Raw genomic sequence first — 57,671 nt, forward strand, 5'->3', positions numbered from 1 at the left:
GCCACCGGCGGCGCCGTCTGGATCGAGAAGGTCCGGGACAGCTGCGCCGATCTCGGCGGGCAGGTTCTGGTCAGCGAGCTCGCGGTCGAGCCGCTCTACGTCGACGGCGCGGTCGACCCGCGCTACGTGCAGGTCACCCTGGCCCGGCTCCAGGCGGCCGCACTGACCACCCGGATCCGGGAACTCAAGTCCAAGGTGCAGCGGCTCAACCCGGTGGCGCACAAGGATCAGTACCTCGCGCTCGCCGGGGAGCTCTTCTCGCTGGAACAGCAGGCGCGGGCCCTGCGTGATCAGGCGGCAGGTGGATTGTGAAGCTCTTCCGACGGCGTCCCTCGTTACCGGCCGCGTCCCGGCCGCCGCTCGCCCCCTCGGAACGGGTCGTGGCCTGGTGCCTCGACTCCGCGGAGGGCGTGGTCGTGGCGACCAACCACGGACTGTGGCTGCCGGGCGCGGCGTCGCGGCTGGGCTGGCACGAGATCCACAAGGTCGCCTGGTCCGGCCGGGAGTTGCGGATCATCCCGGCCGAGCCGGCCGAGGAACGGACCGGCTACACGGTGCTCACCGACGGCCCGGCCCTGACCTATCTGCTGCTGGAGCCGGGGGAGGTGCCCGACCAGGTGCGGACCCGGGTGACCCGGTCGGTCGCGTACACGACGCATCACCCGCTGCCGACGGGCGCGGTCCGGGTGGTCGGGCGCCGCGTCAGCGGGCGCGACGGGCTCTCCTGGGCGGTCCGCTACGACGCGGGCACGCCGGCGGACGCCGACGAGGTGGTCGCGGCGACCGACGAGCTGGTGGGCGCCGCGCAGGACGCCACCACTCCCAGCGACTGAGAAATCCTGTCGTACCCCCTCCTTAGGGTCGGGGTGTGACTTCTTCCACCCAGTCCGGCACCCCCCTCATCCACGCGCGGGGTCTGGTCAAACGGTTCGAGTCGTTCACCGCCGTCGACGGCATCGACGTCGACGTGCGGGCCGGCGAGGCGTTCGGTTTCCTCGGTCCCAACGGCGCCGGCAAGAGCTCGACCATGCGCATGATCGGCTGTGTCTCACCACCCACCGAGGGCGTGCTGCGGATCCTCGGGCTGGACCCGCGGCGCGACGGCCCGGCCATCCGGGCCCGGCTCGGCGTCTGCCCGCAGCTCGACAACCTCGACGTCGAGCTCACCGTCCGGGAGAACCTGACGACCTATGCCCGGTTCTTCGGCATCCCGCGCAAGGTGGCCCGCGCCCGCGCCGACGAGCTGCTCGACTTCGTCCAGCTGACCGAGCGCGCCGGCAGCCGGGTCGAGCCGCTCTCCGGCGGCATGAAACGACGGCTCACCATCGCCCGGGCCCTGGTCAACGAACCCGACATCGTGCTGCTCGACGAGCCGACCACCGGCCTCGACCCGCAGGCCCGGCACCTCGTCTGGGAGCGGCTGTTCCGGCTCAAGCAGCAGGGCGTCACGCTGGTGCTGACCACCCACTACATGGACGAGGCGGAGCAGCTCTGCGACCGGCTCGTGGTGATGGACGGCGGCCGCATCGTGGCCGAGGGCTCGCCGCGCTCGCTGATCGAGCAGTACTCCACCCGTGAGGTGGTCGAGCTGCGCTTCCCGACCGAGGACCAGGGCGCCTACGCGGCGAAACTGTCCGAGCTCGCCGACCGGGTCGAGGTGCTGCCCGACCGGATCCTGCTCTACGTGGCCGACGGCGACGCCGTGCTCGCCGAGGTGCACCGGCGCCTGCTCAACCCGGCCAGCGCGCTGGTCCGCCGCAGCAGCCTGGAGGACGTGTTCCTGCACCTCACCGGCCGGACGTTGGTGGACTGATGACCGCTTCGGCCTATGTGCTCGAATACCACCTGGTCAACTACCGCCGGACCTGGCGGTCGAGTGCTCTCTCCACGCTGGTGCTGCCGCTGCTCACCATGGTCGGTTTCGGTCTCGGCGTCGGCGGCTACGTGACCGGCGGTGTCGACGGCGTCAGCTATCTGGACTGGATGGTCCCCGGCCTGATCGCGTCGACCGCGGTGCAGGCCGCGATCGGCGAGTCGACCTGGCCGGTGCTCAGCTACTTCGAGTGGCTCAAGGTCTACTTCGCGCAGGCCGCGGCGCCGCTGCGGGTCGCCGACATCCTGGGCGGTCACCTCGCCTTCATGATGTTCCGGGTGCTGCTGAGTGTGGCGGCGTTCCTGCTGGTGGCAGCCCTGTTCGGCACGTTGCGGTCACCGTGGGCGGTCGCCGTGCTGCCGATCGCGGTGCTGACCGGGCTGGCGGTGGCGGCGCCTGTCACGGCCTACAGCGCGTCCGTCTCCAGCGACAGCTACCTGGCGATCCTGATCCGGTTCGCGGTGCTGCCGATGTCGCTCTTCTCCGGGGTGTTCTTCCCGGTCGAGTCGCTGCCCGGGCCGTTGCGCGCGGTGGCCTACTTCCTGCCGCTCTGGCACGGCGTCGACCTGAGCCGGGCCGCGACGCTCGGGGTCGCCCCCGGCCTGGACGGCCTGTGGCAGCTGCTCTATCTGTTCGCCTGGTGCGCGGCGGGCTGGTTCCTCGCGCTGCGCCGGTTCCGCCGACGGCTGGTGGTGTGATGCTGACCCTGGTTCTGCCCCGACTTCTCTCGTTCGAGGGCATGGGGCGGCGGTCCGCCTCGGTGGCCGAGCGCAACGTGGCAGCCCTCGGCTCGGCGTACTGGCTGGTCATGCTCGGCGGCTTCCTCGAGCCGGTGCTCTACCTCTTCTCGATCGGCGTCGGGGTGGGCAAGCTGATCGGCGACATCACGCTGCCCGGCGGCGAGGTGGTCGACTACGCGACGTTCGTGGCGCCGGCCATGCTCGCGGCCTCGGCGATGAGCGGGGCGCTCTCCGAGACGACCTTCAACTTCTTCGGGAAGATGAAGTTCATGCGGCTGTACGACGGGATGCTCGCCACGCCCGTCCGGCCGATCGAGATCGCCCTCGGTGAGCTCGGCTGGGCGATGATCCGCGGCAACATCTACTCCGCGGCGTTCCTGGTCATCATGGTCGCGATGGACCTGACGACGCCGGCACGCGCCCTGGCCGCCTTCCCCGCCACGGTCCTGGTCGGCTTCGCCTTCGGTGCGGCCGGCATGGCCACGGCCACCCTGATCCGCAGCTGGCAGGACTTCGACCTGATCGGGTCGGCGCAGTTCGCGCTCTTCCTGTTCTCCGGCACGTTCGTCCCCGCCACGGCCTACCCCGAGGTGGTGCGCTGGCTGGTCGAGGTGACCCCGCTATACCGGTCCGTCGACCTGGTCCGCGGCATCACGACCGGCACGGTCGGCTGGATCCAGGTGGTCGACGTGCTCTATCTGCTCGTTCTGACTGCTCTGGGCCTGACGGTGGCCGGCCGCCGGATGGGCCGGCTGCTCTGCAAATGACACCGCCGCCGTCCCGCTCGGCGGGTCCCTGCGGCACGACGACTGAAAAAGCCGAGGGCCGGCCGACCGCGTGTGCGATCGACCGGCCCTCGGCTTTCACTCAGCCCTGGCTCAGGCCCTGCTCGCTGCCCTTCTTGAGCTTGCGGTCGTCACGCAGCTGCAGGAACGGCTCGTCGTCGGGGGAGTGGCCGGCGGCGATGGCCCGGCCGCGTTCCAGCTCCGCGTCCAGTTCGGCGCCGAGGAGGATGGCGATGTTCGAGATCCAGAGCCAGACCAGGAAGGCGATGACGCCACCCAGGGTGCCGTACGTCGCGTTGTAGTCGGCGAAGTTGGCGAGGTAGATCGCGAACGCCGCGGAGGCGATCACCCACAGCAGCACCGCGAAGATGCCGCCCGGGCTCACCCAGCGGAAGCCGCCGGTCTTGGCGTTCGGCGACGCCCAGTAGAGCACCGCGAACATCAGGCTGACCAGCGCGATCAGGACCGGCCACTTGGCGATGTTCCAGGTGGTCACGGCGGCCGAGCCGAGCCCGATCCAGTCGCCGACGACCTGGGCGAGGTCACCGGTGAAGATGACGATCGCGGCCGAGGCGATCAGCATGACGCCGACCAGGGCGGTCACGCCGACCCGGATCGGCAGGGTCTTCCAGATCGGCCGGCCCTCCGGCACGTCGTAGATGGCGTTCGAGGCCCGCATGAACGCCGCGATGTAGCCGGACGCCGACCAGAAGGCGACGAGCACACCGATGATCGCGGCGAGCCCGGCCTTGCCGGTGCCCTTGACCTGGCTGAGCACGGTGTCGACGAGGTCCCGCAGCTGCTGGTTCGGGGCCAGCTCGTTGACCGCGTCGGTCACCGCCTTCTGCCCGTCGTTGCCGAGCAGACCCAGCAGCGAGACGATCACCAGCAGGCCGGGGAAGATGGACAGCACGCCGTAGTAGGTGAGTGCGGCCGCCCAGTCCGAGATGTTGTCCTCGGAGAACTGCTTGAAGGTCCGCTTCACCGCGGCGAAAAGGCCCTTCGACCGCAGCTCGCCAGGCCCGTCCGGGCCCGCGTCCGGGCTGGGGGCGGCAAGGTCGGGGGTACGGTCCTCGCCCGTCCTGGTGCTCGCGGCGGCGGACACGTCGTAGTCGGCGGCACCCCGGTCGCGGGCCTCGGAGGCGTCGCGGCCGCCCGCTGCCGCGGACTGCTTGTCATGGTCGGGGCGAAGTTTCATCGAGGGCCTCCTGGGGCGGACCGGAGCACTGCGCCGTTCGGCTTGCCGCGCCGTCCGCTGCGGCGGCGACATGCGACTACGGCATGTGCAGGGAGTTCCCCGTGTGGGTCCGCGCTAACCCGGCGCGGCCACTCCCGTGTGGTTCGGCCTCGACCCCGCTGGCTGGTCCCGTGTGGTTCGTCGTCAACTCAGCCTGGCCGGTCCCGTGCGGGTCGGCGTCCGGTGGCGGCGGATGACGAAGTGCCCGGCGGGACTTTGTCGATCACTACGGCCAACTTTCGCCAATATTTGCAAAAGTTTGTGTTGATCAAGAAAAAGGTATGGCTCGATGAGGCGGAACCACCCTAGTGTGACCGGCGTAACAAGCTGTTAACGCCGGAGGTGTTCGTGTACCTGCCCGCGGCTCCCCACCTGCGACTCTTGCGCCTGCTGCGCGACGAGGGTCCGGTGTCCCGCGCCGAGCTCGGTGATCGTCTTGAGCTGAGCCGGCCCCGCCTGCTCGCCGAGGTCGCCCGACTCGTCGCCGCCGAGCTGATCGTCGAAGCGGGGATGGCGGCGTCCCGTGGCGGGCGCCGGTCGACCCTTGTCGAGTTGCACCCACGGCTGCGGTTCGCCGCGGTCGACATGGGTGCCACCTCGATCGACGTCGAGATCACGAACGGGCGGCTGGAACCGCTCGCGGCGTACCGGGAACCGGTCGACATCCGTTCCGGACCGAAGGCGATACTGCAACGGGTCCACGATCTGCTCGCCAAGGCGAAGGTCGAGGGCGTCTACGAGAAGCTCGACGGGGTGGGTGTCGGTGTGCCCGGCCCGGTCAGTTTCCGTGACGGCGTCCCGGTCTCCCCGCCGATCATGCCGGGCTGGGACCGTTACCCGGTCCGGGAGCTGCTGACCCGGGAGTACGGCTGCCCGGCCGTGGTCGACAACGACGTCAACATCATGGCGATCGGGGAGCGGCACGGTGGGGTCGCCCACTCGGTCGACGACTTCCTGTTCGTCAAGATCGGCACGGGCGTCGGCTGCGGCATCCACCTGGCCGGTGGCGTGTTCCGCGGGGTGGACGGTTGTGCCGGCGACATCGGGCACATCCAGGTCGAGACGAACGGCCCGGTCTGCACCTGCGGCAACACCGGGTGTCTGGAGGCCCTCTTCGGCGGTGCGGCACTGGCCCGGGACGCCCTGGCCGCGGCCCGGTCGGGGGAGTCGCCGGCGCTGGCCGCGCGGCTCGGTGACGGCCGCAAGGCCACGGTCACCGCGCGGGACGTCGCGGACGGCGCGGCCGAGGGTGACATCACCTGCATCCGGCTGATCCGCGACGGCGGCCGCCGGGTGGGCAGCGTGCTTGCCACCCTCGTCTCGTTCGCCAACCCGTCGATGATCGTCATCGGGGGCGGGCTGGCGCAGCTCGGTCATGTGCTGCTCGCCGAGATCCGCAGCGTGGTCTACCGCCGGTCCCTCCCGCTCGCCACCGGCAACCTGCCGGTGGTCCTCTCCGAACTGGGCAACCGGGCCGGGGTGACCGGCGCCGCGGTGCTGGCCAGCGACGCCGTCTTCGAGCAGGCGTCATGACCGGCCCGGAGGAAACCCGCCCGGAGGGAACCTGCTCGCCGGAGACCGACCCGGAGGAAACCCGCCCGGAGGGAACCCGCTCGCCGGAGACCGGCCCGGCGGAGGCCCGCTCGGCGGAGACCGGCTTGGCGGAGACCGGCTTGGCGGAGACCGGCTCGGCGGAGGTCCGCCCGGCGGAGGTCCGCCCGGCGGACGGCGCCCGGCCGGTGGAGATGGGAGACGACGGGCAGGGGGACGGCGACGTGGTGCTCCGGCTCCGCGACGTGGTCAAGGTCTTCCCCGGCGTACGCGCCCTCGACGGCGTCCAACTCGACGTCCGCGCCGGTGAGGTCCACTGTCTGCTCGGCCAGAACGGCGCCGGCAAATCCACCCTGATCAAGGTGCTGGCCGGTGTGCACCACGCCGACGCCGGTGAGGTGACCTGGCTGGGGGAGCAGTTCGCCCCGGCCACGCCGCAGGCCGCGATGCGGGCCGGGATCGCCACCATCTATCAGGAACTGGACCTGGTCGACGACCTGTCGGTGGCGGAGAACGCGTTCCTCGGGCACGAGCCGAGCCTTCTCGGCTTCACCCGCCGACGGGTCACCGCGTCCCGTACCAAAGAGATTCTGGCCCGGCTCGGCCACGCCGAGATCTCGCCGCGCCGGATGGTCCGCACCCTGCCGGCCGCCGCCAAGCAGGTGGTGAGCATGGCCCGCGCGCTCTCCCACGACGCCCGCCTGATCGTGATGGACGAGCCGAGCGCGGTGCTGGCCCACGACGAGGTGGACAACCTGTTCCGGATCATCCGGGAGCTGACGGCGAACGGGATCGCGGTCATCTACATCTCGCACCGGCTCGACGAGATCCGGGAGATCGGTGACCGGGTGACGGTGCTGAAGGACGGCCGGACCACCGCGGCGAACCTGCCGGCGCGGACCACCCCGACCCGCGATCTGGTGGGCCGGATGACGGGCCGCTCCATCGAGTACGTCTTCCCGCCCCGCAGTGGTGAGCCGGGCAAGGATCCGCTGCTGGTGGTGGAGAACCTGACCCGGCACGGTGAGTTCGCCGAGGTGAGCCTGAGCGTGCGGCCCGGCGAGATCGTCGGGGTGGCCGGGCTGGTCGGTTCGGGGCGCTCGGAACTGCTGGAGACGATCTTCGGCGCCCGCCGGGCGGAGTCCGGCACGGTCACGGTCGAGGGCAAGGCGGTGCGTGGCGTCGGCGCCGCGGTCCGGGCCGGCATGGGGATGGCCCCGGAGGAGCGCAAGAGCCAGGCGCTGCTGCTCGACGAGCCGATCTACAAGAACATGACGCTCGCCTCGTTCTCCCGGTTCGCGAAGGTGGGCTTCACCGACGTGAGCGGGGAACGGGCGGCGGCCGAGCGGACCGCGGAGTCGCTGGAGCTGCGCCCGAAGGGGGACGTGAACCGTCCGATCCGGACGCTGTCCGGCGGCAACCAGCAGAAGGTCGTGGTCGGCCGCTGGCTGCTCGGCGGCACCCGGCTGCTGTTGCTCGACGAACCGACCCGGGGTGTCGACGTGGGCGCCCGGGCCGAGCTCTACCAGGTCATCCGCGGCTTGGCCGCGAACGGCGTGGGGGTGCTGCTGGTCTCCAGCGAGGTGCCCGAGGTGCTCGGTCTCGCCGACCGGGTGCTGGTGATGCGGGAGGGCCGGCTCATCCATGAGGCGCCGGCCGGCGAGATCGATGAGGACACCGTTCTGAACCTCGTGATGGCGGGGTCGCTTCTTGAAGGGGAACCGGCGTGAGTTTGCTTGCGAGGGGAGCGCGGCATGGCCACTGAGACGGCGCGCGCAGCCGAGACGCGTACCGGCCATGAGCGCCGGCGTCTGGACGAAGGCATCGTGCGCAACCTGGGCCTGGTCGCCGTGCTGGTGATCCTCGTGATCATCGGGATCATCACCAGGCCGGAGCTGTACGGCGATGCGACGTGGGTGCGGAACAACGTCCTGACGATCCTTCAGCAGGCGTCCGCGATCGGTGTGGTCACGGTCGGGATGACCTTCGTGATCATCGGTGGTGGCATCGACCTGTCGGTGGGGGCGATCATCGCGCTCGCCGCGGTCTGGTCGACCACTGTCGCGACGCAGGCCTTCGGTGCCGCCGGCATGATCTTCACGGCGCTGGTCGTCGGTGTCGGGGTGGGACTGGTCAACGGGGTCCTCATCGCGTACGGAAAACTCGTCCCGTTCATCGCGACGCTTGCCATGCTGGTCGCCGCCCGCGGTCTCGCCGCGCAGATCTCCGGCAAGCAGACCCAGATCTCCGAGAGCTCGGTGATCAACGGGATCGCCACCACCAAGATCCTCGGCATCCCGCTGCTTGTGATCATGTTGGGTCTCGTGGTGGCGGCGGGTTGGGTGCTGCTGAACCGCACGACGTTCGGCCGCCGCACGGTCGCGGTCGGCGGCAACCCGGAGGCCGCCCGGCTCGCCGGCATCAACGTGAAGCGGCAGACGCTGCTGCTCTACATGCTCTCCGGTCTCTGCTGCGGTATTGCCGCGATCATGCTGACCTCGCAGGCGACGAGCGCCCAGGCCGCGATGGCGAACCTGTACGAGCTCGACGCGATCGCCGCGGCCATCATCGGCGGCACGCTGCTCAGCGGCGGCCGGGGCACCATCATCGGCGCCCTCTTCGGGGTGCTGGTGTTCTCCACCATCACCAACCTGTTCGCCATCAACAACCTCTCCACCGAGGTCCAGAACATGGTCAAGGGCGGCATCATCGTCGCCGCCGTCTTGGTCCAGCAGTTCCGTTATCAATCGCTCACGCAACTGTTCAAACGATGAATTACCGAGACGGGAGCAATAATGTCCGCATTGTCCCGTAGGCGCATTCTGTTCGGCGGCGCTGCCGTCGGCACCGGCGTCCTGCTCACCGCCTGCACCAGCAATGACACCGGAAATCAGGCCCAGGTCAACACGAACAGCGGCAACGAGAACGCCGCACCCGGCGACAAGGTGGTGATCGGCTTCACCGCTCCGGCAGCCGACCACGGCTGGATCGCCGCCATCACCAACAACGCCAAGGCCCAGGCCGGGCAGTACTCCGACGTCGAACTCAAGGTCACCGAGGCCGGCTCGGACGCTGCCGCCCAGCGCGCGGCGATCTCCACGATGATCGCCGAGAAGCCCACGATCATCGTGATGCTGCCGCACGACGGCAAGGAGCTGAACGCGGCCGCCGAGGAGGCGATGCGCGCCGGCATCCCGGTCGTCAACCTGGACCGGGCGTTCCCGTCGCAGGACGCCTACCGGCTCCAGATCAAGGGTGACAACTACGGCATGGGGCTGGCCGCCGGTTCGTACATCGGTGAACAGCTCAAGGCCAAGGGCGTCAGCAACCCGATCATCGGGGAGATCCCCGGCATCGACTCGCTGGAGCTCACCCAGGAGCGCACGAAGGGCTTCAACGACGCGCTCGCCGTCTACGGCTTCAAGGTCACCAACCGCCGGCCCGCCGACTTCACCATCGACGGCGGCCAGAAGGCGGCGACCGACCTGCTCCAGGCGCTGCCGCGGATGGACGCGCTCTGGAACCACGACGACGACCAGGGCGTCGGTGTGCTCGCCGCGATCAAGCAGGCGAACCGCGACGAGTTCTTCATGGTCGGCGGCGCCGGCGCCAAGTCCGCGATCGACGCGATCACCGCGGACGACAGCGTGCTCAAGGCGACGGTCACCTACAGCCCGTCGATGGCCTCCTCGGCCATCTCACTGGCCCGGTTGATCGCTCAGGGCAAGGGCATGAGTGACCTGGTGGAACTGCAGGTTCCCAAGGAGATCACGCTCGCTTCCGAGACGATCACCAAGGAGAACGCCGCACAGTACGCCAAGCTCGGGTTCTAAGAGGGGGCAACATGTCGCAGGACCTGCGAGTCGGCATGGTCGGCTACGCGTTCATGGGGGCCGCGCACTCGCAGGCCTGGCGTACCGTCAACCACGCGTTCGACCTGCCGTTGCGCGCGCGGATGTCGATGGTGTGCGGCCGCTCCGCCGACCAGGTGGCCCAGGCCGCCGAGCGGCTGGGCTGGGCCGGTCACACCACCGACTGGCGGGCGCTGGTGGAGAGCGACGAGATCGATCTGATCGACATCTGCACGCCGGGGGACACGCACGCCGAGATCGCGCTTGCCGCGCTTGCCGCCGGCAAGCACGTCCTCTGCGAGAAACCCCTGGCCAACTCGGTGGCTGAGGCGCGGGAGATGGCTGCGGCCGCCGCCCACGCCCAGACCCGGGGTGTACGGGCGATGTGCGCCTACAACTACCGGCGGGTGCCCGCTGTCGCGCTGATGCGGGACATGGTGGCCGCCGGCCGGATCGGCGCCGTCCGGCACGTCCGCGCGCAGTACCTCCAGGACTGGATCGTCGACCCGGAGTTCCCGCTGGTGTGGCGACTGCGCCGGGAGATCGCCGGGTCGGGGGCGCTGGGTGACATCGGCGCGCACATCGTCGACCTGACCCAGTTCGTCACCGGCCAGTCGATCAGTTCGGTGTCGGCGCTGACCGAGACGTTCGTGCGCAAGCGCCCGCTGCCGTCGGCGTCGGCCGGCCTGGCCGCGTCCGCGAACGGGACGGTGCTCGGCGACGTGACGGTCGACGACGCCGCCCTGTTCCTGGCCCGGCTGGACGGGGGAGCGGTCGCCACGTACGAGGCGACCCGGTTCGCGACCGGCCGCAAGAACGCGTTGCGGGTCGAGCTCAACGGCGCGCTCGGCTCGCTCGCTTTCGACTTCGAGCGGATGAACGAGCTGGAGTTCTACGACGCCACCCGGCCGGCCGCCGAACAGGGCTTCAGCCGGATCCTGGTGACCGAGCCCGAGCATCCCTACATGGGTGCGTGGTGGCCGCCGGGTCACGGCATCGGGTACGAGCACTCCTTCACCCACGAGGTCCGTGACCTGATCGAGGACATCGCGACCGGCCGGGAGCCGGCGCCCTCGTTCGCCGACGCGCTGCGCGTGCAGCTCGTCCTGGACGCGGTCGAACGGTCCGCCGCGGCGGGCACCTGGGCCGACGTGGAGTCGGTCCTGGCGCCGGCTTGAGCGGGACCGGCGGTTTTCGCCGGCCGGCTTGAGCCCGGCCGGCGGTTTCCGGGCCGGCCTCGGGCCGGACCCGGTCTTCGGACGGGCCGGATTGCGAAATTTTCCGGTTCGAGCCGGACAGCGACATCGATGTGCCGGTTCGGGTCTGCCCTGCCGGGAGCGTCCCGCCGGGGTCGGCGAGGGACGGCGTGGTTGCGCCCCACGCCGGTCGGCCGCGGCGGGTGAGTGCGGATGCACGGGGTGACCCGTGCATCCGTACCGGCGTGCCGAGGCACGTGGCGAACGCACGGGCAGGCGCCCAGTGCATGTCCGTTTGTGCACAGTCTGAACACTACGACTGTCCGACTTCGCCCTTCCCGGTGCTGATTGCGAAACCTACTCGCTGGTCACCCCCGCCATAATCATTGGCGTCAGTCAATTGCACAGGCCGCTTCAGATCATGTTGCCGCCGCTCAGCATGTCGCACGGCGGGTGCGCCGGTGATCCGTCATGCGACGCAGTCTCGTATCCGAGGACATGCATTCCACGGATGGAGGCGGCGATGACAGACCTGCGGCACGGCAGTGGTCGATCCGAGGCAGGTCTCCGGATGGTCCATACTGGAGGCGTTAGCACGAGCGGATGCACGTGCACCTGCACGGGAAAGCTCGTCCGGGGAGGAAATTGATGCGGCTGCGCCATCCCTCCGGCCGGACCGTGCACCTCAGCTGCGGTGTCAGCCTAGTCGACGCGGAAACGCCGTCGGCCGGGCTGGAACGGCTCGAGGCGGCCGCCGCCGACCTGCGTTCCCACTGCGGCACCGGCGTCCTCGGCGTGGCGCTGCGACTGCCGTACCCGCTCGCCGCCGCCCTCGCCGACGACGGGCGCGCCCGCACCCGGCTGCGTGCCGAACTCGACGCCAGAAGGCTTGAGGTCGTCACGCTGAGCGGAGTGCCCGACGCCGAGGGCGGCGGCGACGAGAACCCGGCCGACTGGAGCGAAATCTCCCGGGTCCGCCACACGCTCGCCCTGGCCCGGATCCTGGTCGACCTGCTGCCCGCCGAGGAGGTCCGCGGCGCGATCGCGACCTGCGGGCTGGGCCGGGCCGACACCTGGCCCGAGGAACGGCAGAAAGCCGCCGCCCGCCACCTGTCCCGGCTCTCCGGCGGCCTCGCCGACCTCGCCTGGCGGGTCGGCCGGGCGGTCCGGTGCGGGTTCCAGCCCGGCCCCGGCCGGGTGCTGGACAGCCCGGACCAGATCGTCACCGCACTCACCCGGGTCGACAAGGACCGCCTCGGCATCTGCCTCGACCTCGCCACCGTGGTGCGCGACTGGCCGGAGCCGGCGGAGGGCATCGACCGGCTCACCGACGCGGGTCTCTCCGTCATCACCGCCCGGATCACCGACCCCGCGTCCGGCTGGCAGCCCGTCCTGCGTCACCTGCTGGCCGCCGACACCGCCCGCACCGAGTACGTGGACGTCGACACCCCCGGCGGTGCGGCCGACCTGCCGTACATCCTGCGGGAGCTGACCGCCCTCGGCCTCGCGCCGGAACACCAGCCCTGCACCGCGCCCTGATCGCGATCTCGGTCTTTCGCGGGCCGCTCGCCCCGCCGTAGAGTCCACGTGGGGCCGTCGCCGCGACGTGCGGGCCCGGCGGGAGGCGCAAACCCGCCGGCCACATCCCGCCTCGCCCGGCGTGGTGCCGCCCCCGGGGCCGGTTCTCCCTCACCGGCCCGCCACCGCAGCAACGAGGGAGGGACCATGGCACGACCCATCACGCTCTTCACCGGTCAGTGGGCCGACCTGCCGTTCGAGGAGGTCTGCCGGCTCGCGTCGGAGTGGGGTTACGACGGGCTGGAGATCGCCTGCTGGGGCGACCACTTCGAGGTCGACCGCGCGCTCAACGAGGACGGATATCTCGACCGCAAGCACGAGCAACTCGCCAAGCACAACCTGAAGTGCTGGACGATCTCCAACCATCTGGTCGGGCAGGCGGTCTGCGACCATCCGATCGACGAGCGGCACCAGGACATCGTGCCGGCGGACATCTGGGGCGACGGCGACCCCGAAGGCGTACGGCAGCGCGCGGCCGAGCGGATGAAGGACACCGCTCGGGCGGCGGCACGCTTCGGCGTGAACACGGTCGTCGGCTTCACCGGCTCGTCCATCTGGCACACCGTGGCGATGTTCCCGCCGGTGCCGGCCTCGATGATCGAGCGGGGTTACGCGGACTTCGCCGACCGGTGGAACCCGATCCTCGACGTCTTCGACGAGGTCGGCGTCCGGTTCGCGCACGAGGTGCACCCCAGCGAGATCGCGTACGACTACTGGACCACCCGGCAGGCGCTGGAGGCGATCGGCAACCGGCCGGCGTTCGGGCTCAACTGGGACCCGTCACACTTCGTCTGGCAGGACCTGGACCCGGTGAACTTCATCCTCGAGTTCCGGGACCGGATCTACCACGTGGACTGCAAGGACGCGAAGGTCCGCACCGGTGACGGGCGGCGCGGGCGGCTCAGCTCGCACCTGCCCTGGGCCGACCTGCGGCGCGGATGGGACTTCGTCTCCACCGGGCACGGCGACGTGCCCTGGGAGGACTGCTTCCGCGCGCTGAACAGCATCGGGTACGACGGTCCGCTCTCGATCGAGTGGGAGGACGCCGGGATGGACCGGCTGGTCGGCGCCCCCGAGGCGCTGAAGTTCGTGCGAGGGCTGGCCTTCGACGCGCCGTCGGCCGCGTTCGACGCCGCCTTCTCCACCCGCTGACCCTTCTTACGGGCCCTTCGCCGGGCTGACCGGAGACGTCGCAGGGCCGCCCCACGCCAGGTGTGGGGCGGCCCTGCGACGAACCGGAATCAGTACGTGGTGCCCGTGCTGCCGGTGCTGGTGCTGGTGCTGCTCTTCGAGCCGGCGAGCGAGTCGCTGGGCGCGAGCAGCTCGTCCGTGGTGTCCGTGCTGGACGTGGTGCCGGTCGTGCCGGTGTTCAGCTTCTCACCGAGCTTGGACGACTGGATCTTGTCCTTGCCCTCGGTGTAGAGCTTGTTGGCCTGCGCCTGGGCGACGCCGGCGGCCTCCTGGACCGTGGGGTTCTCCCAGATCTTCTGGGCGTTGGCCCGGATCTCCTCGTACTTCTCCCGGCCGGCACGGCTGCCCAGGACGAAGCCCGCGCCGAGACCGGTGAGGAACAACAGCTTTCCGCGCATGGTGGCGGCTCCTTCCGTTGATGACGCCCGTGCGTCTGCCGGGGTGCATACCCATCCTGTCGGGGCGATACTCCCGTTCTCCGGGTTTCTCGGATGTCGGACCGACACCCACCCGTCGGTGGGTATCCCCGTTGCTGAGTACCCCGGATGGTCATGTAGTCTGTTCTCCGTCGCCAGGGAAACCGGGCGGTGCAGGAACTGAGCAGTCCCCGATAGCTCAATTGGCAGAGCAGCCGGCTGTTAACCGGCAGGTTATTGGTTCGAGTCCAATTCGGGGAGCCAAACACAACCCCAGGCCACGTGCCTGGGGTTTTCTGCTGTCCGGGGTCTTCGGCTGTCCGTCTTCGGCTGTCCGGGTCTTCTGCTGTCCGGGGCCGGCCGGGTCGATCGCGGTGTCGTGTGTCCGACAGGCCTGTGGGGGCGGGACGGCGATCGCCCTCCTCCGGGCCATGGGGTACGGGTCGCCCGTACTCCCGTTTGATCTTCGGGCTTGCCCTCGCCCTGGTTCGTCGCCCCTGCCGGCCTGCGCCTTCCTGAGCTTGCGCCGTCCCGGGCCTGCGCCTCCGCTGGCTTTCGCCTCCCCGGCCGGGCGTGCCCGGTTACGCTGAGTTCCGTCTTGAATGCAGCATGTGAGGTGGTTATGTCGCAGCCGGTAGAGGTGGACGTCGTCATCGTCGGCGGCGGGCTCGCCGGGCTGGCGGCTGCCCGCAGACTCGACCGTGCCGGCGTGGAATGGCTGCTCGTGGAGGCCTCCGACCGCATCGGCGGGCGCGTCGCCACCGACGTGATCAACGGCTGGCACCTGGACCGCGGCTTCCAGACGATCAACACCGCCTACCCGCGGCTCGCCGCGCTCGTCGACGTGGACGCGCTGGACATGCGGTACTTCACATCCGGCGTGCTGGTGCGCCGCTGCGGCAACCTGCACCGGCTGGAAAACCCGCTGCGCCAGCCCCTCACCACCCCGCAGACGCTGCTCTCCGGCGCCGGCACCTTCGCCGACCGGCTCAAGTTCGCCGCCCTCGCCACCCGGTGCGCCACCCTGCCCGTCGGCAAGCTCCTCGACATGCCGGAAACCACCACCCAGGAGATGCTGCGGCGCGCCGGCCTCTCCCACCGGATGATCGAGGAGGTGCTGCGGCCGTTCTTCTCCGGCGTGTTCGCCGACCGCTCCCTCGACACCTCCAGCCACGTCGCCGCGATGGTGTTGCGCTCCTTCACCCGAGGCCGGATCGGGGTACCCGCCGCCGGGATGGCCGCCCTGCCCGCCGCCATCGCCGGCCCGCTGCCCTTCCCGCAACTCCTGATCGGCGCGCGCACCCTCTCCATCGGACCCGGCCTCGTCGTCACCGAAGGCGGCGAAATCCACTGCCGGGCCGTCATCGTCGCCACCGACCCCGTCTCCGCGGCCGAACTGCTGCCGAACCGCCTGCCGCGACCCGACGTGCACGGGATCACCACGTTCTACTTCGGCGCGCCGCAAGCACCCATCGACGAGCCGATCATTCTTCTCGACGGCGACCGGCGCGAAATCATCGCGAACACGGTGGTGATGAGCAACGCGGCCCCCGAGTACGCGCCCGGCGGCATGAGCCTCATCGCAGCCAACGTCGTCGGCGTCTCCGCACCCTCGCCCGCCTCGGAGACGGTGATCCGGGTGGAGTTGTCCCGCATCTACGGCGCACCCACCGACGACTGGGAGATGCTCGAAGTCATCAGCATGCCGCACGCCCTGCCCGCCGCCCGCACCCCACAGAGCCGCCTGCGCAAACCGGTAGCCCTCGGCGACGGCCTCTTCGTCGCAGGTGATCATCGCGACAGTCCCTCCAGCCAAGGCGCCCTCGCCGGCGGCTGGCGCACGGCCGGCGCGGTCCTCGCCTCCCTCGGCGCTCGAACGGGGGTGACATCATGAGCGACTTCAACCCGGAAAATTACGCCGAATTCACCACACAGGACGGCCCCGAAGAGCCGAGCGTGGGCGACGACGACCAACCACGCATAGAAGACCTGCAACCCCCGGACATGGTCGTCGACCCGGCCCGCCAGATCATTCTCCTGCCGAAATCCCTGGTGCGCTGATAGATCGCTAGTCTTCCGAGCCGGGCACGGGATAGGATCGCCGCCGGTAAGGGGCGGTAGCTCAGTGGGTTAGAGCAGGGGACTCATAATCCCTCGGTCGCGGGTTCGAGTCCCGCCCGCCCCACTCTTGTCTGCCTGGGGGCGACCCCCAGACCCCGCGGTGCGGTGGTCGCGCTTCGCGGGTCGGTTCGGTGGGCGGCCGCCATGTGGCGTGGGTGGCCTCTTCCTTTGGGCCGGTCCACCGTGACAGTGTCCCGAAGGGCACGTACTTCGGCCTGTCACTGCGACGACGTCCAGCATTACGTCAACGTGCTGCCTGCGGCGTTCTGACGCTGCGTTTCGCACCTAGTGCGGCAGCCGCCGTTCGTGAGGTGACCTCGGATCCCGCGGGAACGAGGACGGCCACGGCATGATCGTCTGTGCGTTGTGGACACAACATCAGACCTTGCGGTGGCCCAGGGCCACAGCGTAGAGCCTGCCCAGTGGCGACGAACCATCGACCTGGTGGTCGAGTCGTTCGCCGGCCGGTTCTGCCGGGTCGAGCCTCGCCGGTCGGCCGCTGGGTTCGTCACCGGCCTGCTCGCCGACCTTCAGATCAAGACCTGCGGCGGGGATGAGCTGCGAGAACAGGCTCCGGGTGGTGGACGCGGCCGGTGATGCGCTGACCGTCGACTCCGGGCGGGAAAACGGTGTGACTCGATTTGTTGAAGGTCAGTTACGGCCTGCGGTGAGGCGTCCTTCGAAGGCGAGGTCGAAGGCGTTTAGGGCTGGTTTCCAGCGCATGGTCCAGCGGCGCTGGCGGTGCCGGTCGGGTCCAGGGCCATCACGGCGAGGTAGACGCATTTCAGGGCGGCCTGTCGTTCGGGAAGTGCCCGCGGGCCGGACGGCCCGGCGGATGCGGGCGTTCACGCTCTCGGTCGCATTCGTCGAGCAGACGACCCTGCGGATCTCGGCGTCGAAGGCCAGGAACGGCACGAACTCGGCCCAGGGGTTCTCCCAGAGCCTGACGATCACCGGGTATTTCCCGCCCCAGACCTCGGCGAGCTCCATGTCAAGCCCCGGGTTTGATGGAGTTGGTTAGCTGTTTTTCAGAGGTGCGGTGACCGGGTGGGTCATCGCGTGCAGGGCTTCGTGTTCGGCGGGTGGGACGTGTCCGAGTTCGCCGTGCAGGCGTCGGTTGTTGTACCAGTCGATGTACTCGACGGTGGCCATTTCAAGGTCGTCGAGTCCGCGCCATGGACCTCGGTTGCGGACGAGTTCGGCTTTGAACAGGGAGTTGAACGCTTCGGCCATCGCGTTGTCGTAGGAATCGCCCTTCGAGCCCACCAAGGCGACGGCGCCGGCCTCGGCAAGTCGCTGGCTGTAGCGGATCGCTCGGTATTGGGTGAGTTCAACCGGTCGTCGCAACACTCGGGGTATGGGAGTGTTGACGGGTCGGCCTGCAGGGTGGATGAAGACATTGACGGGCAGAGCGGCGATGAAGTCGCCGGGGGCACCGGCACTGCGACGCGAAGTCGAGCGGCTGTTCTGGCGTGAGATCCGGAAGGGTCTGCCCTGCGAAGATGCTGCTAACGCGGTCGACGTGTCACAAGCAGCAGGTGCCCGATGGTTCCGGCAACGTGGCGGTATGCCGCTATTCATGGTCGCGCCGGTCACCGGCCGGTACCTGTCGTTCGCCGAGCGCGAAGAGATCGCCGTGCTCAACGGTCAGGGCCTCGGCATCCGTGAGATAGCCCGCGCAGTAGGCCGGGATCCGTCGACGATCTCGCGGGAACTGCGCCGCAACGCGGCGACCCGCGGCGGCGAGCTCGACTATCGCGCGTCGGTGGCGCAGTGGAAGGCCGACCTGCTCGCGCGACGCCCGAAGGCGTCAAAGCTGGTCACGAACGAATGGCTGCGCGAATACGTGCAGGAACGTCTCTCTGGTCACGTCCGCCGCGCCGATGGAACACCGGTGCCCGGCCCGGCCGCGGCGCCGTGGAAGGGACGCAACAAGCCGCGACGCCAGGACCGTCGCTGGGTCAGCGCGTGGAGTCCGGAGCAGATCGCGCGCCGGCTGCGCATCGACTTCCCCGATGATGAGGACATGCGCATCTCGCACGAAGCGATCTACCAGGCGCTGTTCATCCAGGGCCGGGGCGCGTTGAAGCGCGAGCTGGTCGCCTGCCTGCGGACCGGGCGCGCCCTGCGGGTGCCACGCGCCAGGGCCCGGCAGCCTCGCGACGGCATGGTCACCCCCGAGGTGATAATCACGGAACGGCCCGCCGAGGCAGCGGATCGCGCTGTGCCTGGCCATTGGGAAGGCGACCTCATCATCGGACTCGACCGATCCGCGATCGGCACCCTTGTAGAACGCACGACCCGCTAAACGATGCTGCTGCACCTGCCTCGCATGGAGGGCTTCGGCGCCGAACTGCGCGTGCACAACGGCCCGGCGCTGGCCGGCCGGGGCGCCGCAGCTGTCCGCGACGCGATCACCACAACGATCACCATGCTGCCGGATCAACTGCGCCAGACGCTGACCTGGGACCGCGGGAAGGAACTCGCGCAACACGCCCAGCTGACCATCGACACCGGCGTGCGGGTCTACTTTGCGGACCCGCACAGCCCGTGGCAACGCGGCACCAACGGGAACACCAACGGCCTGCTGCGCCAGTACTTCCCGAAAGGCACCGACCTGGCCCGCTGGAGCCGCGACGACCTCGATGCGGTCGCCGCAACACTCAACAACCGACCACGTAAGACACTCGGCTGGCAAACACCCGCCGAAGCCATGAACGAGCAGCTACTGTCAGTACAAAGCAGCGTTGTTGCGACGACCGGTTGAATACGGGTTGGACGCCCCGGTCGGAGTGGTGGACCAGGTTGCGCAGGTCAGCGTTGTGGTTCTCGCGGCGCCAGATCGCCGTCTTCAGCGCGTCGAGGGCAAGATCGGTGTAGAGCGACGTGGCGACCTGCCAGCCGACGATCAGCCGGGAGTACACGTCGAGGACGAACGCGGCGTAGACCCAGCCGACGCTGGTGCGCACGTAGGTCAGGTCGGCGACCCACAGCTGGTTCGGATGCTCCGCGGTAAAGTCACGTTTGACCAGGTCACGTGGCCGGTCGGTCTCAGCGGCCGGCCGGGTCGTGCGCGGTGGCTTGTCGCGCAGCAGTCCGCGGAGCCCGGCTGCTCGCATCAGCCGCTCGACCGTGCACCGGGCCACCGCAACGCCGCGTCGATGCAGTTCGTGCCAGATCTTGCGGGCACCGTAAACGCCGTAGTTTTCCGCGTGGATCCGCTTGATCAGCGTGGTCAGCTCGTCATCGCGCCGGGAACGGGCCGAGGCCGGGCGGTTCCTGGCGGCGTAGTAGGTCGACGGTGCGATCTGTGCCGGCGTGTCTTCGAGCGCCTGCAGGACCGGCTGGACACCATGTTCTTCCTGTTGAGAGTCGACGAAGGCGACCTTCATCGCGACGGACGGTCCAGCTCCGCCGCGAAGAAAGACGCCGCGGACTTCAGGATCTGATTCGCCCGGCGCAGCTCACGATTCTCCCGTTCAAGAGCGGCGAGACGTTCCGCGTCGCCGCTGGTGGTGCCCGGCCGGTCACCCGCGTCGATCTCGGCTTTCTTCACCCACGTCCGCAACGCCTCCGGATGAATCCCGAGCTGGTCGGCGATCCGCCGGATCGCCCCGACCGCGGACGCCGGATCCCGGCGGGCCTCGACCGCCAACCGGGTCGCACGCTCACGCAGTTCATCGGGGTACTTCTTCGGTGCCGCCATAGCTCGATTTTCTCCCAGGTTCGGATGTCTCCATCAAACCCGGGGCGGAACATCCTCAGCTTATAGGTCATGCTCGCCGACATCCAACGTGAGTACGCCGGGGCTGGACTCGCGGTGATCTGGGCACAGGCACCGTGTCATCGACGGATCGCTGGCAGGCATCGTCAAGCCGTACAGGCGGCCAAGGAAATTTCCAGCCACCCCCTGCGACTAGCAGCGGTGCAGTATTGCTCGGGGGAGGGGACCTGGTTGGAGCAAAAACTGTAGAGAGGCGCTTCCTCCTGCCGCGCGGTAGTTTCCACCGCAAGTTCACTCAAGCGAGAGGGGTTGATGCCGATCTGGGCGATGTTGCATAGCGTGACGCGGTGATACGCACCCGGTGTTCCAGCGCGTCGCGTCTCCCGCCTCATTTTTACGGGCTTAAGTTCGGTAGGGTTGCGTGGTTCAGAACGAGTGAAACTGCGGCCCGGCTGTCGGGTCGGGTGATGCAGTTTCTGCGATGGAAGGCAGATGAAGGCATGTCTGAGACGAAGCAGAAAGCGGTGGTCCTGCTCAGCGGCGGCCTCGACTCCGCCACGGTGCTCGCGATGGCCCTGCACGACGGGTATGAGCCTTATGCGCTGAGTTTCCGGTACGGCCAGCGTCACACGGTCGAGTTGGACGCTGCGAGTGCGGTTGCGAAGCAGTTCGGGGTCCGTAACCACGTCATTGCCGACATCGATCTGCGGGGCTTCGGGGGTTCTGCGCTGACAGACGACGGGATCGAGGTGCCGCACTACGGAAGCGTCGATGACTTGAGCCAGGACATTCCGGTTACGTACGTGCCTGCACGTAACACGATCTTTCTGTCCTTCGCTCTGGCGTGGGCCGAGACACTGGATGCCTCAGATGTGTTCATCGGTGTGAACGCGCTTGACTACAGCGGGTACCCCGACTGCAGGCCGGAGTTCATCGCCGCTTACGAAACGATGGCGAACCTGGCCACGAAGGCCGGGGTGGAAGGCCGGCAGAGGCTCCGCATCCACACACCGCTCATCAAGTTGACCAAGGCGGAGACGATCCGTCGCGGGTTGGAATTGGGCGTCGACTACTCTCTGACGCACAGTTGCTACGACCCGGTCGATGGCCGCGCCTGTGGGACGTGTGATTCGTGTCTGCTGCGCGGGCGTGGCTTCGCTGAGCTCGGTCTCACCGACCCGGCTCTCGCCCCAGCCGGAGAATGATCAGCGGTGTATCGAGTCAAAGAGATTTTCTACACCCTGCAGGGTGAGGGCTCGCATGCTGGCCGACCGGCTGTGTTCTGCCGATTCACGAGCTGCAACCTGTGGACGGGCCGGGAGAAGGACCGGCATCGGGCCATCTGCCAGTTCTGCGACACGGACTTCGTCGGTACAGACGGCCCTGGTGGGGGGCGATTTCGCACCGCGGCGGACTTAGCCGCCGCGGTTGCTCGAGCTTGGGAGGGCGAGCCGCACGAGCGAAGCAAGCCCTACGTCGTCTGCACTGGCGGCGAGCCGTTGCTGCAACTCGACGACGATGCAGTGCATGCCCTTCACGACGCCGGTTTCGAGGTCGCGGTCGAGACCAACGGGACGCAGCCGGCCCCGGCCGGTCTTGATTGGATCTGCGTCAGCCCGAAAGCTGGAGCACCGGTCGTGCTGACCCGCGGACACGATCTAAAATTAGTCTTCCCGCAGGTAGGCGTTGAACCCGCAATGTTCGAAGACCTGGAATTTGAGCACTTCATGCTTCAGCCAATGGACGGACCGGACCGAGTAGCAAACACCGAGGCCGCAGTCCGTTACTGCATGAAGCATCCGCAATGGCGTTTGAGTCTTCAGACGCATAAGTACATTGGAATCGCGTGATGGAAATATTCCGGGAGTTCACCTTTGAGGCCGCCCACCGGCTGCCCAATGTGCCGGAAGGTCACAAATGCGCCCGGTTGCACGGCCACTCGTATCGAGTCCAACTGCATGTCACCGGCGAGGTCGACCCGCAGGCCGGTTGGCTGATGGACTTCGGCGACCTGAAAAAGGCGTTCCAGCCGTTGCATGCCCAACTCGACCATTACTACCTCAACGAGGTGGCGGGGCTGGAGAACCCGACCAGTGAGGTGCTCGCCCGCTGGATCTGGGACCGGCTCATCGACCAATTGCCGCTGTCCGCCGTGATGGTGCGCGAGACCTGCACCTCCGGCTGCATTTACCGAGGAGAGCAGTGATGTTGCCGGACGTGCAGGGGCTGCCGGACGAGCGAGGCGTCGCCCTGGACGAGGTCGGCATCGAGGGCCTGCGCTACCCGTTGCTGATCGCCGACGGCCAGGGCGTCAAGCGTGAGACGGTCGCCACCGTGGACATGTCGGTCGGCATCGGCGCGGACGTCAAGGGTGCACACCTGAGCCGCTTCGTCGAGGTGCTGCACGCCTGGCGAGACCAACTCGACCGGGCGAGCGCGCAGAGCCTGGCCGAGGACGTCCGGACCCGGCTCGGCACCGACAATGCGCAGGTCCGGCTGTCGTTCGCCTACTTTCTCGAGCGAACGGCACCGGTGACCGGAGCCCCGTCCTTCTCCGAGTATCAATGCGCCCTCTCAGTCACTTCCAGCGACCGTGATACATCGCTGGAGCTTCAGGTCCGAGTCCCGGTGACCAGCGTTTGCCCGTGCAGCAAGGCGATTAGTGACCGAGGCGCGCACAACCAGCGCGGCTACGTCACCGTCGTGGCAGAACCGTCGGATGGATCGCAGATCTGGTTCGACGACCTCATTGAGGTTGCGGAGGCCTCCGGGTCATCGCCGGTGTACGCGCTCTTGAAGCGTCCCGACGAAAGGCACGTCACCATGGCCGGGTACGACAACCCGGTTTTCGTTGAGGACATGGCACGCCAAGTTGCGGTCACACTGCGGCAAGACGCCCGGGTAACCCGTTTCCGGGTGCGGGTTGTCAACGACGAGAGCATTCACAATCACGCTGCTTATGCCCAGTTAGGCTGGATGACGACTGCAGCTACCGGGGACGTGTGATGTCCAGCGTGGCACCGGCCACCTCGCCGGTCCACATCATCGTCACCTGCGCCAACCGGAAAAGAGCCCCGATTCCCGAAGGCCTTCGACTGGGAGACCTCCGGGATCACGCAGAGGCGAAGCGATTCTCGGTGTGGGCGGAACGGCTCGTCGCCGCCACGCCGCGCATGCCCGCGATCGACCTCTACGGCGGAGAACATTGGCAGGCGGTCCGTGCCCTCCAGCAGGCTGTCGACGGCACCGCCCGTCTCTGGGTCTGCTCCGCAGGGTACGGCCTCGTGCCGATCGACGCGCAGCTCGTTCCGTACGCGGCCACGTTCGCTCCCGGCATGGACGATTCCGCTGGTTCGTCGCCGGCCGCGATGCGGGAGTGGTGGCGGCAGTTGACCCGTTGGGAGTGGCCGGCCGCGGATACGTCGCGGTCATTCGCCGATTTGGCCCGCCAGGACCCGCGGTCCACCATCGTCGCGGTGCTGTCCGAGTCGTACATGCGGGCATGCAGCGACGATCTGCGGGACGCCGCCGCTGGCTTGGCCGACCGGGAGCAGTTCGCGATCCTGGGCCCGCCTAAGCGATGCGCAGAACTTGACGAGTTCGTCGTGCCGGTCACAGCTGCGCTGCGCTCGGTGGTCGGCGGCAGCATGCAGGCACTCAATGTCCGTACCGCCATGCACCTACTCACCGCAGTGGGTAGCAATGTGGGGTTCAGCACGCTGCGCAAGCTTGCCCGCGAGACCGCCGAGGCCGCACCGCCCGATCCGGGCCGCCGGCCGACCGGGCAGAAGCTGGGGGACCAGGAGGTTCGCGACTACATCCGACAGGCCCTCAGCGACGGCCCGGGCACGGCCACGAGCCTGCTGCGGCGTCTGCGTGCAGCAGGCCAGTCCTGCGAGCAGGCCCGTTTCCACGGCCTGTTCGCCGAGGTCCGGGCGGAGGCAGGATGACCGCCGACTTCTCAGCGACGCAGTTGGTCCGTCGGGCGCTCCGGATCGAGCAGACCGACAAGTACCCGATGTTCATGTTTGCCCTGCGTGCTGACGAGGTTCTGCAGATCGCCGAGATCTCCCGGGTGAGCCGGGACGAGGCTGGCAACCTAATCGGGTACCAACGGCCAGAGGTGCGTCGCCACGTCGCTGAGATCATCGAATACCTCAACACCGATGGCTCGCTGTTTCCCAATCCGATAATCCTGGCGCTGTCGTCGCGGAGCCGATTCGAGTCGAGCCGAGGGCCGGGAGCCGGTGACGGCCTCTCTACCTCCGGTCGACTGACGATTCCGCTGCCGACGAAGGGGAAACCCAAGCCTGCCTGGATCGTGGACGGCCAACAGCGTGCACTTGCCCTGTCGCGGACCAACCGCAGTGACTTCCCGGTGCCGGTGACCGCGTTCGTGGCCGACAGCGTTAGCCTGCAGCGTGACCAGTTCCTGCGGGTCAACAACACCCGTCCGCTGCCACGAGGCTTGGTCACCGAACTGCTGCCCGAGGTCGACAGCCCGCTTCCACCACGGTTGGCGATTCGCAAGGCGCCTGCGGCACTGTGCGATGTGCTCAACACAGACCCCAGTTCACCGATGTACGGGCTGATCAAGCGCGCTTCCACGGCCCGAGACCAGGCTCCGCAGGCGGTCATCACCGACACCGTGGTCGTCAATATGTTGAACGAGAGTCTCACCTCACCGTCCGGGTGCTTGTTTCCCTACCGGGACGTCAGCCGGAACGAGACCGACTTCGATGGCATTCTGCAGGCACTGTTCACCTACTGGTCGGCGGTCCGGGACACTTTTCCGGATGCCTGGGGAAAACCGGCGAGCAAGAGCAGGTTGATGCACGGCGCTGGCATTCGTGCGATGGGCCGCCTAATGGACCGCATCCTCGGCGTGGTCGATCCGCGCAGTCCCAACGCTTCCGAAACCATTCGGCAGCACCTTGCCCTCATCGCGCCGTACTGCCGTTGGACCGAGGGCAAGTGGGACGAACTGAACATGCACTGGAACGAGATAGAAAACATGCATCGACATATTCAAGAGTTGTCCAGCTATCTCATCCGGGTCCACCGGAACTCCCGGGCGGAACTGACGTGAGATTCTTTTTCCCCGACAGCCAAGACCAGGTCGATCCTACGTTTGACTTCGTCACCGAGGAGCACGATCCGTTCCGGGTTCGGCAGCGTGACGATCTCTATGCTCACGAGGTGCTGACCGGAGCCCCGTTCGACGGACTGCTGGTTTCCAAGGCGATCGTAGACGGCCAGGTCGGCAGCAGCGCCGGCAAGTACACCGTTGCTCAGCGGCACCGGCTCTACCGGGAGGGCGCGCGTCGGTTCTTCCGGCTGGACCACGGCCACACTCCCCTCAAGATCATGGGGGACTGTGGAGCGTTTTCCTATGTCTCCGAGGTGAAGCCGCCGTACACGGTGGACGAGGTGATCGACTTCTACCACGGATGCGGGTTCGACTACGGGATCTCCGTCGACCACGTCATCTTCCAGTACGACCCGGCCGCTAGCAGTGAAGAGGCTGAGACCCAGGGCTGGGCGAAGCGCCAGCGGATCACGCTCGAACTCGCAGAGGAGTTCCGTGACCGCTGTGATGCGCGCGGAGTCGAGTTCACCGCGTACGGAGTGGCCCAGGGCTGGAGTCCGGAGTCGTACGCCGCGGCGGTCGAGAAACTGCAGGATCTCGGCTACCGTCACATCGCACTCGGCGGGATGGTGCCGCTCAAGTCACGGGACATCCTGGCCTGCCTGGCGGTCGTAAAGCCGGTACTCAAGGACGGTACCGAGGTCCATCTGCTCGGCGTCAGCCGATGCGATGATGTGCCGAAGTTTGCCGAGGGCGGCGTTACCAGCTTCGATAGCACCTCGCCGTTCCGGCAGGCGTTCAAGGACGACCGGGACAACTTCTACACGCCGTCGCGTACCTATGTCGCCCTGCGGGTGCCGCAGGTGGACGGCAACGCCAAGCTGAAGGCACGCATCAGGTCTGGTGAGATCAGCCAGGGCAAGGCGGTCGAGTTGGAACGCCAGGCGCTGGACCAACTCCGTCGCTTCGATGAGAACGACACGGACGTGGAATCCGTCGTGGAGGCGCTTCGGGAGTACAGCGACCTCTGGGACGGCAAGTCCGACCGCAGCGGTCAGTACCGTGAGACACTCACCGCCCGTCCCTGGCGAGACTGCTCCTGCGACCTCTGCAAGCAGCACGGCATCGAGATCGCGATCTTCCGTGGATCCGAACGCAACAAGCGACGTGGGTTCCACAACCTGTACGTCTTCGAACAGCAACTCCGCGCACGACAAGCGAGGAAGGACCCCGCGTGACCGAGACCTCCGAGCGTGACGCCACCGGTACGGTGACCGAACTCCGGCTCCCCACGCTGAAGATCGACCAGGGACGCGGGCGCAGCCTTTTCACCTTCGCCATCGACGGCAAACTGGTGCCGCAAATCGCCACGGTCTCCCGGATCCGTCGTGACCAGAACACCGAACTGCACGGCTATCAGCGGCCCGAGGTGCTCAGCCATGTGGCTGCGATCCGCCGATACATCGAGACCGATACGAGCCCGCTGCTGCCCAATGCCGTCGTCATCGCGTTCGACGAGCGGGTCCGGTTTGAGCCAGCTCCGGGCGGTATCGCCGATGGGCCGGGTTACGTGCAGGCGGGAACCCTGGTCATCCCGCTGATCGATGGTCCAGACCACGAGCGGCCAGGCTTCATCGTGGACGGGCAGCAGCGCTGCGCGGCCATCCGGGATGCCCGGGTCGACCGGTTCCCGGTCAGCGTCAACGCGTTCATCACCAGGGAGACCTCCGACCAGCGGTCCCAGTTTATTCTGGTCAACTCGACGAAGGCGCTGCCTAAAGGCCTGATTCACGAGTTGCTGCCGGCGGCGTCCGGAGCCCTTCCCACCCCGCTGCGGGTTCGGCGACTACCGGCCACCCTTCTCGAGCGGCTCAACTTCGACGAACTGCGCTCCCCGCTGTACCGCATGATCCAGACACCCACCAACCCCGGCGGGTACATCAAGGACAACTCGATGCTGCGGATGCTGGAAAACAGCCTCTCCGACGGCGCGCTGTACCGGTACCGCAACGATGACGGTCTGCCGCGAACTGGCGAGATGCTCTCGTTGCTGTACAACTTCTGGGCCGCGGTGGAGCAGGTCTTCCCCGACGCCTGGAAGTTGCCGTCCCGCAAGTCCCGCCTCATGCACGGAGCAGGCATCATCAGCATGGGCTACCTGATGGACGCGATCAGCCACGTCCGGGACAACGGTCAGGAGATCGTCAGCACCGAGGAGTTCGCCGCCGACCTCAAGACCGTGGCCGAGGACTGCCACTGGACCGAGGGCGAGTGGATTTTCCTGGACGGTGTCGTCCGCAAGTGGAACGACATCCAGAACACCCCGCGGGACATCCAGCGGGTGGCGGACCTGCTGCAGAACCGCTACCGCGTACCGCAGCTGCGCTGACCAACCAAACACTGCGGGGTACGCGTCACGCGTACCCCGCAGTTGGCTTCAGAGAGCGCTGCTCGCCGCGCGCAGCAGCGACGCCGAGCCGGCGCCGTCCGCCTCGCGGATGACTGTCGCCGCCCGCGCCTCAGCGCGGATGAATCCGGTCGCCGCGTGGGTGGCACAGCGAGTGGCCATGATGATGACGTCCGCCCGCCGGACCCACTGCTTCAACCGGGGGCCGCCCACATGATCACTGCTGAACTGGATGTTCAGGCTGGGAGCCAGTTGTTTCAGCGCCTCGCCAGCACGCCGCAACGCCCCCTCGTCGAGGGAATAGAGCAGCACTTCGCGGGCCGTGACCGGGGTCGAACCGGTGTCCCCGGCCTCCCGGTTGACGTCCCACGGCAGGCCCAAGCCGAGTTCGCCGTCGATGATCCGGGCGAGGGCCAGTTGGTCCGTCTCCAGTCGCGCCCGCTTCTGGGCGAGCGGAGCGAGCAGAGCTTCGGTAATTCGCTGCCGCGCCTCCTCGACAGGGCTGGATGCCCGGGCGATGACGTCGCACATGTCCAGCACGATCGAGGCGTGGTTGACACTCACCCAGCGGGCCGACTCGGCGGAGAGGTCGGCCAACAGAGCGCTGTACTCGTTCGCGGAAAGGGCGCCGCGCAGCGCGATCTCCAGCAGGGCGACGATGCCGGCCATGTCGCTGAACTCGAACCGGCTGTAGCTGAGCGCGTTGGCCAGGAAGGCCCGCGCGGTCCGGCTGGCCGGCCGGCGGTAACCGTCGGCCTCGACGAACGCGCCGACGATCTGCCAGGCACGTTCGGCCCCGTCGTTGTCCAGGCCGTTGAGCAGATCGGCGAGGACCTGGTCGGAGGCCGCGGCCGGTTCCCAGTCCCGCCAGCGTTCCTCTGCCATCACCAGACGGATGTCCCGGTCGGCGGCGATCGCCTCGACCAATGCGACCCAGCCGGCCGGGGTGGTGCCCGTGACGTTCTCGACCGGTTCGGCCCGGGTGACGATCTCCTTCGGTGTCTCGGCGGGCTGAGGCCGGAACGCCGGGCGGAACGTCTCCACGTACTCGGCGACGAGTTTCGCCTCGGACAGCCGGGCCCAGGCGATCTGGTCGGCGCGTAGCCGCTGCCACAGGGCAGCATCGTCGGTGCCTGCGGCGGCGAGAGCCAGGACCGTCAACGCCTCCGTACCGAGACCATTCAGCGGACCGTCGGCCAGCCGCGGCGCCAGCGACGCCTGTTCCGCAAGGGCCAGCCGTGCCGCGTCCGGACCCGCCTCGGTGAGCGGGCCGGCCACCAGGGTGGAGTGCAGCGCGTCCAGGATCGCCTCACGGACCGGCGCCGGCGGCCGGGTCGCGATGACATCGAGTAACTGCGGCAGCCGCAGCAACTCGGCGTGCTGACCCAGCCGGGCCAGCCGTTTGACGGTCAGGTAGGCGATGTTCATGCCGCCGAGGCCCGACCCCTCCAGCCGGGACAACAGCGCGGCGGTACTCCGGTGATCGCCCGCGGCCATCGCCAGTTCGAACTCGGCCAGCAAGCGGCCGACCGGCAGGACGTCGTGCCATTCCGTGGCCGGGCGTTGCGCGATCGTCTGAACCATCAGGCGCAGCGCGCGCCAGAGATCCGCGCCCTTCTCCGCCGGATGCTCCAGCACGAAGACCCGGCGGTGCCCTGCGAACGCCGCCACGGCATCGTCAATCGGATCGCCGGCCCGTAACGCCTCCGGTCGGGCGACGAAAGTGGCATAGCTCGGCACCACGAAGGCGTTGAGCCACTCGCGTACGGTGTTCGCCTGCCGGACGTCCTGTGGGATTACGTACACGTACTTCGCGGTCTGGCTCCGTACCGTCCGTGGCAGGACGTGCGGAACCGCGGAGCCCGGTCCGGCGGACAGGTCGAGAAACTCATCGAGGAAGCTGACAGCTTTGGTGTTCTGCGGGCTCCGGCCCGGCCAGCTCTCGTTGCCGGTGCCGAAGAAGACGTCGAGGAAGGCGTCGCGGTTCACCACGCGGCCCCGTTCCGGTCGGTGAACCGGCGTTCGAAGTCGGCACGCGCGTGTGCCGCCATCGCCTGGTCGACACGGTAGTGAATCATCTCGTCGTTGACGGCGATCCCCCGGTAGGTGAAGTTCATCGAGCCGCTGATCAGCCACTCCGCGCCGCATAACGTCTTCTCGTGGACGTCTTCCGTGGTGAACACCTCGACCGATCCCGAGTCCGTCTGCCGTCCCAGCCGTTCCAGGAAGACCCGGTTGAACTCGGCCGGCCGGGTGACCACCGACAGCCGGCCACCGGCCCGGACGATCCCGGCCAGCACCTCGGAGAGGGAGTAGATCCGGCTGGACGGGTCGGGGAAGACAGCATCGAACGCCGCCGCCCGGTTGTCGATCGCGGGCACGTCCCCGATCCACGGCGACACCAGCCATAGTCGCGGGCTCGGCGTCAGCAGTTCCCCCAACAGTGCCGTGGTCAGGAGCCTGTCGACCCGGACTCCGGTCCGGGCGCTCGTACGCACCACACGTTCGTCGGTCACTGAGCGAACTCCCGAATCTCCACGACACAGCTCATCTGCCCGGCCTCCCGATCCAGGGAACGCACGTCGCCGTACACCCGCAGCGCGCCGTGGTCGACCGGAGTGGCCGGTACCAGGCGCATCGCGGCGGTCACCGCGGCCATCTTCTCCACCGGGGCGGTGAGCCGCACCGCGCCGGACGACGTGATCTCCGCGATGTACCTCTCCCGCCATCCCGGCTCGGTGACGTCGATCCGGGGCAGCCGCTCATCATGAGCGGCCTGCACCAACAATCGGTCCAGCAGGGCGCCCGGGGCGAATGGCTGATAGTGCACGAGCTGCTGAGACCGCGCGTCCGCGCCGCGTGGCCAGAGCAGGCTGTACACCTGATCGGCCCCGAACCGCCGCGAATCCAGGCCGGACACGGGGATGGTGCCGGTGCCGACCAGATAGGCGAAGACTGCGGCGTCCACCTCGAAGCCGAGCCGCTGTTGCGTCTCGTCCCACACACTCATCAGGTCGAGCACGAGCCGGTCGGTGCCGCGGTCGGTGCCCTTGCGGAGCAGCCGGGTTGAAAGTGCCGACACGGCCTGCTGCCGCGGATGCCCGTCGATCGCAGCCCAGGCCAGCTTGAGCTCACTCAGAGCATTCTCGGCCGCACCCGCCGACGGCGGGTCACGTAGCACGTCGATCTGCTGGGCCGCAGCCGAACCAGGGTTGTCCACCACGTGCCGCAGCAACTGGATGAGGGTGTCGTGCAGGTACTCGTAATCGCTGGGCGCGAGAGCGCTGTCGACCAGCGACCAGAACCGGCGCGGGTCCTCCTGGTAGTAGGGCGCCAGTTGGGTGATGATGCCCAGGCCCCCGATCGAGGTCTCGCTCAGCCACACCGTGGCGATCCCGTCCGGGCTCTCCGGAGCGATCACATCGACGGTGAGATCGCCGTCCTGCGCGTCCGGGCAGGCGCGCTGTGCCGCGGCCAGGATCGCGGCGGCGACGGTGTCCCGGTACGCGCGGCGTGCCAGATCAGCGGTTTGGACGTCGATGTCGTCGCACCAGAGCAGTCGGCTGTGCTGGTCGACAGCATCCCGCACGACCCTCTGGGTCGCCAGGTTGCGTAGATCGCCGGCGAGCCGGTTGGGTCCGACTCCGCCCTCGCTGCGGTAGATGGCGTTGAGTACCTCGTCGACCCGGTCTGCCCACCGGCCGTTCGTCAGCGAGCGGTGTGCCGCCTCGGGGTCACGGCCACCGCCGGAGCACCGCAACAGGGCGTAGGCAGTGGTGTACACCAGGGCCAGCCAGCCGCGGGCGAACACGTTGACGTCAGCCTCGTCCAGCTTCGGGTCGGCCACCAGTGTGGCCTTGAACGCCAGGAACCGCCACTGCGGCGAGCGTAGGTAGGTCGCGACGCGTTCGTCCGACGGGTCCAGCGCCGCGGCGGTGAACCGGATCGCGTCGACGTCCATGCGGAAACCGAGCGCCGCGGGTTCGTCGTCGTACCGGTACTCCACCTTCCGGCTGAACGACCCTTTGCCGATCATCGTGTTGCAGTTGGCGCCGGTGGTCATCCGGCGCACCTCAACCGGGTTGCCGGCCGCGCCGGTGGCGAACCCGACCGAGCGAACCCGGTCCTCCCACAGCGAGGGTTTCGGGACGGCACCCTCGTTGAGGTGATCGGGCACAAACTCAGACGCCCACACCGGGGTGGCCTGGGACTGGTCCTTCACGTCCGGAGGTGGGGGCGACAGCTTGATGATGTGCGGGCGCAGCACCCGGATCGGCGGTCGGCCGGGTGGCTGCCAGTGTCCTTCGTCCTCGTACTGCTCGGTGAACGTGGTGATCTCCAGGTCGCTGCTGGTACCCGGGGGCAGCGGCAGCCAGGTGCGGTCCCAGGCGGTCCGGAAGCCGAACCGGCGGCTGGCCCGGCCCGGAACCGCCTCCCGCAGCGCGCGTTCAATCGGCATCGGCACGTCGTCCGCGTTCTCGAAGGGCAGCCGGAAGGTCACTTCGGGCAGGTTCAGCGAGTCGAACAGGGTACGGGTCACGAACTCCGGCAGCAGCGTGTTCGGTTCCGCACCGGGCTCCGTGGCGGCCCAGCGCGACTCCAGACGTCGCAGGACCGTCGGCGCTACGCCGAGCATCAGCGACCGGGGCGCCTCCCACATCAGTGCCGTGACCTCGTCAGCTGGCACACCCAGGGACCGGCGGAGCCATACGGCCAATTCCTTCTGGATACGCCCGTCCGCCAGCAGCAACTTCAGTTGATCGATAACGGCTTGGGCGTCCCAGTGGCGGTCCTTGCCCTTGGCTGGGGCGGTAACCGCCCGGCGGCTGTCGCACCGGGCACGCCGGGCGATCCAGTCCAGCATGGACTGGGCCGCCTGGATCTTCAGTACGAAACGGTTGCCGACCGGCAATCGGCGGGCGGGCAGTTCCGGATCGAAGAGTTGATCGTAGGCCTGGTAGGTGAGGCGGTCCCGGCCGAAGTCAGAGAGCGTCACCACGGTCCACGGCCGGGTCAGCCGCCGACGGCCGGCGCGGCCACGCCGCTGCAGGAACGAGGCGGCGTCCCGGGGCGCCTTGTGCTGCACCACGAGGCCGACCCGGTCGTCATCAACACCGACCTCGAGCGATGCCGTCGCCACGACCAGGTCGGCGTCCTGGTCGACCCCGGTGTCCTGCGACGAGGTCCGCCCGACCCGCAGCCCGTACCTCTTCCTGTCCGGGTCCAACTGCCGGCCGATGGTGTTCACCAGGTCCCACCGCTGGCCATCGAGGTATTGCGCACCGTTGGCGCCACGATCCTTCGAGCGCAGCCCGGCCAGAACCGAGGAGTTGCCGTTCGGTCCGTTGCCTTCGGCGTCCGCGAGGTCGTTGTACAAACGGTTGGTCACATCGAGGTCGTCGGTGAAAAGGAAACCCCTCGACCCGTAGAGCCACTCGGAGCCACGCGGGTCGAGGACTCGGGCGTGCAGCATGGCGGCCTGGATGGTGGTCGACAGCGGGCTCACCCGTGAGACCGGATCGACCCGCAGAGCCATCGCGTACTGGCGGCCCTCCTCCTCCATGTCATCGGGATGCGGCGACAGGTAGTCGACGTTGTGTCGGTCCACGCCGGTAAGGTCGCTGAAAAAATCTGCCGCGTCCCGCAGGGTCGCGCTCAGGCCGACGATGGTCAGCTGCTGCCGGCCCAGCCCGCTACGCCACCGCCGCAGCAGCAGGGCGACCTGGGCGCCGTGCATGCCGCTGTAGGTGTGCGCCTCGTCGAGCAGCACCAGCCTGGGTACCCGTCCGCCGGTCCAGCCGAGCAGGGGAGCCTGCCCCGGATCCGTGCTGGTCCGGTTCAGCATCTCGGTGCTCGTGAAAAGCAGATCCGGAGGATTCTCTCGCAGGGTCCGACGGGTCAACACCAGGTGGTCGATCGGTGGCTGGGCGCAATCCGGGGCGGTGCAGCGCAGCCGCTCCCGCGGCTTCACCGCGACGCGGTCCATCTCGGCCCAGATCAGGTCACCGCGGCAAGTGGGACATTTGAGGTACGGGCAGACGGGATCCGTGCCGTGCCGGGCCCAGCCGCGGCCGCGGCCGCCCTGGGCGGAGGACAGCCGGAAGTCGTCGTTGTCGTAAGCGGTGTCGCCGTACAAAACACCGATCCGTAGGCCGCGCGTGCCGTGCTCGGCCAGTGCCAAGTTGATCGCCGAGGTGTTGGCGACCGCCTCCCGGAGTTGGTCGCGCAGCAGTTCGTTGCGCGGATACAGCGCCAGGGTGTGCACGCCTGTCCTGCGGGTCTGAGCGTGATCGGACATTGCCAGCAACGCCGGCAGATAGAATGACAAGGTCTTTCCGCTACCGGTGCCGGCTCCGACGATGACCGCCCGGCCCCCGCCCAGGGCGAGGTCCCGGCGGATCGCGATGCTCGATTCGACCTGGAATCGAGCCAGGTCGCGCCCGCCCAGCAGGGCCTTGATCACGGCCTGCTGCCGGGCATCGAGTGCTGGACCGTCCGGTGGCCGCAGTTCGTCGATCACCTTGGCGACAGGAATGTTCCGGGCCGGATAGCGGCGCCGCTCGACATGCAGGCGGTAGTCGGCAACGAGCCGAGGCTCACCCTCCCACCAATTGCCGGACCAATCCTTGATTCGGAACGGGAGGATCTGGCGTAGCGAAGCCGTCAGCCGGACAGTCTCGGCCAGTCGGGTTCGGTAGGTGGGCGGTGAGGTGGCCGGCACCTTCATCGCCAACCCCCGTTGAAGCAGCTCCGCCAGCACGTCCTCAGCCATGAGAGCAGACACTCCAGGCTGGTAGATCCGATTCTCGATGACGGCGATCACTTCGTCGTGGGAGATCACGCCGCTGGTGACGCCCCACGTCAGCAGCGGTAGTTCGAGATCCTCCAGGTCGTCGAGGATGTCGGAGTAGAGACGCCGGAGATCGGTCACGACGCCCTCCGCCGGACCACAATCGTGCCGGTCAGCCCGTGCTCGCTGAGCAGCCGCAGGTCATCGGCCGTCAGTTTGTCGAGCGTGGTGCCGGCGTCCAACCGTCGCAACAGATCGAGCAGTTCTGGGTTGGGGTCGGGGGCCTCGTCGAGTCGCTCGCGCAACCGGCCGTGGACGGCGAGGAACTGGGTGATCGTCGCGGCCCGGGCCTCGCCGGCACGCAGTTTCCCGAGATCCTTCAGCGAGGCCTTAGCGGCCGCGGCCTCCGCGCCCTCGAACATGACCAGCCGGTCCACCCGCAGTTCCGCGAGCCGTTCGGCGGACCAACTCGTCCATGCCTGCTGCACCGCGGCGCCGATGCCCTTGCCTGCGTTCGACACGGTGGTGATCGCGCCGTTCAGCGCCGTGTCGGAGGGCACGCCTCCGGCCGTGCGCTTGCGGAAGAGCGACAGGCCGTTGGCGGCCTTGCCGAGGTCGATCGACGCGCCCTCGGCGTTGAGCCGGCGTGCGGCCTCGAGCGTGGTGCGCAGTTGCTCGAGTTGATCCCGGAGCTGGTTGATCTTGGTGGTGGTGGCGAAGGTGGTCACCTCCTCTGCGCGGCTGATCTGGATCTGACGGGCCGTGGCGGCGAACTGCAGAGCCTTCTCCATGACCGACTGGTTACTCATCAGATCCCTCTCCCACCGGCTTCTCGACCACGATTCTTTCCCACTCGGTGCAGACCTCCCGTACCTGCCTGGCCAGATCGTCGCCGGTACCGCCGGCGCGCAGGGCAGCGGCCGCCAGGCTTCGGTCAAGCCAGGCGCCGCTCTCCGTCAGGAAATCGGCCAGCGGCTTCAGGCCCGCGCCGCGAGGGCGGGTAGCCGTCACGATGGCGAGCTGCTGCCACCGGCTGTCGTCTGCCTTGTCGAGTTTGCCGAGGTCGTTCCGCAACTGGTCGACGGCCTCCGAACCAAGGTCGCGTGCTTCGTCGAGGCGCTTGACGAAGTTCAGCCGGAACTCCTCCCCGCCGGGGAGCAGGCCGACCTCTCCCGCCATCTTGAACGCCTGGTCGATTGCATCCAGGGTGTCCTTCAGGTTCACCCCGGGCGGTAGCAGCCCGGACAGCCGTTGGTTGATCTCCCGGAACGCGATGTTCTGGTGCTCCACCAGTTCGCCGAAGCGTGCGAGCGGAGCGTTCGCCGGGTGGATCCACTTCGCCTCGGCCGACGGCACGTGCTGCCAGGACCAGTCGGCGGCCTGCCGGACCAGCCTGACCACCCGCGCGCTGTCGAGCATTCGGACGGCGCCCATACCCTGGGGCACGCCTAGCAGTTGGCGGATCTCTGTGATCAGCTGCAGGCGAGCCGCCCGATGATTGGTGAAGGCTGTCTTCCACGTGTCGACCCGAAGGGCGGCATCGGTCAACTGCCAGGCGGCGCCGTTGTCGAAGGCAGCCGCCATCAACTCCGTGTCTTTCATACCCGGCCGTGCATGCCCGGCCACGGCCGCGCCGATCAGCGAGGCTCGCAGCGCCTTGACCAGGAGATCATCCTGGCCACCGCGGATCCGGAGGACCGCCTTGACGAGGTCCGGTTGGTGCCGCTCGGCGATCTTGGCGAGCTGCGGCAGGGCCTTCTCGTTACCTGGATCGTCGACTTTCGCCTGCAGGGTCAGCAACTGGCCGAAGAAGACCGCCGTTACCCGGTCGCGTTCAAACCGGATCGGGGCGTGCTCGCTGTGGCCTTCTCCCGCGGCGTCCCTGATCGAGACCACACTGGACCGGCTGGCCGGCCAGGCGAGTTTCTTGACGTCCGCGTTCGGCTCGCCCATGAGCGGGGAGCTCCAGTCACAGCGGTTGTAGACCGCTGCGCTGACGATGCGGCGGACCTCCGCCGCGGTGTTCTGGGTCAGCGGCTGGTGCCCGGCCGCCCACTGCTCGACGGCGGCCAGGTGTTCGCGCAGCGCCCTGGGCCAGGCCGCCTTCGGATCGACGGGGCCGGGAGCCGGTGCTGCCTTCGTCAGTGCCGGCTTGGCAGGCGAAGCCGTGGGCGTCCGGTCCATGACTCGCGGGGTGGTGGTCAGTTCCGGGATCCCGAAGGCGTCGTGGATACCGGAGTCGACATTCGTGACCTCGGCCGGGGCGTCTCCCCAGAATTCGAGCAGGAGCGCCCGTCGTTCGGCGGTGGCCGGGTCGGCCGTCTCCAGCGCGACGTGGACCTTCGAGTGCAGTTGCGGCTCGGAGGTGACCGGGGGGAACTGCTCGCGGAACCGCGCGTTCGGGAACCGGCCGGAGGCCAGGTCGTCCCCGTCCTCGAGTACCGGCCGGATCACTCGGCCGATGATCCGGCGCGGGTTGAACGTGTCGCCCTCATCCCGCCCGGGCGTGCTCCGGATGGCCCGGCGCAGCGCCGTCCAGTTGAACGGGAACAGGCCGTGCCCACTCGGCGAGACACCGAACGATTCGTGGCAGGACTCGCGGAATTTGCAGTCGTCGCACGCGTTGGGCACCGGGGCGCTGTCGGCGACGCCCGCCTCCTCGAGCCGGCCGGCGCCGATCCGCGCCGCGTTCAGGTAACGGCCGACGAAATTCTGGGTCCGCTGCCGTCCCTCGTGGTCAGGGTTGAAGTCGGCGTCCAGGTCGTAGACGTACGGGGTGGCCGCCTCCATCCGGGTGACGACGGTCTTCGCCAGGTCACGGTAGTAGCCGGATGTGATCGCCATCAGGGTACGGATCGGCGCGTACACCTGCTGTCCGTCGCGAATGCCGGCCTCGATCAGCACATCGAGCAGATCGCGCTGGAGACCCTGGATGACCGCGAAGTCCTCGATCAGCAGGACGATCTCCTTACCCTGCCGGTGGTACTCCTCCCGGATCGTCAGCATGGCGTCCTGCAGGCGGCCACCGAGCTTGAACACCTGCTGCACCGCGGTGGAGAGGTTCTCGGTGATCAGTTCGGCGGCTGCCGTCTGCATCTGCGGACGGCCCATCATCATGGTGAGCAGCTTCCGTACCCGCTGAGCGGCCTCGTTCACGTCCGCGATGTGCGGCAGATCTTCGGGGGTGAACTTGGTGGGCCGGTCCGATTCGCCGTCGCCACGGTCGTTGAGCAGGCTCGCTGCGAGCCGCGGGATCAACGACTCGGGATTCTTCGTGAGATGGTGCCGCACCGCGACGTCCTGCAGGACTTCCGCCAGGTTCCCTGAGCCGGTCAGCGCCCGGCGGCTCGGATCGGTGCCCGGCTCCGCCACGGCGACCGCCTCGGCCAGGGCGAACACCAGATGCCGCTGGAGCGCCTCCTGATCCATGCCGCTGGCGAGGTCGTCGACCTGGTTACGGAGCTGGGTGAGCTTCTCGCTCTGGATGTCCTCGCGCTCCAAGAGGATGCGAACGAGGGCCCGCAGGCTCGTGCTGGCCTTGGGGATGTGGATGATCACCCGTCGGCGATCCGACTGGTTCCGGGTGCGTTCGTGGACCCAGCGCACGAGGTGTGACTTACCGGTGCCGGACTCGCCGATCACCGGCATCAGCAGGGCGCCGTTACCCGGCGAGCGGTTCAGGAAGTCGTTAAGCACCTCCTCCTCGCTGACGCTGACACCGTGCGCCCCGGGCAGCAACTGTGGATCGCGGCGGCGGATGCTCAGTGGCGCGTGGGTCGCCATGAACACCGCGGTGGAGGGGCTGACCGCCTCCGTGCTCAGCGTCGAGACCGCGGTGGAGACCGTCCAGCAGACCCGGTCTTTCAGGTCAGACATCGGTGGCGTCTCCAATCTCGACATCGGTGAACAGGCCGATACCGCCGGGAGCGGCCGGATCGAGGTACTGGACGCCGTTGCTGGCGTCCGAGGCGGTGGTGAGCCTCAGCCAGCCCTCCTCCTGTCCGCGTTGCAGCGCGAAGGCAAGACTGCCGGCCACCCCGTGCGGACCGGTGGGCAGGCCCAGCGCCTTGCTGAAGGCGCCGCCGGGAAAGACCGGAAGTCGGTGGAGGAGTCCGTTGACGAAGGCGAGGGCGTCGAGCCGGGTGCCCGGTTTCCACTCGGCCCGGACCGCGCCGCGGACCGCACGGGTGGCGTCCGGCACGAGGCCGTCGTCGCCGAGCAGTGGCCGGTCCGCGAAACCGAGAGCCGGCGCCCAGTAGGTGAAAAGGTTCCACCGTGTCTCGTTCCGCAGTGGATTACCCAGCCCGTCGTCCAGTGCCTTGTGCTGTTCCCCGCCGAAGGTCTTCTTGGTGACCGGCTCCATCTGGCTGTCCCGGGTGAGGAACCAGCAGAGCGCGCGCAGCAGGTCCTTGCCGTCGGTCAAGGACGGGTCGGTGGCCAGGGCCTGGGCGCTGACCCGGTTCAGCACCTTCCACCTGACCAGGTCGTAGAACGCGACCAGGTCGGCACCGTCGATCTCCGGGCGGAGGACGAGCGTGCCCTCGTCCTCGTTGACCAGTGCCAGGTCCTTCGCCAACCGGAGGGCCTTGTCGAAAATCGCCGAGGTGTCGGTATCCTCCTTGAAGAGGCTGGGCGGGCTGAGCAGGGACTTCGCGCTGTCCAGGGACTGTTTCCGGCCGGGCTGAGCAGCCAGGTGCCGGACCAGGGCCCAGAGCGGTCGCGGCAGCGACTGTTCGACGTTGATGAGCGCTACCATGCAGGGTCCTTCGAGAGGATCTCGAGCGAGATCGATGTGTTCATGTATCGCAACGGTGTTCCGGGGCGGTCGGGGTCGGGGAGTTCCGCCGGGTGGACCAGGTAGGTCGGCGCCGGTCCGCCGAGCCGGGCAGCCACCGTGTCCGGCAGCGACGTGGCCTCGGCGTCGAGGACCCACAGGAGCGGGCCGTCGTGGGAGAGGAGCAGGCTCTCGTCGCTGTCCACGACGAGTGGATGGGGCGCGGCCCGCTGTTGTGCCTGCTGGAGCAGGGTCGGGGAGAGACCGGCCCCGCCGACCACCGCGCAGTGCTGGCGGGCGAGTTTCTCGATCAGGTCGGGCAGCAGGTCGCGGAGTTGCTCACGCCGGGTCCAGTAGATGCTCAGCAGCGGGCTTCCGCCCCGGTAACGGGCTAGCGGATCCGGCCGGCCGGGCCAGTGCGCGCTGTCCGGCCACGGGTTGGGGCCGCGGCGGCGCATGCCGTCCGGCTCGGCGGCGTCGCGGAACCTGCGGCAGTACGGGCAACTGCGGCAGGAGAGCGCCGTCGTGAGGATGCCGCCCTGCCAGTCCATCCGGTAATACTCGGCGAGGACCTCGGAGACACAGCGCTCGCCCCGCAGCAGCGAGGTCAGTTGGCGCAGCGCGCTGCGCTGCTGCTCGTGCACCACCTGGCGCTGCGCGGCGAGTTTCCGTTTGAAGTACGCCGGGTCGTTGAGCCTTCCCTTCAGTTCGGTGACCACCCGCAGGACGGCCTGGTGATCGGAAGGCGACTCGGTCTCCGGTTGCTTGCGCCGCCGGGCCGGCGCCTCCTGGCGGATCAGGCCGGCCTGCTCCATCAGGTTGAGCAGGCGGACGTTCCACTCGATGTTCCGGGCGGACTCCTCGCGGAGGTAGCCGGGCAGTTCGGCCAGATCGATCTCCAGCGTGGCCTCCTCGAGCGGACGGGCGTTCAGCCGCATGGTGTGCCACCGCATCCAGCCCAGGTCGTCGCCGATCAGGGTCACCCGGTTGACGCGTTCGGCGAGGTTCTTGTCGGCCGGCGTGGTCGCCATGAAGGCAACACACGGCTGCCCGTCCCGGCCGCCTCGGCCGACCTCCTGGTAGTAACGGTCGATCGTCTCCGGCAGGCAGGCGTGTACTACGGCGCGGACGTTCGGCATGTCCACGCCCAGCCCGAACGCCGAGGTGCCGACCACGATGTCGTACCGGGTGGCCACGGGTTCGCCGGAGGCGTCCTCGCCGCGCCAGCCGCTGAGCACCGCGCGGCGTTCCTTCTCACTGGAGTCGCCGGTGAGTTGGGTGACCCGGCCGAAGCCGGCGTTGCGGATCCGCTGGGCCCACTCGGCCGCGTCCTGCCTCGTGGTGGTGTAGAGGATCAGCGGCCGGGGGAGTGCGCCGATCGCGTCCATGACCGCATTGTCGCGTATCTGCCTATCGAGGAAATCCTTGACGAAGTAGACCGGCTCGGCCCGGGTCTGCGATGCCCAGACCAGTTCGACGGGGCTGGGCCCGCCGAACGACTCGGCCAGCGTACGGACCTGGGAGGCGGTGAGCGTCGCGCTCATCGCCAAGGTCACGACCTGTCGTCCCTCCGGCGCGGCTTTCAGCCAGGAGCGGCGTTTGGCGGCGATCGCCCGAAACTCCGGCCGGAAGTCGTTGCCCCACTGCTCGACAATGTGCGCCTCGTCGATGATCAGGTGGGTCAGATGGCCGGCCGTGGCTGCCGCCTCCAAGGCGTGACTCAGGCCGGTCGTCAAGGCTTCCGGGGCGGCGATCACCACGCGCTGCGTCCCGGTACGGACGTCCTGTCGGATCGTTTCCTTGGCATCGTCGTCGAGGCTGCCGGTGTACGCGTATCGCCGGTTCGCCGCAGCCTGGTCACTGGTCCGGCCCAGGTGCTCGCGCAGCCGCCGTTCCATATCCAGGGCGAGCACCACGGTCGGCACCACCAGCACCGCGACACCGCCGTGCCGGGTCGCCGGAAGCACGCTCGCCCAAGCCACCTCGGTCTTGCCCTGTCCGGTTGGCAGGCAGGCGATCACGGTGCCGCCGGGCGGCGCGGTGGCCAGGGTCCGGGCGGCCTCCCGCTGGCCGTACGAGGAGTACCGGTCGAAATCGAGCGCCTCCATCCAGAACGGGTCGGCCGGCAGGTCCCAATGTCTGTCCTGCCCCTTGGCATGGACGCGGACGAGGTCCGCCTCGGCTTCGGCCGTCTCGGTGTCCTTCAGCGCGGGCGTCCACGGCTCGGCGCTGACCCGCAGGCCGGTGGCCGTAGGCAGAACCGTGCAGCGGGCCGACTTCCAGCGGGCCTCGCCTGGCAGCCCCGGTCCCCGCGGCACCAGCAGCGAGTCCCGGACGCCGGTGCGTGCCTGATGCTCCAGCAGGACCTGGCGGGTCAGCGCCACCACGTCGCCCCAGAGGGCGCCGCCGCCGGTTAGCCCCGCGAGGGCGTCACGCAGCCGCAGGCACGTGCCTGCGGCCGGCACGTCGCCAGCCTCCGGCCAGGCCCGCCAGATCGCCTGCGCGGTCGCCCAGTCATCGTGCTGCACGTTCGATCCCCCATTCACTGCCCGCGACGACGCAGGTCACGGCGACTACCCGGATCTCCGGACGGAGTAGACCGTCGAGCAGATGGTTGGTGAGCTCCACGTCGGTCACATAGCTCTCGGTGTCGGAGAGCAAACGGCCGGCGGTCTTGCGGGCCAGCGCCTGCGCACGCTGAACCGCCAGTTTGTGGTGGCTCTCCTCGTACGCCGCGGTGGTTCTCGCCCGCAGGCTCTCGCTGGCGGCGACCAGCTCGCGCGCGGTCGTCTCGGCTGCCCGCGCCGCGTCGGCGAACCGGGCGGCGCCACCGAAGCCGTTCAGTAGCGGGCCGATGCGGTCGGCGCCGAGATTGATGTCCCGCCGCACGTCGTACGGCTGGTTCAGCCAGTTGAGCTGCCCCTCGTCGGTGACCCGGGCGCGGGCGGAGTCGAGCCAGACCCGTTCCATGTACGGCGGCATCAGCAGGTCGGCGTGCCGGCGGATGGCATGCCGGGCGTCGTTGCCCGCCGCGATGTGCCGCAACGCCGTCGTCACATCGGCCTCGACCACCACCGTGAACCCGAAGTACGCCGTCTCGTGCCGCGGACCAGGCCGCCACAGCGCGGAAGCCTGTCCCCGGTCGTCGATCGCGATGACCGAGCCGAGCAGGTCGACCAGCGGGTTGCCGATCCGGAACAGTCGGACGCCATCCTCGCGTCCACCCGTGTTCTGCAGGCTGACGTTGCGATTGAACGCGCCGACCAGACTGTCCTTCGGAACCCTTCGGTGCGCCTCCGCCAGGATCAGCGGTGAGATCAGCGGCGGGGTCCGGCTGTTGAATCCCACGGTGACCACCGGTCCGGCCGCTGGCTCGACGGTCAGGCGCACTCCACCGCTGCTGTGCTCGGTGAGGGTCCGCAGCGCGCGTTCGTGGCGCGGCCAGCCCTGTTCCAGGCGGGCGATCCGCTTGGCGACGCGCAGGCCGTGCTGGTCCTGGTGGATCGATTCGAGGGCATCCATCGCCTCGATCTCAATGCGTTCCTTGCGAAGGATCGCGACGACTTCATCGGTACGGGCGATGATCGCGGCGGGCCCGTTGAGCACGGCCGCCGCCCAGGTCTCCTCCTGCAGTTCGTCCAGCCGGTCCTGCAGCGCCGACAGCGATCCATCGAAGGCGCCGACCGCCGTGACCATCAGTTCACGCCAGGCGGCTATGAACGACTCGTCGAGCATGCCACCCGACTCACAGTGCTGAGGGGCGGGCTCCCGGCCGGCGCCGGACCAGCCCGCGAACCGGTCGATCCGGCCCAATCGCTGTTCCAGCCGGTTCGGTGACCACGGCAGCCGCAGGTGCACGACGACGTCGGCCTCCTGGAGGTTGACTCCGTCCTCGCCGCTGTCGTCGACGATCAGCAACGTCGACCGTTCGCCCTTGCGCCAGATTGCCAGGTCGGCCGCGATCTCGTCGCCACTGCGGCTTCGGGTGTGGCGCAGCACGGTCCACCTGGTCCGCCGAGCCAGGAGTGCGGCCAGGTTGTCCGCCATCTGCCCCGGACCGCAGAACACGACCGGACGGAGAAACCCCTTCAGTACCCGGCCCAACTCGTTGAGCACGGGGGCAGGCCCGATCGTCGTCTCGGTCAATGCGGTCAGGGTCTGCCGTTCCGCCGGGAGCACCGAGACATCCTTGAGAAGCGTTCGCTCGGTCGCCGAGAGGCCGGCACGCTTCGCTGCCGCCGGTGAGCCGTCGAGCCGCCACCGGAGGGCGTCGGCCAGGTCGCCGGAGAGTTCGTCGACTCGGCTGGCCAGGATCGCCAGCACCTGGCCGTAGTCCCGCGCTCGGTGCTCGGCGTCGTTGTCCAGCAGCCACCGGGCCACCCGTTGCTGCCATTCCAGCAGAATTTCCTGAGCCACCAGCGTGCGCTGACCCCCCAGTGCCAGGACGGCCGGACGGCTTCGGTTGCTCACCTCGAATGGCATCAGGTCCTCGTCGCGGGTCGAGAGGACGTCGGCACGGCGGTGCCGGATCATTCGGCGATGCAGCCGGTAAGTCTCACTAATGTGTGCCCGCAGCACATCTAGGGTGTCGGCCAGCCGCGGCCGGTCTTCCTTGTCGTGCAGGTCACCGAACTCCGTCAGGAATTCCCGTACATTTTCCGCGAGCCCGTTGAAAGTCGTGTCCTCGGGAATCAGTGCGGCAATTTCGGTGAGCACCTCGGGTAGCAGCATCTCGAATTCGGCATCGAGTCCGTGAACCGCGTTCGCGAGCGCCCGCCGATCATTGAAGCGGGTCCGGAATTGCTCCAGATCCGACCATTTATACAGGATGGGATCGAGCAGGTGCAGAAGCCCGAGATGTAGTTCCGGGCGGGCCGCGGCCGGAGTCGCGGACAACAGGATCAGCCGGGGCACGGAACGCGCCAGGGCTGCCAACTGCGGGTACGGCTGTTCCGCCGGGTCCCCGGACCGGGTCAGGTTGTGCACCTCGTCGATGACGACCAGGTCGAAGCAGTGGTACTCCCGCCACCTGGCCGGGGTTTCGTGCTGCCCGATCCGGATGTCGGCGTTGGGGAAGTCGCCGATGAAGAACTTGGTGCGTAGTTCGCTACTCCACTGCCGGCGCAACACGTCGGGGGCGAGCACCGCGATCCGGGCGTTCGGGTGGTCGATCAGATGCTGGCGGATGATCAGACCGGCCTCGATGGTCTTGCCGAGGCCTACCTCGTCGGCCAGGAGGTATCGCTGGACCGGGTCGGTGAGCACCGTGAGGGCCGTATCGACCTGGTGTGGGTAGATCTCGATCGCGGACGAGATCAGTGCAGAGAAATTCGCGGCGGCCGCACGTTGTGCCAACAGGCTGGACAGCATGGGAAGCCGGGCGTCCCGGAAGTACGGTGACTCGTTCGCGCTCGCCGCGAGCACTTCTACCGGCGATTGGACCGGCCGATTCCAACGGACGTATAGTTCGTCGGCTGGGATTTTCAGATCAAACTCGCGGTTGGGCAGACGAACAGCGTAGTGCTGTGGCCCCCCACCCACAATCCGGCCAGCCCGCCAGGCTCCTGTGTTCGCTTGATCAAGCCAGTACACCCGGGTTTCCACCGGAAGTGTGACGACTCGGCACTGCGCGGCGGGAAGGGTCCATGCCCTGGCCGAGGGCTGTGCGGCTGACTCGAAAGCCTCGACTTCGAGGACGGCGTCCTTGTTGACGCGGATCTTAGCCACGCCAGGAATAAGCGGATGTTGTACGAATTGTCCCGGCATGAAGTTAGTTGGGGCCGATGGCACCTCCTCACCATAGCGGCGAGCATGGGTGCCGATATGGGCATAACGGTTGCTGAGTTCTATCCAAAAATCTCATAGTATGGTCGTTCTTCGAGGAACTATACCCAAGAGCCTCGGTGTGTCGCGTTGGATTCTGGCGTGCGATCGAGTAAAGCCTTCGGGCTCAAGGTGTTCCTGGTTAGCGCGTGCTGGAGCTATAGATCCTGTGGGGCGCCATGATGTATGTGGCCATGATGTATGTGATTCTGCGTGATGGCATTTCGGGAATGAGGTGGATTTTTTTAATCACGCTTCGCGTACCCGAAGTCCGCTCCACGCAGGGCGAGTTGTGGGCGGTGTCGTACCGGGGCGGATGGCGTCGTCGAGTTTCGTCAACGACTACGTGTGGGGCGACCTGGAGGCCGATCCTCCAAATGGATCGAATGGTACTTCGACGCGCACCTGTATCTGGTGAAGGGGGGCATGCAGCGGATCATTTGCGGCTATTCGAGGCGGCGCTGGCCTCGGAGACAGCGGAGGCGTTCTATGTCGGTGAGCCGGCCGGCTGCTGAGCGACCCGACATGTGATCCTCGACCTTCGTAGGAAGGATGAGGACGGCGACGAGGAGTGGTGGGGCGAGGAGGGACGGCTCGCGGAGATCGTGCCGGCCCGGGCGGAGTTGATCCGCGGCTGCTGTACCTGCTCTGGCTGCTGAGCGTGCAGCATTGGGAATTCGATGATGACGAGCCGCAGCCTCGGGCCCGGCCGGACTGGTGAAGCTGAGGCTGTGGGGGCCCTGGCAGACTTCCTTCGCTTGGATCCCGATCCGTTGGACGCGACGGCAGCGGCGAGCCGGCCGCGGGCCAAGAAGAAGCCCTCCGCCGCTTTTTAGTAGTTGCGGCGCTGGGTGACGGGTCTGCCGGTGGCGGACAAGGACGAGATGCTGGTGGGAGTTGCGTGGCGAGGCCGGGTTGCTGCGCTCAGAATTGCTGCGGCATTCCACGGTGCGGAGAAGGAATCGCCCGCGGGAGAAGAGCGGACCGCGGGGCCCCCACCGACTTCCTCCTAGACCGCATCGATCTCTACCCCGGCTTGACCATGTACGTGCTCCCTAGCCAAGCCGCGTCCTACCAACAAGCGCCGAACACCGTGCCGGAGGTCCTGCGCACCGGCGTGCCTAGATTCGCGGCTGAAGTGCGACGCCATCTTGGTCCGCCGGGCCTGGTTACGCAGCCGTCCGAGGCGGCTGAAGAAAGGTAAAAATCAGGCTAACGGGCTGGCCCGAATACCTCTTGAACTGGTCAAACGTCCCGGCAGTGGATAGCCGGTGACGATGATCGGGCGGTTCGCATGGTGCAACGTCCGGCTCACGTTAATCTTGTATGCGAACCACTGGCCGGTGGTTCGCTGTCGCCGGTTGCTGGTGAAGCGCCGCAGGCGATTACCTGTCCTGCGCGGGTGTATCCGCTCAGTGATACCGAACGCGATGCCCCTGGCCACCGAGGCGGTCGTGGATTGCCACGACGAGCGTGAGCGGCTCGGTGGCCTCTTCGCCATGAGATTGAGAACAAGCTGGCGGTGCCGTTCGGCACCGACTTTTCTCGGTGCCCGGTGGTGGTGGAGCTGGTGCGGCGAGGCGGTGACGCGCGAGGTCGAGCAGGGCTGTTCCGACCGGGCGACGCGCTCGCGAGTGAGACCGCCGGGCAGGGGAGAAGGCCGTCTGCCGGCCGTTGGGAGAGGGGTTCACTCCTGGCCGGGACTCGCCGTGGGTAACCCTGCGGCCTTGGCGCTGTCGAGTAGTCGCCGGTCGTAGGTGACGAAGGCCAGCAACTCCGACCCGGACTCGTTGGTCAGGACCTGTGCGGTGGCGAGATGGATGGCGTCGAGGCTGCGCAGTGTCGGTTCGGCAAAGGCGGCCGCTGTTGCGCGGATCGTGTTGTCGATCTCCAGCCGGAACAGCCGTCCGACTGCGGCCGGCACGCCGACCAGTGCCTGTGGGGCTGACCGGCGCAACGACCTTGGCACTTCGACCTCCACGAGAGCCGATGAGACGAGGGGTGCATCGCTGTGGGTGTTGAGCCAGGCGACGAGTTCGGCGCTGTGTGCCTCCTGGCGGACGAGTTTGACGACGGCGGCGGAGTCGAGATAGATCACCAGCGCTCCTCGTCGCGCATCTCGGCGAGCGTCGCGGCGACGTCGATGTCGTCGTCACCGAACTTCGGTGGCAGAGGAACCGGACCGCCGCCGACAGGGGGAAGCGCCCGTCCTGCGGCTACCAGTTTTGCGAGGGCGGATCGGTCCTCGCCCACCGGCACGAGTCGGGCGACTGGACGCCCCCGGTCCGTGATTTCGACGGTTTCACCGCCCCTGACCCGGGCCAGCACTTGACTGGTGTTCTGGTTCAACTCTCGGACACCGATGCGCTCCATGCGGCAATCGTAGAACACTATGTTCTACGTCGCTAAGGCTTCGAGTGTTGGTGCGAGTGGCTCCTGACGGGCCGCATCCGCAATGGCCTCTATGCTTTGAACTGGTCAGACGTCCGGCCAGAGGGTTGCCGAGAACGATGGCGTGGTTCGCATGGTGCAACGTCCGGCCCACGTTTCTGGCCTGCTTTTTCGCGGGCGGCCGGACAGCGTCGCAGGCCGGCCCGGCGTGATCGGTCCGCAAACAGTCCGCACCACGGTCGGTCACTGCCTGATCAAGGCGATCGGCGACCGCATCGAGGTTGTCCTCGAGGAGGTCCGCGCAGACATCCAGGGTCATGGCTGCCGAGGCGTGGCCCAGCATGCGCTGTACGGCCTTGACGTTGGCACCCTCCGCGACGGCGAGACTGGCTGCGGTGTGTCGCAATTCGTGTGGGGTGAGCCCGGCGAGCCCCACCGCGGTTGCCGCACGATCAAGAGCCCGCCGCCGGAAGTTGTTGTTGCGTAGGACTCCGCCTTCCGGTGACGGGAAGGCCAGATCCTCGCGGTCGCGGCCAGCGATCACGCTCTTCAGCGGGTCCGCCAGGAACCTGGGGAACGGCACCGAGCGGCGGCCGCCCAAGCCGCCTAATGGCATGCCTGGGCGGCGGCGCAGCCGGTGACCATCAACGTCGCTGACCTGGGCGTCGACCGGATGTTCGATCCGCTGGTCTACCGGCGAAGCGCCTGACCCTGCATGCCCTGCGCGCGGATGGGCGAGACGCGTTCTTCGCGCTGGTGCGGTCCTGGGCGGCCGAACACCAGCATCGGACCGTGACGACAGAGCAGGTCCGGGCGCACGCCATGCGGTTCACGCTGCAGCCGTTGGGCAACCCGTTCGAAGCGTGGCGGGACCGGCCGGCGTTGCCGCCGCTGACCCGCTGAGCTCGTCGTTCAGCCAGCTCGCCGGGGATGGGCGCGCTCATGCATGATTTTGGGTGACAATTCCACACCCATGGGGGGCATCGATGTGTAATGATTTGGTTTCATAGATGATCTTCGCTTGAGGAGCAGGCTTGAAGTTACGGCGTATTGTTCACGGTTTCGTGGCGGCACTCATGGCCACAACGGCGTTGGCGGTGGTGACTCCAGCGGCTGCCCAGGCCGCGGACACCTGGCTGACGCTCAAGGTCAGCAAGGAGGCACCCAACTCGGACTCGCTGTTCATGGCGATCCGTGGTGGGGTCAGCGCTGGAGCCGGAGCTGACGCCCTGGTGTGGACGCTGTCGAAGGTCAACGGTCGGGTGGTCGGTGACCAGCAGTGGAAGCTGCAACCCGTGGGCTACGCCGGTCAGGTCTGGATCCGGAACGCGGGCACCGCGAACCAGTTCGCGCTCTCCGTCAAGGGCAACAGTGCCGCCAACGGCACGCCGGTCGTCCAATGGTGGTTCGACGCGACCAACCTGTACCAGCGTTGGTTGCCCATCGAGGTCGGCACGAACGGCAATTACACGCAGTTCGAGAACGTCGCCACCGGGAAGTGCCTGGCCGTCGAGGGCGGCGGTGCCGAAACCATCCCCCGGGGTGCACGGCTCATCCTCTGGAATTGCACCAGAGGCCTCGACCAGCAATGGGCGGATTACCTTGCCTCAGTTTCCTGAGCGGACAGCCCGGACGATGGCCAAGCCCGCGTAGGCGGCCATCGAGATGCTGATATCAGGGTCAGGCCGGCTGGGCACTCGTCCCAGGCGGCCTGACCGTTTCCGCCGACTTCCCCGAGCCGGTCCCTGAGTCCTACGGCATCGCGGCGGTCCACCCCGACGACTTCCTCTCGACCAACTCGATCTCTACCCCGGCTTGACCATGGACGTGCTCCGCCGCCGAGCCGCGTCCTACCGGCGAGCGCGCCTGGTAGTGCAGCCGTCCGAGGCGGCAGGAGGCGGGTACAAATCAAGCTACGTGGTCGGTCCAACTGGGCTTCACTCCTCGGGACCGACCTCGCGTTCGGTGGCTCGGCCGGCCCGCCACTGCTCGACGCTCTCGATGAGGCGCTTGGCGTTGGCGGGGAAGCGGAGCAGGTAGTTGGTTTCCATGATCGAGTCCCAGTCTTCCTTGCTCACGAGGAGCGGCGTTGCCGCGGTTGGAGACGATCTCGATCGGGGTGTGGTCTTCGTTGACTCGTTCGATGAGCGGGAAGAGTGACTTGCGCGCCTCGCTGGCGCTGATCGCCGAAGTCATGATGCCTCCCGGAGTTGTACCGAATGCGGAGTCACTTTCGATGCTGAAGGTGAGCCCGTTGTTGCCGCCGTCAACGGCCTCCCAGCACTACCGCGCAATGCGTGAGTTGGTCAAACGGTGTGTTGGGGCCGTGTGCTGGAGGCGCCGCGCGGGAATAGATCAGCGTGGTGTGCTCGCGCCGCGTCGTCGTGAGCGAGGCTGTCGGCGTGGTGGACGAGTTGGGATGAGGCTTATGGGAATCGAGGATCGGTGATGGTTAGGCGAAAGGCTGACGGTGCGTCGAAGGATTTCGTCGGTCGGTGGCGGATCGTGGAGATGGAACTGTGGGAAGCCGATGACATCGATCTGGTGGGGCCGGCTTTCATCGAGATCGACCCGGATCTCCGCGGCGAGTTCCGGTTCATCGCGGTCGACGGTGGGTTGGACTGCCGGGCGGTGGAGCGGACCGGCCGGGCTGGCGTCGAGTTCTCATGGCAGGGCAGTGACGAGGGTGATGAGGTCAGCGGGCGGGGCTGGGCCGCGGTTACCGATGACGGTGCCCTTGAGGGGCGGATCTTCTTCCATGACGGTGCCGATTCGGGTTTCCGGGCAGTGCGTCTGTAGGCAGGCTCGACGCCGAGCATCGGCGCCGGGCTGAAGCGGCCGAGATCTGGTCGGCTTCCCCTTGACGGGTACGTAGTGTGCGTCGCTTTTCTGATGTGCCTAGAGTTGCCTCTTGGCTCGGGCGAAAGGCGACGATGGCGAAGTTGTTCCTGTCTCCGAAGGAGGCGGTTCTCAGCGAGCTGGTCGGGATTCGCGCCTTCCAGCAGGCGCGAACAGTGCTGGCCGCGGGGGAGATCGTCGATCCGACGATCGGCTCGGACGGGCTGGCGGTCGGTAAGGTCCGGGCCGGCGGGGTGGTGACCGGCGAGGTCGTTTCCGGGCCGGAGCCGGCCTTGAACGGCTCCTGCACCTGTGCCGATGCCGGCTGCGTACACCTGATCGCGCTGATGATCGCCATCGAGCAGGACGAGCAGGACAAGCAGGACAAGAGAGGCAAGAAAGACCAGCGGACGCCGAGCGCAGCGGCACCACTGCCGGCGCAGCGGCGGACGAGGGCCGCCCGATGGGAGTCGCAGCTGTCGGCACGGCTGCGTGACCTGGCCGGGCCGCCGCCCCTCCCGGAGCCCTTGGAGCCGGAGATCGGCCTGCAGTTCGAGCTGGTGGACGCCTACATTCCGGAGGCGCGCAGGACAGGGAAGCGGATCTCGATGCGCCCGGTCATCCCGGGTCGCAGGGGCTGGGTGCGTACCGGAATCAGCTGGCAGTCGCTGGGCTACGCCGGGGGACGCTCGCCGGAGCTGGAGCATCACCGCCAGCTGCTTGCCGAGATCACCAAACTGCCCGGTGCTTACACGCGCTATTACAGCAGCGGTGCCAGCGGGAACATCTACCTCGACGAGTTCGGCACCCGACGGATCTGGGATCTGCTGGCGGAGGCGCAGGAGTCGGGCTTACCGCTGGTGGAGTACGGCAGCAAGGCCCGGCCGGTGATCGTGGCAAGTCGTCCGGCGCGGGTGTCCATGCAGGTCGACAACGTGGATGGTGACCTGTCGCTGCAGGCCGTGCTCCAGGTCGACGGAATACCGGTCGACCTGGAGAGCACCCTTTTCTTCGGCGAGCCGGCGCACGGCATCGCCTCGTGGCGCGGACGTGGCGCAGCGGAGCCGGCTGAACGGGTGCTGCGGCTGGCTGCGCTGGCCGGTCCGTTGCCGCGTGCGGCTCGGAAAGCTCTGGCGGCCCCGGGGATTCAGATTCCCGGTGAGCAGCAGGAGAAGTTCTTCGCCGAGGTCTACCCCGGCCTGGTCCGGCAGATGGAGGTCCTGCCGGCCGGGCCGGCCGTGATTCTGCCGCAGGTGGGTGCTCCGGTCCTGACCGTGACGCTGAGCGCCGAACGCGGGCATGATCTGCGGCTGTCCTGGGAGTGGGTGGTCGAGGTGGGCGGTGAGCGGCACGGCGACCCGCTCTGGTCACCGAAGCTGCCGGACGAGCAGGCCGGCCTCGTACGGCGGGTGGTTGATCTTGTCGGGCCGCGCCTGCCCGGTCTGCTGGAATCCGGTCCGCAGGGTCCCCGGCTGGCCGCCGAGTCGGTGCTGAGCGGCGACGCGATGATCCATTTCTTGGGTACGGTGTCTGCCGAACTGGTCGGCCTCGGTGTTTCGGTGATCGAGCCGGAGGACTGGGACCTGCAGGAGAGCGAAGCGGAACCGGTGATCACGTTCACCGATGCCGCGCAGACCGACGAGCGGGACTGGTTCGACCTGTCGGTCCGCGTCGAGGTGGGCGGTGAACAGGTCGACTTCGAGGCGCTCTTCGTCGCGCTCGCCCGGGAGCAGGAGTTCCTGATCCTGCCCACCGGTGTCTACTTCGGCCTGGACCGGCCCGAGTTCCGGCAGCTGCGCGAACTGATCGCCGAGTCCCGCGAACTCACCGACAGCCCGCCGGGTGTGCTGCGGGTCGGCCGGTTCCAGGCCGGCGTCTGGGACGAACTCGGTGAGCTGGGGGAGTTGGCCGGTCAAGCGGCGGATTGGCAGCGTGCGGTGGCTGCGCTGAGCCGGGCGGGCGTGCTCCTGGACCAGCCGGTGCCCGACGAGGTGCAGGCCGAGCTGCGCCCGTACCAGAAGGAGGGTTTTCGCTGGCTGGCCGCACTGCACGACAACGGCCTCGGCGGGATCCTCGCCGACGACATGGGCCTCGGTAAGACGCTGCAGGCGCTCGCTCTGCTGTGCCATGCCCGCAAGCACGGCCGCTTCCTGGTCGTGGCGCCGGCCAGCGTCGTGCACAACTGGGCGGCCGAGGCTGCCCGCTTCACCCCGGATCTCGACGTCGTGGCGATCACCTCCACCGCGGCCCGGCGAGGTTCCGGCCTGGCGGAGGCGATCGGACAGGCCGACGTGGTGGTCACCTCGTACACGCTGTTCCGTCTGGAGTACGACGACTACGCGTTGCTGGACTGGGCCGGGCTCGTGCTCGATGAGGCGCAATTCGTGAAGAACCCGCAGTCGCAGGCGTACAAATGCGCTCGTCGCCTCCCGGCGCCTTTCAAGGTCGCCATCACCGGTACGCCGATGGAGAACAACCTGGCCGAACTGTGGGCACTCTGCTCGATCGCAGCCCCCGGCCTGTTCCCCCGCCTGGATCAGTTCACCGAGTACTACCGCCATCCGATCGAACGCGACCGCGATCAGGACCGGCTGGCCCAGTTGCGCCGCCGGATCCGCCCGCTGGTGCTGCGCCGCCGCAAGAGTGAGGTGGCCGCCGACCTGCCTGCCAAGCAGGAACAGGTCGTCGACGTCGATCTGTCGCCCGGGCATCGCAAGATCTACCAGCGTTACCTGCAACGGGAGCGGCAGAAGGTGCTGGGCCTGCTGGGTGACCTCGAGAAGAACCGTTTCGAGATCTTCCGCTCGCTGACGCTGCTGCGGCAGGCCAGCCTGGACGTGGCATTGGTCGACGAACAGCACCGCGCGGTCTCCTCCACCAAGCTCGATCTGTTGGTGGAGCAACTCACCGACATCGCCGCTGAAGGGCACCGCACCCTGGTGTTCAGCCAGTTCACCCGGTTCCTCGGCAGCGCCCGCGACCGCCTGGAGCAGGCCGGCATCACCTGTGCGTACCTGGACGGCACCACCCGCGACCGCAGGCGGGTGATCGAGGAGTTCAAGACCGGCACCGCACCGGTGTTCCTGATCAGCTTGAAGGCCGGCGGCTTTGGCCTGAACCTGACCGAGGCGGACTACTGCATCCTTCTCGACCCGTGGTGGAACCCCGCGACGGAGGCGCAGGCCGTGGACCGGGCACACCGCATCGGGCAGACCCACAACGTGATGGTCTATCGCCTGGTGGCACGGGACACCATCGAGGAGAAGGTGATGGCGTTGCAGGCACGCAAAGCCGAACTGTTCGCCGGAGTGATGGACGGCGGCGAATTCTCCTCCGCCGCCCTCACTGCCGCCGACATCCGAGAGCTCCTTGGTTAGGCGTCCAGTCCAGGTCCAAGCCCATCCACCGGAGTACAATTTTCTGTACTTCCCTGGAGGTGGAGATGCGAACCGTGAACTTCACGCAGCTGCGGCAGAACCTTGCTGCTGAGCTCGACAGCGTGGTCGATGATGCCGAGGAGTTGGTGGTGACCCGCTCGGGGCACGAGCCGGTCGTCATTGTGCCGCTGGCCGAGTACGAGTCGATGAAAGAGACCGAGTACCTGCTCCGTAGTCCCAGCAACGCCGAGGCGCTGCGCCGATCGATGGCCGAGTTGGACAGGGGTGAAAGCCACGAGCGGGCGCTCGTCGACCCTGCCACGGTGTAGGACGTGGCGTGAGGCTGACCTTCTCTACGACGGCTTGGTCCCAGTATCTCGGTCACACCGACCGCAAGCTGATCAAGCGAATCAACGACTTGATCGCGGACGTCATGCGTAACGGTTACGAAGGCATCGGGAAGCCCGAACCGCTTCGCGGAGAGTTGTCCGGCCTCTGGTCGCGGCGTATCGACCGGGAGCACCGGCTCGTCTACCGAATCAAGGACGGTGACGTCGAGATCGTCGCCTGCAAGTATCACTACGGAGACAGATGAATCCGGCCGGCGCCCGGGCGATGGACGCGAGCCGGAGCACTGATGGGGTCAGGGCACGGACGGGTCGGGATGCTCGGCGAAGAAGCGTTTCGCGGCGGCGTCATCGATCAGCGATTCATCGCGTAACCACTCGACGGCCCTGCGGGCGGCCCGGGTGTCACGGAAGCCGTACCAGGGCTGCAGGAGGTGTGGGTACTCCTCGTTCAACTCGTCCTTGAACCGGCGGAACCCGCCGCGGCCCCTGATCGCGCGGGCAAGCCGCTGGGCGGCTCGATTGTCGCTGACAAGGTCGATGAAGTCCGCCATGTCCTGCTGCCAGACGTACGACGGCAGGGGCCGGATCACGAGTACATCCAGATCGTCGAGATCCACGGACTTCTTGCCGTCGATGCCACCTTCCCGGGTCCACAGGCCGATCTTCCCGGTCTCGGGGTCGATCAGATGCCGATACTCGTCGTCGAGGTTCTGGTCCGACAGGGCGGACGCGATCCCGTCAAGGTCGAACCGCTCGATCTCCAGCACTACGCCTCCAGGCGAGTCCGTCCCACGCCGGTCACCGGCTTGGCGTTCCGGCGAATACCACCGTGGAGATGCGCCGGTTGGCGTCGGCGGGGTCGAAATGTTCGGGATCGAAGGTGTCGCCCTGCTCCAGGCCCAGCCACTGTCGTAATTCGTGGTGATCAGGGTGGCCGGGGTCGGCGAGCGCGTCGAGCAGGCCCTGGTAGCCGGGGGTGCCGCCGCAGTCTTCCGGTGGGCAGGCGCGAGCACCGTCCGTGCAGGCCGGGTACTGCGCGGACGGCTCGGCGGGTATCAGCTTCTCCAGCAGCACCTCGTGCGTCCAACTGTCGCCGAAGTCGTACTCGTACTCGAACGTGTCCCCTTCGCCGGCGGCCAGGTCGCCGAAAGAGGCCGTGCGTTCGTCGATCATCGGGAGATCGGGGTCGGGCGGGCCGTAGTGGCCGGTGGGATGGATGAACATGTGCAGGTGGGAGTTGGTCCAGCCCATCGCGGCCTGGATGACCTGATCGAGCCGGTCCAGGCGCATCGTCGTGGGCACGAGCAGGCGCCGCCACACCGGCGGATCGGTGTCCAGCAGCGTGACCTTGATCTGAGCGATCTGGTCACCGGGCCGCACGGCACCGAATCTCGCGCGGAGCACCTGCTCGGCGGCCGGGGACAGGCGCAGTGTCTCGCTGTCACCGAGCAGCGCGCCGAGCGCGATCAGCTCGCCGGCGGCGCGGCGCAGGTCGAGGTCGGTGGCCTTGCGGAGGCGGCTCAGTTGCTCAGTGGTGGCCTCGTCCAGGTAGTAGCGTGCGGCGAGGGCCGACCAGACCCGCTCCTGCGCCTCATCGACGCGCACGGCGCCGGCATGCTCCGCAAGGCAGCCGAGGAGTACGGCGATGCCGTCGGCGAAGCTGTCGTCGAGCAGCGAGGCGGCCCAGCGGGGCGGGCAGAGAGCCGGGCCGAGTTCGCCGAAGACCGTGAACATGGTGGTCCACAGGTCCACCGGCCGGTCCAGCAGACGCTGATTCTTCTTCACCGGCACCAACCGGCCGTTCACGACTCGGAGCAGTCCGGCCGCTTTCGCCCAGGCCAGCACGACCGCCAACCGGGGAAGGTCGGCGCTGCTGCGGGTGCGGAACTTCCGGGCGCCGACCGTCGGGTCGATCCTGTCGCCGGTTTCCAGAAGGTCGACCAGGTGCCGGGCGTCAGCCATGGTCAACTGGCCGGTCTGGGTCAGTTTCCGGCCCGCGCCGACCCAGCGGGTCAGGGCGGTCACCTGCCGCACGGCGGTTGCCGACGCGGCCGCGGCGGCGAGGTCCTCTTCAGACATCCTGTGCACCGATCAGTTGGCGGGCTGCCATGGGATCCGCCCAGCCTTTCATGCCGGGCGGATCAAGCATGGCGCGAACCGCCCGCCTGCGGAAGCTAGCCGCCGGGCGCCCGGAGGATCTTCGGGGCATTCGCGGGACCGAACGCCAGCGACCCCACCGGCGCGGCGGTTTTCGGCTGTGGGGGGCCGAGCACGGCCAGGGCCTCGACCCAGTAGCGGACCATCGCGCGGCTGGTGCTCTCCTCGCGGGTGACTCCCGCGTCGAGCCGCCGGCGGGCGGCTTCGGGGTCGGACAGGGCCAGGTCGGCGGCGAAGAGGTTGCCCCAGACCTTGGGTTTGTCGCCCAGTTCCTTCTGGCGGGCGGCGGACGGGCCGCGGTAGAAGGCGCCGGCGGTCAGCGGCAGCAGCTGGATGCCGAGGACGGATTCGGGCTTGGGATCGAACCAGGTCGCATAGTCGATTTTGGCGTCCCAGACGATGCCCGCGGTGGTGTGGGCGTACCCGGCCTCGCGGGTGAGCCCTTCGCCGAGCCAGTACATCCGGGCCGTCGCCGCCTCCAGCGCGTAGTGGGCGACGCCGTACCCGGTCATCTCGGCGTTGTCGCGGATCGCCCCCCAGCGGACCACTGCCTCCCAGGCTGCCACCGCCTCGCTTGACGACTCCTGGTTGTTGCCGTCCGCGAAGGGGGCGAACCCGGAAGCGGCCGAGCTGCCGAGGTAGGCGTTGAAGGCCCGGAACGGCGGCAGCCCGCTCGCGGGTCCGATCGCCAGCGACCCGGCGTAGTCGCGGACGATCAGGTCGACCACGTCGCCGTAGTCGCGGGCGAATCCGGGATCGGCGATGGCCAGCACGGCGGCGGCGCGGACCAGGTAGCCGTACTGGAAGTGATGGTCGTTGTAGTCCTGGGCGCCGAACTCGGCCGGGACGGCTATCAGCCCACCCCAGGTCGGGTCGTAGCCGAAGTACCGGCCGTCGGACGGGCCGGTGTGGGTCAGCCAGTCGACGAGTTGCGGCCGGAGCAGGTCGAGCGCCGCCGTGCGCTGGGTGTCCGCCCCGGTGGCGGCCGCGACCTCGGCGATGGTGGACAGCCGGCCGAGTTCCTTGAGTCCGAAGTAGCTGCCGCCCGCGCCGGGCGGGTCGGCCAGGTCCCGGTCCAGGTCGGCGAGCACGGCTTCGGCCGCCGCCTCGCTCAGCGGCACCTTCGGCATCGCGGTGAGCAACCCGGGCATCGGGGTCGTGACCTGCACCGCCTCGGCGGTGACCAGGGACATCGTTCCCCGCGCGTCCGGATAGGAGCCCGCGAGGGGCGCCGGCCCGGCGACCAGGCCGGCCTGGTGGTGCGGCAGCAGGGCCCACGCTCCGGTTCCGCCGGCGGCCCGGCGCGCGGTGAGGGTCTGGGTGACCGTTCCGGCCGTGGCGTCGTACGCCGTGGTGGCGGTGGTCCGCACGATCGGATCGCCGGTGCTGGCCTGTTCCCAGCTCGTTTGATC

General features: G+C 68.2%; 47 protein-coding genes, 2 tRNA genes and 4 pseudogenes (2 of these 53 cut by a window edge). 31 read left to right on the plus strand and 22 right to left on the minus strand.

What is annotated here, in order from left to right:
• The 5 genes in view from dnaG to LPA41_RS20120 are tightly spaced (at most 35 nt apart) and all read left to right on the plus strand, a layout consistent with a single transcriptional unit that may run on beyond the window.
• Nucleotides 1–312, plus strand: the end of a protein-coding gene (gene dnaG, locus LPA41_RS20100) for a DNA primase (RefSeq protein WP_229072189.1). 1,539 nt of this gene lie to the left of the window's left edge; only the last 312 of its 1,851 coding nucleotides appear in the window; its start codon lies beyond the left edge, outside the window; its stop codon occupies nt 310–312.
• Nucleotides 309–833, plus strand: a complete 525-nt coding sequence (locus LPA41_RS20105) for a hypothetical protein (protein ID WP_229072190.1) — start codon at nt 309–311, stop codon at nt 831–833. Before dnaG ends, LPA41_RS20105 begins: the two co-directional genes overlap by 4 nt.
• A gap of 35 nt (nt 834–868) precedes the next feature.
• Entirely contained in the window at nt 869–1,813 is a 945-nt protein-coding gene (locus tag LPA41_RS20110; protein ID WP_229072191.1) for an ABC transporter ATP-binding protein, read from the plus strand.
• The gene (locus LPA41_RS20115; RefSeq protein WP_229072192.1) at nt 1,813–2,571 is read left to right on the plus strand and encodes an ABC transporter permease; all 759 of its coding nucleotides are present in this window, start codon (nt 1,813–1,815) and stop codon (nt 2,569–2,571) included. The genes LPA41_RS20110 and LPA41_RS20115 overlap by 1 nt, the downstream gene beginning before the upstream one ends.
• A complete protein-coding gene (locus LPA41_RS20120) occupies nt 2,571–3,380 on the plus strand; it encodes an ABC transporter permease (RefSeq protein WP_229072193.1) in 810 nt (269 codons plus the stop codon). Before LPA41_RS20115 ends, LPA41_RS20120 begins: the two co-directional genes overlap by 1 nt.
• A 100-nt stretch (nt 3,381–3,480) precedes the next feature.
• On the opposite strand, the gene LPA41_RS20125 is transcribed toward LPA41_RS20120, so the two are convergent.
• On the minus strand, nt 3,481–4,596 hold the full coding sequence (locus LPA41_RS20125) for a YihY/virulence factor BrkB family protein (RefSeq protein WP_229072194.1): 1,116 nt from the start codon (nt 4,594–4,596) through the stop codon (nt 3,481–3,483).
• A gap of 381 nt (nt 4,597–4,977) precedes the next feature.
• Here LPA41_RS20125 and LPA41_RS20130 point away from each other — a divergent pair, with 381 nt between their 5' ends.
• From LPA41_RS20130 to LPA41_RS20160, 7 genes are all read left to right on the plus strand, one after another.
• Complete coding sequence (locus tag LPA41_RS20130) at nt 4,978–6,168, plus strand: ROK family protein (protein WP_374238185.1); 1,191 nt, start codon at nt 4,978–4,980, stop codon at nt 6,166–6,168.
• 212 nt (nt 6,169–6,380) lie between these two features.
• Nucleotides 6,381–7,916, plus strand: a complete 1,536-nt coding sequence (locus LPA41_RS20135; protein WP_229072344.1) for a sugar ABC transporter ATP-binding protein — start codon at nt 6,381–6,383, stop codon at nt 7,914–7,916.
• 24 nt (nt 7,917–7,940) lie between these two features.
• Complete coding sequence (locus LPA41_RS20140; RefSeq protein WP_229072196.1) at nt 7,941–8,960, plus strand: ABC transporter permease; 1,020 nt, start codon at nt 7,941–7,943, stop codon at nt 8,958–8,960.
• Nucleotides 8,961–8,981: 21 nt separating this feature from the next.
• Complete coding sequence (locus tag LPA41_RS20145) at nt 8,982–10,019, plus strand: substrate-binding domain-containing protein (RefSeq protein WP_229072197.1); 1,038 nt, start codon at nt 8,982–8,984, stop codon at nt 10,017–10,019.
• A gap of 11 nt (nt 10,020–10,030) precedes the next feature.
• Nucleotides 10,031–11,215: a Gfo/Idh/MocA family protein gene (locus LPA41_RS20150; protein WP_229072198.1), complete on the plus strand. Its 1,185-nt coding sequence runs from the start codon at nt 10,031–10,033 to the stop codon at nt 11,213–11,215.
• A gap of 666 nt (nt 11,216–11,881) precedes the next feature.
• Nucleotides 11,882–12,772, plus strand: coding sequence for a sugar phosphate isomerase/epimerase (locus LPA41_RS20155; protein WP_229072199.1), 891 nt, complete (start codon nt 11,882–11,884; stop codon nt 12,770–12,772).
• Between the two features lie 186 nt (nt 12,773–12,958).
• Nucleotides 12,959–13,963, plus strand: coding sequence for a sugar phosphate isomerase/epimerase (locus LPA41_RS20160; RefSeq protein ID WP_229072200.1), 1,005 nt, complete (start codon nt 12,959–12,961; stop codon nt 13,961–13,963).
• An 89-nt stretch (nt 13,964–14,052) separates the two neighbouring features.
• Here the strand turns inward: LPA41_RS20160 and LPA41_RS20165 are convergent, their stop codons facing one another.
• Nucleotides 14,053–14,400, minus strand: a complete 348-nt coding sequence (locus LPA41_RS20165; protein WP_229072201.1) for a hypothetical protein — start codon at nt 14,398–14,400, stop codon at nt 14,053–14,055.
• Between the two features lie 206 nt (nt 14,401–14,606).
• Between LPA41_RS20165 and LPA41_RS20170 the strand changes: the two genes are divergently transcribed.
• From LPA41_RS20170 to LPA41_RS20190, 5 genes are all read left to right on the plus strand, one after another.
• Nucleotides 14,607–14,682 (plus strand) — tRNA-Asn (locus tag LPA41_RS20170).
• A gap of 358 nt (nt 14,683–15,040) precedes the next feature.
• Nucleotides 15,041–16,312: an NAD(P)/FAD-dependent oxidoreductase gene (locus LPA41_RS20175; RefSeq protein WP_229072202.1), complete on the plus strand. Its 1,272-nt coding sequence runs from the start codon at nt 15,041–15,043 to the stop codon at nt 16,310–16,312.
• Nucleotides 16,309–16,479, plus strand: coding sequence for a hypothetical protein (locus tag LPA41_RS20180; RefSeq protein ID WP_229072203.1), 171 nt, complete (start codon nt 16,309–16,311; stop codon nt 16,477–16,479). Before LPA41_RS20175 ends, LPA41_RS20180 begins: the two co-directional genes overlap by 4 nt.
• A gap of 50 nt (nt 16,480–16,529) precedes the next feature.
• Nucleotides 16,530–16,603, plus strand: a tRNA-Ile gene (locus tag LPA41_RS20185).
• A 380-nt stretch (nt 16,604–16,983) separates the two neighbouring features.
• Nucleotides 16,984–17,136: a hypothetical protein gene (locus LPA41_RS20190; protein WP_229072204.1), complete on the plus strand. Its 153-nt coding sequence runs from the start codon at nt 16,984–16,986 to the stop codon at nt 17,134–17,136.
• A 54-nt stretch (nt 17,137–17,190) separates the two neighbouring features.
• Here LPA41_RS20190 and LPA41_RS20195 read toward each other — a convergent pair.
• Together LPA41_RS20195 and LPA41_RS20200 are read right to left on the minus strand one after the other, a co-directional pair.
• Nucleotides 17,191–17,526 (minus strand): annotated as a pseudogene (locus tag LPA41_RS20195) (transposase); the annotation flags it as partial.
• 30 nt (nt 17,527–17,556) lie between these two features.
• Nucleotides 17,557–17,883, minus strand: a pseudogene (locus LPA41_RS20200) (integrase core domain-containing protein); the annotation flags it as partial.
• A 46-nt stretch (nt 17,884–17,929) separates the two neighbouring features.
• Between LPA41_RS20200 and LPA41_RS20205 the strand changes: the two are divergent.
• Nucleotides 17,930–19,306: pseudogene (locus LPA41_RS20205) on the plus strand (IS30 family transposase).
• Here LPA41_RS20205 and LPA41_RS20210 read toward each other — a convergent pair.
• Nucleotides 19,203–19,931: an IS3 family transposase gene (locus LPA41_RS20210; protein ID WP_229072205.1), complete on the minus strand. Its 729-nt coding sequence runs from the start codon at nt 19,929–19,931 to the stop codon at nt 19,203–19,205. The pseudogene LPA41_RS20205 and the gene LPA41_RS20210 overlap by 104 nt on opposite strands.
• Complete coding sequence (locus LPA41_RS20215; RefSeq protein WP_229072206.1) at nt 19,928–20,245, minus strand: transposase; 318 nt, start codon at nt 20,243–20,245, stop codon at nt 19,928–19,930. Before LPA41_RS20215 ends, LPA41_RS20210 begins: the two co-directional genes overlap by 4 nt.
• Before the next feature lie 518 nt (nt 20,246–20,763).
• Between LPA41_RS20215 and queC the strand changes: the two genes are divergently transcribed.
• From queC to dbpB (LPA41_RS20255), 8 genes are read left to right on the plus strand one after another with little or no spacing between them, the layout of a single operon-like run.
• Complete coding sequence (gene queC / locus LPA41_RS20220) at nt 20,764–21,468, plus strand: 7-cyano-7-deazaguanine synthase QueC (RefSeq protein ID WP_229072207.1); 705 nt, start codon at nt 20,764–20,766, stop codon at nt 21,466–21,468.
• A 6-nt stretch (nt 21,469–21,474) separates the two neighbouring features.
• Nucleotides 21,475–22,113 (plus strand): 7-carboxy-7-deazaguanine synthase, encoded by a 639-nt coding sequence (gene queE, locus LPA41_RS20225; RefSeq protein WP_229072208.1) that lies wholly within the window; start codon nt 21,475–21,477, stop codon nt 22,111–22,113.
• Nucleotides 22,113–22,469, plus strand: coding sequence for a 6-carboxytetrahydropterin synthase QueD (gene queD, locus LPA41_RS20230; RefSeq protein ID WP_229072345.1), 357 nt, complete (start codon nt 22,113–22,115; stop codon nt 22,467–22,469). The genes queE and queD overlap by 1 nt, the downstream gene beginning before the upstream one ends.
• On the plus strand, nt 22,469–23,269 hold the full coding sequence (folE2, locus tag LPA41_RS20235; RefSeq protein WP_229072209.1) for a GTP cyclohydrolase FolE2: 801 nt from the start codon (nt 22,469–22,471) through the stop codon (nt 23,267–23,269). The genes queD and folE2 overlap by 1 nt, the downstream gene beginning before the upstream one ends.
• Nucleotides 23,269–24,213: a hypothetical protein gene (locus LPA41_RS20240; protein ID WP_229072210.1), complete on the plus strand. Its 945-nt coding sequence runs from the start codon at nt 23,269–23,271 to the stop codon at nt 24,211–24,213. The genes folE2 and LPA41_RS20240 overlap by 1 nt, the downstream gene beginning before the upstream one ends.
• A complete protein-coding gene (gene dbpB / locus LPA41_RS20245; protein ID WP_229072211.1) occupies nt 24,210–25,352 on the plus strand; it encodes a DGQHR domain-containing protein DpdB in 1,143 nt (380 codons plus the stop codon). The genes LPA41_RS20240 and dbpB (LPA41_RS20245) overlap by 4 nt, the downstream gene beginning before the upstream one ends.
• Nucleotides 25,349–26,590: a tRNA-guanine transglycosylase DpdA gene (gene dpdA, locus LPA41_RS20250; RefSeq protein ID WP_229072212.1), complete on the plus strand. Its 1,242-nt coding sequence runs from the start codon at nt 25,349–25,351 to the stop codon at nt 26,588–26,590. The genes dbpB (LPA41_RS20245) and dpdA overlap by 4 nt, the downstream gene beginning before the upstream one ends.
• Nucleotides 26,587–27,741 (plus strand): DGQHR domain-containing protein DpdB, encoded by a 1,155-nt coding sequence (gene dbpB, locus LPA41_RS20255; protein ID WP_229072213.1) that lies wholly within the window; start codon nt 26,587–26,589, stop codon nt 27,739–27,741. The genes dpdA and dbpB (LPA41_RS20255) overlap by 4 nt, the downstream gene beginning before the upstream one ends.
• A 48-nt stretch (nt 27,742–27,789) precedes the next feature.
• Here the strand turns inward: dbpB (LPA41_RS20255) and dpdD are convergent, their stop codons facing one another.
• The 11 genes from dpdD to LPA41_RS20310 form a co-directional block, all read right to left on the minus strand.
• Nucleotides 27,790–29,751, minus strand: coding sequence for a protein DpdD (dpdD, locus tag LPA41_RS20260; RefSeq protein WP_229072214.1), 1,962 nt, complete (start codon nt 29,749–29,751; stop codon nt 27,790–27,792).
• Nucleotides 29,745–30,275 (minus strand): phospholipase D-like domain-containing protein DpdK, encoded by a 531-nt coding sequence (gene dpdK, locus LPA41_RS20265; protein ID WP_229072215.1) that lies wholly within the window; start codon nt 30,273–30,275, stop codon nt 29,745–29,747. The genes dpdD and dpdK overlap by 7 nt, the downstream gene beginning before the upstream one ends.
• Complete coding sequence (dpdJ, locus tag LPA41_RS20270) at nt 30,272–34,690, minus strand: protein DpdJ (protein ID WP_229072216.1); 4,419 nt, start codon at nt 34,688–34,690, stop codon at nt 30,272–30,274. Before dpdJ ends, dpdK begins: the two co-directional genes overlap by 4 nt.
• Entirely contained in the window at nt 34,687–35,358 is a 672-nt protein-coding gene (locus LPA41_RS20275) for a hypothetical protein (RefSeq protein WP_229072217.1), read from the minus strand. The genes dpdJ and LPA41_RS20275 overlap by 4 nt, the downstream gene beginning before the upstream one ends.
• The gene (gene dpdH, locus LPA41_RS20280; RefSeq protein ID WP_229072218.1) at nt 35,351–38,425 is read right to left on the minus strand and encodes a protein DpdH; all 3,075 of its coding nucleotides are present in this window, start codon (nt 38,423–38,425) and stop codon (nt 35,351–35,353) included. Before dpdH ends, LPA41_RS20275 begins: the two co-directional genes overlap by 8 nt.
• On the minus strand, nt 38,418–39,305 hold the full coding sequence (gene dpdG / locus LPA41_RS20285) for a protein DpdG (protein ID WP_229072219.1): 888 nt from the start codon (nt 39,303–39,305) through the stop codon (nt 38,418–38,420). The genes dpdH and dpdG overlap by 8 nt, the downstream gene beginning before the upstream one ends.
• A complete protein-coding gene (gene dpdF / locus LPA41_RS20290) occupies nt 39,299–41,851 on the minus strand; it encodes a protein DpdF (protein WP_229072220.1) in 2,553 nt (850 codons plus the stop codon). Before dpdF ends, dpdG begins: the two co-directional genes overlap by 7 nt.
• On the minus strand, nt 41,838–45,089 hold the full coding sequence (gene dpdE, locus LPA41_RS42470; RefSeq protein WP_304523783.1) for a protein DpdE: 3,252 nt from the start codon (nt 45,087–45,089) through the stop codon (nt 41,838–41,840). Before dpdE ends, dpdF begins: the two co-directional genes overlap by 14 nt.
• A 1,744-nt stretch (nt 45,090–46,833) precedes the next feature.
• Nucleotides 46,834–47,244, minus strand: a complete 411-nt coding sequence (locus LPA41_RS20300) for a type II toxin-antitoxin system VapC family toxin (protein ID WP_229072222.1) — start codon at nt 47,242–47,244, stop codon at nt 46,834–46,836.
• Nucleotides 47,241–47,519: a type II toxin-antitoxin system Phd/YefM family antitoxin gene (locus LPA41_RS20305; protein ID WP_229072223.1), complete on the minus strand. Its 279-nt coding sequence runs from the start codon at nt 47,517–47,519 to the stop codon at nt 47,241–47,243. The genes LPA41_RS20300 and LPA41_RS20305 overlap by 4 nt, the downstream gene beginning before the upstream one ends.
• Complete coding sequence (locus LPA41_RS20310) at nt 47,449–48,153, minus strand: tyrosine-type recombinase/integrase (RefSeq protein WP_229072224.1); 705 nt, start codon at nt 48,151–48,153, stop codon at nt 47,449–47,451. Before LPA41_RS20310 ends, LPA41_RS20305 begins: the two co-directional genes overlap by 71 nt.
• A 418-nt stretch (nt 48,154–48,571) precedes the next feature.
• Between LPA41_RS20310 and LPA41_RS20315 the strand changes: the two genes are divergently transcribed.
• Nucleotides 48,572–49,156, plus strand: a complete 585-nt coding sequence (locus LPA41_RS20315; RefSeq protein WP_229072225.1) for an RICIN domain-containing protein — start codon at nt 48,572–48,574, stop codon at nt 49,154–49,156.
• A 318-nt stretch (nt 49,157–49,474) separates the two neighbouring features.
• Here LPA41_RS20315 and LPA41_RS42475 read toward each other — a convergent pair whose 3' ends face one another.
• Both LPA41_RS42475 and LPA41_RS43310 read right to left on the minus strand, forming a co-directional pair.
• On the minus strand, nt 49,475–49,615 hold the full coding sequence (locus tag LPA41_RS42475) for a type II toxin-antitoxin system Phd/YefM family antitoxin (protein ID WP_229072347.1): 141 nt from the start codon (nt 49,613–49,615) through the stop codon (nt 49,475–49,477).
• 58 nt (nt 49,616–49,673) lie between these two features.
• A pseudogene (locus tag LPA41_RS43310) lies at nt 49,674–49,733 on the minus strand (type II toxin-antitoxin system prevent-host-death family antitoxin); the annotation flags it as partial.
• A 309-nt stretch (nt 49,734–50,042) separates the two neighbouring features.
• On the opposite strand from LPA41_RS43310, the gene LPA41_RS20330 reads away from it, so the two are divergent.
• From LPA41_RS20330 to LPA41_RS20345, 4 genes are all read left to right on the plus strand, one after another.
• A complete protein-coding gene (locus LPA41_RS20330; protein ID WP_229072226.1) occupies nt 50,043–50,336 on the plus strand; it encodes a hypothetical protein in 294 nt (97 codons plus the stop codon).
• Nucleotides 50,337–50,413: 77 nt separating this feature from the next.
• Entirely contained in the window at nt 50,414–53,752 is a 3,339-nt protein-coding gene (locus LPA41_RS43025) for a DEAD/DEAH box helicase (RefSeq protein WP_229072227.1), read from the plus strand.
• A gap of 65 nt (nt 53,753–53,817) precedes the next feature.
• A complete protein-coding gene (locus tag LPA41_RS20340) occupies nt 53,818–54,081 on the plus strand; it encodes a type II toxin-antitoxin system Phd/YefM family antitoxin (protein ID WP_229072228.1) in 264 nt (87 codons plus the stop codon).
• An 8-nt stretch (nt 54,082–54,089) separates the two neighbouring features.
• On the plus strand, nt 54,090–54,347 hold the full coding sequence (locus LPA41_RS20345) for a Txe/YoeB family addiction module toxin (protein WP_229072229.1): 258 nt from the start codon (nt 54,090–54,092) through the stop codon (nt 54,345–54,347).
• Between the two features lie 48 nt (nt 54,348–54,395).
• Here the strand turns inward: LPA41_RS20345 and LPA41_RS20350 are convergent, their stop codons facing one another.
• From LPA41_RS20350 to LPA41_RS20360, 3 genes are all read right to left on the minus strand, one after another.
• Entirely contained in the window at nt 54,396–54,869 is a 474-nt protein-coding gene (locus LPA41_RS20350) for a UPF0158 family protein (RefSeq protein ID WP_229072230.1), read from the minus strand.
• A gap of 31 nt (nt 54,870–54,900) precedes the next feature.
• Nucleotides 54,901–56,181, minus strand: coding sequence for a plasmid pRiA4b ORF-3 family protein (locus LPA41_RS20355; protein ID WP_229072231.1), 1,281 nt, complete (start codon nt 56,179–56,181; stop codon nt 54,901–54,903).
• A gap of 95 nt (nt 56,182–56,276) precedes the next feature.
• On the minus strand, nt 56,277–57,671 hold the 3' portion of the coding sequence (locus LPA41_RS20360; protein WP_229072232.1) for a glycosyl hydrolase. 744 nt of this gene lie beyond the right edge of the window; only the last 1,395 of its 2,139 coding nucleotides appear in the window; its start codon lies off the right edge, out of view — the gene reads right to left on this strand; its stop codon occupies nt 56,277–56,279.

Origin of the sequence: Actinoplanes sp. DH11, from assembly GCF_020873875.1 — a bacterium.
GTDB lineage: Bacteria > Actinomycetota > Actinomycetes > Mycobacteriales > Micromonosporaceae > Actinoplanes.

Coding starts and splice junctions, on each gene's coding strand:
- LPA41_RS20115 (WP_229072192.1), top strand. CDS start 1,813: ATGACCGCTTCGGCCTATGTGCTCGAATACCACCTGGTCAACTACCGC.
- LPA41_RS20120 (WP_229072193.1), top strand. CDS start 2,571: ATGCTGACCCTGGTTCTGCCCCGACTTCTCTCGTTCGAGGGCATGGGG.
- LPA41_RS20125 (WP_229072194.1), bottom strand. CDS start 4,596: ATGAAACTTCGCCCCGACCATGACAAGCAGTCCGCGGCAGCGGGCGGC.
- LPA41_RS20135 (WP_229072344.1), top strand. CDS start 6,381: ATGGGAGACGACGGGCAGGGGGACGGCGACGTGGTGCTCCGGCTCCGC.
- LPA41_RS20140 (WP_229072196.1), top strand. CDS start 7,941: ATGGCCACTGAGACGGCGCGCGCAGCCGAGACGCGTACCGGCCATGAG.
- LPA41_RS20145 (WP_229072197.1), top strand. CDS start 8,982: ATGTCCGCATTGTCCCGTAGGCGCATTCTGTTCGGCGGCGCTGCCGTC.
- LPA41_RS20150 (WP_229072198.1), top strand. CDS start 10,031: ATGTCGCAGGACCTGCGAGTCGGCATGGTCGGCTACGCGTTCATGGGG.
- LPA41_RS20155 (WP_229072199.1), top strand. CDS start 11,882: ATGCGGCTGCGCCATCCCTCCGGCCGGACCGTGCACCTCAGCTGCGGT.
- LPA41_RS20160 (WP_229072200.1), top strand. CDS start 12,959: ATGGCACGACCCATCACGCTCTTCACCGGTCAGTGGGCCGACCTGCCG.
- LPA41_RS20165 (WP_229072201.1), bottom strand. CDS start 14,400: ATGCGCGGAAAGCTGTTGTTCCTCACCGGTCTCGGCGCGGGCTTCGTC.
- LPA41_RS20175 (WP_229072202.1), top strand. CDS start 15,041: ATGTCGCAGCCGGTAGAGGTGGACGTCGTCATCGTCGGCGGCGGGCTC.
- LPA41_RS20180 (WP_229072203.1), top strand. CDS start 16,309: ATGAGCGACTTCAACCCGGAAAATTACGCCGAATTCACCACACAGGAC.
- LPA41_RS20210 (WP_229072205.1), bottom strand. CDS start 19,931: ATGAAGGTCGCCTTCGTCGACTCTCAACAGGAAGAACATGGTGTCCAG.
- LPA41_RS20215 (WP_229072206.1), bottom strand. CDS start 20,245: ATGGCGGCACCGAAGAAGTACCCCGATGAACTGCGTGAGCGTGCGACC.
- queC (WP_229072207.1), top strand. CDS start 20,764: ATGTCTGAGACGAAGCAGAAAGCGGTGGTCCTGCTCAGCGGCGGCCTC.
- queD (WP_229072345.1), top strand. CDS start 22,113: ATGGAAATATTCCGGGAGTTCACCTTTGAGGCCGCCCACCGGCTGCCC.
- folE2 (WP_229072209.1), top strand. CDS start 22,469: ATGTTGCCGGACGTGCAGGGGCTGCCGGACGAGCGAGGCGTCGCCCTG.
- LPA41_RS20240 (WP_229072210.1), top strand. CDS start 23,269: ATGTCCAGCGTGGCACCGGCCACCTCGCCGGTCCACATCATCGTCACC.
- dbpB (WP_229072211.1), top strand. CDS start 24,210: ATGACCGCCGACTTCTCAGCGACGCAGTTGGTCCGTCGGGCGCTCCGG.
- LPA41_RS20275 (WP_229072217.1), bottom strand. CDS start 35,358: ATGAGTAACCAGTCGGTCATGGAGAAGGCTCTGCAGTTCGCCGCCACG.
- dpdH (WP_229072218.1), bottom strand. CDS start 38,425: ATGTCTGACCTGAAAGACCGGGTCTGCTGGACGGTCTCCACCGCGGTC.
- dpdG (WP_229072219.1), bottom strand. CDS start 39,305: ATGGTAGCGCTCATCAACGTCGAACAGTCGCTGCCGCGACCGCTCTGG.
- dpdE (WP_304523783.1), bottom strand. CDS start 45,089: ATGCCGGGACAATTCGTACAACATCCGCTTATTCCTGGCGTGGCTAAG.
- LPA41_RS20305 (WP_229072223.1), bottom strand. CDS start 47,519: ATGGAGCGCATCGGTGTCCGAGAGTTGAACCAGAACACCAGTCAAGTG.
- LPA41_RS20310 (WP_229072224.1), bottom strand. CDS start 48,153: ATGCCATTAGGCGGCTTGGGCGGCCGCCGCTCGGTGCCGTTCCCCAGG.
- LPA41_RS20340 (WP_229072228.1), top strand. CDS start 53,818: ATGCGAACCGTGAACTTCACGCAGCTGCGGCAGAACCTTGCTGCTGAG.
- LPA41_RS20355 (WP_229072231.1), bottom strand. CDS start 56,181: ATGTCTGAAGAGGACCTCGCCGCCGCGGCCGCGTCGGCAACCGCCGTG.